The following is a 57458-nucleotide window of genomic DNA, read 5'->3' as shown; positions in this document are numbered from 1 at the left end:
GCCGTAATCGTAGATTCGCGCAGCACAGGGAGGGTGAACACGGGGGTCTTGACACCTGTCAAGTTGATCATCGTAAAGTCGGCATATGCAGATTCGGGAACACGCAGAGGCCCACCCCGACAAACCGGCCGTCATCATCCATCCGTCGGGGACGGTGCTGACGTTCGCCGAACTCGAGGCGCGGGCCAACCGGCTGGCCCACTTCTTCCGCAGGCACGGCCTGCGCGAGGGCGACGCTGTCGCGATCCTGATGGAGAACAACGAGCACTTCCACGCCGTCATGTGGGCGGCGCGGCGCTGCGGGCTCTACTACGTCCCGATCAACACCCATCTGACCGCGGCCGAGGTCGCCTACATCATCGACAACAGCGGCGCCAAAGCCGTCGTCGGTTCCGCTGCGCTGAAGAAGACGTGCGAGAACCTCGCCGAGCACACCGTGCCTCCGCTGCGGATCATCGCCGATGGCGAATTGGACGGCTGGCACCGCTACCCGGAATGCGTTGCGGATCAACCAGATACGCCCATCGACGACGAGATCGAAGGCGACCTGCTGCAGTACTCCTCCGGCACCACCGGCCGCCCCAAGGGCATCAAACGCGAACTGCCGCACCTGCCGCCCGACGAAGTGCCCGGCCTGATGTCGATGTTGGTCAGCTTCTGGCTCGATCCCGACGCCGTCTACCTCAGCCCCGCCCCGCTGTACCACACCGCGCCATCGGTGTGGTCGATGCAGATTCAGGCAGGCGGCATCACGACCGTCGTTTTGGAGAAGTTCGACGCCGAGGGCTGTCTGCAGGCGATCCAGCAGCACCGCGTCACCCACGGCCAGTTCGTGCCGGTGATGTTCACCCGGATGCTGAAGTTGCCCGAAGCCGTCCGCGAGCGCTACGACCTGTCCAGCCTGAAGCGGGTGATGCACGCCGCCGCACCGTGCCCCGTCGAGATCAAGAAACAGATGATCGACTGGTGGGGGCCGATCGTCGACGAGTACTACGCCTCATCGGAGGCGATCGGGTCGACGTTGATCACCGCGGAGGACTGGTTGGCGCATCCCGGGTCGGTGGGCAAGCCGATGGCGGGCGTACTGCACATCCTCGACGAGGACGGCAACGAGTTGCCGCCGGGCCAGGCGGGTGAGATCTACTTCGAGGGCGGCCTCGACTTCGAATACCTCAACGATCCGGAGAAGACCGCCAAGTCACGCGATGCGCACGGCTGGAAAACCGTGGGCGACATCGGTTATCTCGACGAGGACGGCTACCTGTACCTGACCGACCGGCGCCACCACATGATCATCTCCGGCGGGGTGAACATCTACCCGCAGGAGGCGGAGAACATGCTGGTGACCCACCCCAAGGTGATGGACGCCGCGGTGTTCGGCATCCCGGACGACGAAATGGGACAGAGCGTCAAGGGCGTCGTCCAGACGGTCGATCCTGCCGACGCCACCGACGAATTCGGCGAGGATCTGCTCGGCTGGCTGCGGGATCGGTTGGCGCACTACAAGTGTCCGCGGTCGATTTCGTTCGAAGCGCAATTGCCGCGCACCGATACCGGCAAGCTGTACAAGCAGGAGCTGATAAACAAGTACTCGTGATCGAGCTGTCGGGAGGTGTGCTCCTCGCCGTTGGCACGCCTTCCGACGACGCGACATTCACGCTGACCGAAAACGACTGCGACGACCGTCGCGCGATCACCGTGCCCTCGGTGTCCTACGCGCTGGCCGAACTCACCGAGCGCTGCGCGCGCTGGCCGCAGGCGGCCGCCGTCTGCGACGACGTGTTGCGCTCGATCGATCCGGCAGGCCCAACCCGCTCGGGGGTCGTCACCGAATCGCTGGCTTACTCGACCCTGCAGTCCGGTCCGGAGTTCGCGCGCTGGCTCGCCGAACGCGGGCCCGCCACCGTGCCCGACCTGCAGGACCCCGTACAGGCCGACCGCATCGGCGAACGTCTGCACGTCCGCTTCAATCGCCCGCAGCGGCACAACGCGTTCTCCACCGACATGCGCGCGGCGCTGCTCGAGGCGCTCGAGGTTGCCCGGCTGGACCCCTCGGTGACGGAGGTGCTGCTGACCGGCAACGGCCCCTCGTTCTGCAGCGGCGGCGATCTCGCCGAGTTCGGCACCTTCGCCGATCCGGCCACCGCACACCTGTCCCGCACCCGTCACAGCCCTGCACTCGTGCTCGACGAGTTGACCGCCCGCCTTGGCCGCAACTGCCGCGCCGAGTTGCACGGCCAGGTGCTCGGCAGCGGGTTGGAGATGGCCGCCTACTGCGGCTGGGTGCGGTCGCATCCCGACGCCGTGTTCGGGCTTCCAGAGCTCAGCCTGGGTCTGATCCCCGGCGCCGGAGGGACGGTGAGCATCACCCGGCGCATCGGCCGGTGGCGGACGGCGTATCTGGTGCTGTCCGGTTGCACCATCGACACGGCGACCGCCCTGCGGTGGGGGCTGATCGACGAGTGTCGCAGCGGCTAGCGGCCAACAGTGGCAGGCTAATCGGCATGGGGTTGCCCAGCATGCGACCCACTGGCTGGTTCCAGGTCGCTTGGAGTGCCGACCTAGAGGTCGGCGACGTCAAGCCGCTGCATTACTTCGGTGTCGAGTTGGTGGCCTTCCGCGATCTCGACGGGGTTGTGCGTGTCCTCGACGCGCACTGTCAGCACATGGGCGCCGACATGTCCAGGGGCGGCTGCGTGGTCGAGGGCGGTATCCAGTGCCCGTTCCACGGCTGGGTGTGGAGCGGCGACGACGGACGCAATGTCCGCATCCCGTACGAACCGTGCGCCGACGACAACGGGCGGGTGCGCTGTTGGCCGACGGCGGAACTCAACGAGTGCATCTACGTGTGGCATGATCTGCGGCGCCGACAGCCCGCGTGGCCCGCGCCCCGGGCGTGGGGCGGAATGGACTGCCGGATCGGCAAGCATTGGTTCCGCCCGATCGGGCCGGACGAGAAACAGTTCTTCGCCGGTGTGACGGTGCATCCGCAGGTGGTCGCCGAAAGCTCGGTCGACCGACAGCATTACCGGTTCGTGCACAAGGTCCCGGTCAGCCCGACCCTGCTCGCGTCGCGGTCCGACGCCTCCAGCTGGCATGCCACCATCGGCTTCGGTGGCGGCGATCCCGTCGAGATATGTTGGTACGGGCTGGGTTTGAGCTTCAGTTGCGAAGACCACGGCGACGGCATGCAGATCATCTCGATCTGCCCGACGCCGGTCGACGACAGCAACACCGACATCTTCGCCACCTACTGGGTGTCCGAAGACCTCGACTACGACGACCGCCTGGCCGCCGCCAAGCGGATGCTGCCCGCCGATGTCGAAATCTGGTCGCACCTGCGCTATCTCGACCGTCCCGCGTTGGCGCCGTCGGAGGCCGACGAACATCGCGACCTGCGGGCCTGGGCCCGCGCGTTCTACCCGCCCGCTCAGCCCGATCTGCGCAGCGTCACCCGGTAGGTGTACTGCTCGGGCAGGAAGTGGCTGACCGACAACTCCACCGGCCTGCCGCCGGCGTCCGAATACAACCGGTCCACCCGCAGCATGGCATGCCCCGGCTGACACCCGACCGCACCGGCAACGGCGTCGTCGGCGGGCGCCACCGTGATCGATTGCGCCGCTTCGGCTATCGGCTCGGCCAGATGCGGCTCCAGCAAGCCGATCACCGTGTGGGTACTCACCGTGCCGTCGGTCAACGATTCCAGTACGGGCTGCGCCACCGATGGCACCAGGTGGACCGTCGTCGCCACGAACGGAACGCCGTCGTGAAGTCGCCGGAACACCACCGAATACACCACGTCGTCGTCCAGGCGCAGCCTGCTGGCCGCATCGACGTCGACGCGGCGCCGCAACCCCGCCAGCACCTCCATCGAGGTGTCGTCGGACAGGCTCATCAGGTCCTCGATCGACCCGAGTTGGCGCAGATACCGCTCCGGTTCGCTGGCGTAGGTGCCGCGGCCAGGCACCCGGTACACCGCACCCTCTGCCACCAGGTCCTGGAATGCCCGCCGCACCGTCTGCCTCGACAAGCCGTGCTGCGCAACCAGTTCCGATTCGGTGGGCAGTCGGGCTCCGTCGCTGTACCGGCCCGCGGCGATCTCGTCGCGCAGTCGTTCGCGCAGCACCTGGTACGCGGGTTTCATCAGATTCCGCCGCGCGCCACCAATTGACTCGCGATCACGTTGCGTTGAATCTCGTTGGTGCCTTCACCGACGATCATCAGCGGCGCGTCGCGGAAGTACCGTTCGACGTCGAATTCGGTGGAATAGCCGTAGCCGCCATGGATCCGGACGGCGTTCAACGCGATCTCCATGGCCACCTCGGAGGCGAACAGTTTGGCCATGCCCGCCTCCATGTCGGCGCGTTCGCCCGCGTCGTAGCGGTCGGCGGCATAAAAGGTGAGTTGGCGGGCGGCGGTCAACTTGGTGGCCATATCGGCCAGGTAGTGGCCGACGGCCTGGTGCTTCCAGATCGGCTGGCCGAAACTCTCCCGATCCTGCGCGTACTGCAGCGCGTCCTCCAGCGCCGCCGACGCCACGCCCAGCGCGCGCGACGCCACCTGAATGCGGCCCGTCTCAAGGCCTTTCATCATCTGCGCGAAGCCCTTGCCCGGTTCGCCACCGAGGATCGCGGACGTCGGCACCCGATAGTCGTCGAACGTCAACTCGCACGACTCGACACCCTTGTAGCCCAGCTTGGGCAGATCTCGCGACACCGTCAGGCCCTCACCGTGTTCGGCGAGGACAACCGAAATCCCTTTGTGCGCGGGCTTGGCCGCGGGATCGGTCTTGCACAGCAGAGCGATCAGTCCGGACCGCCGCGCGTTGCTGATCCAAGTCTTGGAACCGTTGATCACCAACTCGTCGCCGCTGGCCAACGCGGTGGTTTTCATGTTCTGCAGATCGCTGCCGCCGCCGGGTTCGGTCAGCGCCATGGTGGCCCGTAGTTCACCCGTCGCCATCGCGGGCAGGTAGGTGCGCTTCTGCTCGTCGGTGCCGAACAGTGTCAGCAGCTTGGCGACCACGGTGTGGCCGCCCATCGCGCCCGCCAGGCTCATCCATCCCCGCGAGAGTTCCTGGGTGACCAGCACGTAGCACCGAGTCGACACCGGCACCCCGCCGTACTCCTCGGGCACCGCCAACCCGTAGATCCCCAGGCGTTTCATCTCTTCGATCCACGCCTCGGGGTAGGTGTTGGCGTGCTCGACGTCGCGGACAGTGGGTTTCACATCCCGGTCGACGAATGCCCGCACCGTCTCGACCAGCATGGCTTCTTCTGCATCCATTTGTACGGCCATATTGACACTTTGTCCGACCAAATGGCAACATCAGCGCTCGTGAGCGGCCCATACTTCGACGACCTCGAGGTCGGTCAGGTCTTCGACTCGGCGCCGTCGATGACTTTGAGTGAAGGCGCCGCAGGCGTGCACCAGGCGATCATCGGTGACCGCCTGCGGCTCGCACTGGATGCGCAACTGGCCTACGCGGTCACCGGGGCGACCGCGCCGCTCGCGCACCCGGCGTTGGTCTGCGATGTGGCGATCGGCCAGAGCACGCTGGCGACGTTGCGGGTCAAGGCCAATCTGTTCTATCGAGGGCTGGAGTTTCACCGCTATCCCGTCATCGGCGACAGCCTGTTCACCCGGACCGAGGTGGTGGGCCTCAAGCAGAACTCGGCCAAACCGGGTCGCGCCCCGACCGGACTGGCGGCGCTGCGGATGACCACCGTCGACCAGGTCGGCCGCCTGGTGCTCGACTTCTATCGCTGCGCGATGCTGCCGTTGAGCGCCGACCGCGAAACCGGGCACAACGACAACCTCGCGAACATCGGCGCGGAACTCACCACGCCGCCGGATCCGACCTCCGACTGGGACGCCGACGTGTACCGGGCGCGAGTGCCGGGTGCACATTTCGACCCTGGCATGGCAGGCGCGGTGCTGCAGAGCACGGCCGACGTGGTCACCAGCGCACCGGAGCTGGCCCGGCTGACGCTCAATGTCGCTGCCACCCACCATGATTGGCGGGTCGGCGGGCAGCGGCTGGTGTATGGCGGGCACACCATCGGACTGGCGCTGGCGCAGACCACGCGACTGCTGCCCAATCTGGTCACCGTGCTCGGCTGGGAGTCCTGCGACCACATCGGTCCGGTACACGAAGGCGACACCCTGCACAGCGAGGTGCACGTCGAGGCGGCGGATCCGTTGCCGGACGATCGTGGGGGGGTCCTGAAGTTGAGGTCGCAGGTGTACGCGGTCCCAGGGGGTAGGAGCGCAGCGACTGGGGGGAAAGGCACCGGCGAGCCTGATCGGAAAGTGCTGGACTGGAGGTTCTCGGCGCTGCAGTTCTGAGCACAATGGCGGTATGAGGATCCCGGACGCCGTGCTGAGCAGGGCGCGGCGCACCGCCGACGCGTTCGGCGACTGCACGGGGGTGCGGATCGACGGGTGTGAACTGATCGCGGGCCGCGCCGCCTTGCTCGGGCTGTCGCCGCAGGGCCCGGTCTCCGCGGGCGGGGCCACCAGGCTGATGCGCAGCGCCGACGGTTGGTGCGCGCTGACCCTTTCGCGGCAGGACGACATCGACCTCGTGCCCGCGCTGGTCGAATCCGACGCGGCCGAACCCTGGGCCGCCGTGCAGGACTGGGCGGTGTCGACCACGTCCGCCGACGTCACCGCGCGGGCCCGCCTGCTCGGCCTTCCTGTCGCCGCGCTGGGTGAAACAACGCCCGCCCCACCACTTTTCACGACGCTCGGCGCACCGGTCAGCCCGCGCAACGTCAAAGGGCTGTTGGTCGCCGACCTCTCCTCGATGTGGGCCGGACCCCTGTGCGGTCAACTGCTGGCGCGGGCAGGCGCAACGGTGGTCAAGGTGGAGACCCGCGCCAGGCCCGACGGCACCCGCGCAGGTCCGCAGGCGTTCTTCGATTGGATGAACAACGGAAAGCTTTCGTACGCAGTCGATTTCGACGACCCGGCGCTACGGCACCTGCTCGACACCGCCGACGTCGTCATCGAGTCGTCGCGGCCAGCGGCGCTCGAACACCGCGGCCTCGGGCCCGCCTCGCGCGACGGCCAGGTCTGGCTGCGGATCACCGGACACGGCACCGACGGCGAGCGCGCCAACTGGGTGGCGTTCGGTGACGACGCCGCGGTTTCGGGCGGCCTGGTCGACGGCACCGCGGACGCCCCGCAGTTCTGCGGCGACGCGATCGCCGACCCGTTGACCGGCCTACACGCCGCCCTCGCGGTCGCGGAGTCGCTGAGCCGAGGAGGCGGCGAACTGATCGAACTGTCCATGGCGGCCATCGCCGCCACGTACGCCGCCGACGACCGCACCGCCCGCGTGGAGTGCACCGCGCCGCCGCTCCTCTCGCGTCCGGCCGCACCACTCGGTGCGGACAACGCAAAGGTCGAAAGCCTGTTGGCGACATGCTGATTCAGCGCGCGACGTTGCTCGACGGCATCACCGTCGACATCCGCGTCGGCGAGCGGATCCTCGGCATCGGCGAACTCGCACCCGACCCGGGGGAGCAGGTGCTCGATGCCGCGGGCGCCACCGCCATCCCCGGCCTGCACGACCACCACGTCCACCTGCGCTCGGCCGCCGCGGCGCTGACCTCCGCCCGCGTCGGACCCGCGGAAGTGCGCGGCCGCGACGATCTGGCCCGCGCGTTGGCCACCGCCCCCGTCGGCGGCGACGGCTGGATCAGGGCCGTCGGCTACCACGAGGCCGTCGCCGGACCACTCGACCGCACCGTGCTCGACGAGGTGTCCCCACCGCTGCCGGTGCGCGTGCAACACCGCAGCGGTGTGCTGTGGACGCTGAACTCCGCGGGACTGGCCAGGGTCGGACTGGCCGACCATCCCGACGGCCGGTTGCACAGCGCCGACCGTAGCTGGTCGGATACGTTGCAACGCAACGAAAGTGGACTGGCCGACGTCAGCCGCATGCTCGCCGCGGTAGGCGTCACCGGCGTCACCGACGCGACACCGGGCCTCGAAGTCGGCGACGTGGTCAAACTGATGCAGGCCCATCGCCACGGTGAACTGCTGCAGCGCGTGCACTGCCTGGCGCCGGGCAAGCGCATCCTGCACGACACGGAACTGGATCTCGACGAACTGACCGCGTGGATCGCCGAACGGCATGCCGAAGAGGCCCCGGTCGCCGTGCACTGCGTCACGGCCGCGCAACTGGTCGTGACGCTGTCGGCGTTGCGTGCGGCGGGTGTGCACCCGCAGGATCGCATCGAGCACGCGGCTGTGGTGCCCGACGGCATGGTGTCCGAGCTGGCCGACCTCGGCGTCACCGTCGTGACCCAACCCAACTTCGTCGCCGAGCGCGGCGACCAGTATCTGACCGACGTCCCCGCCGAGGAACACCACGAACTGTGGCGACTGCGGTCATTGCTGCAGGCAGGGGTGAAGGTCGCGCTGTCCACCGACATGCCGTTCGGCGGCGGCGACCCTTGGGCAACCATGCGCGCGGCCGTGGCCAGAACCACTGCCGGGGGCGCACGACTCGGCCCGCGAGAATGCGTCCGCGCGGACCAGGCGCTGACGATGTTCTGCGGGTCTGCCGACGCGCCCGCCGACCCGAGGACCCTCGCGGTCGGCGAACCCGGCGACCTGATCGTGCTATCCGCGCCGCCGGCACAGGTGCTCGACGAACTCGACCCGCAGACGGTCGCCGCGACGGTTGTCGCGGGCCAGGTCGTGTACGAACGCCGCTGACACGTCGTTGACTCAGACCCCGGACAGCCCTAGAGTCTGATTTGCAGAAACACTTTCCTCAGTACGGAAGATGGTTACTCACCGCAGAACAGGGAGACAGCAGTGCGCATCAGACACCTCGGAATCGTTGTACAAGACCTCGAGCGAACCGCCGAGTTCTATGAGAACGTGCTGGGCTTCAAGCGTCTCGGCGACGCACGGACCCCCGGCCACTACCCCGGCAAGGCCCTCGACCTCAGCGACGGCGAGGTGAACTACTCGCTGCTGCAACCCAACCCGGAGATCGAGCGGTCCGAATGGACCTACGGCGCGATGGGCCCCAACCACATCGGCGTGACGATCGAAGACACCGGCGCCGTCGTGCGCGCGCTCAAGGACCGCGGCATCGAGGTCTACGGTGCAGAAGCGGCAGACCCGCCGCGGTTCTTCAAGTTCCGTGATCCGGACGGTGTCGAGGTCGACGTCGCCACGCCGGAGCGTGGCTGGAAGTTCTGAGCACCAGGAGCCGCTCGCTTCCGCCGCTGTGGCTCCTCGGCACGATCGCAGGGATATTCCTGCTGCAGGTCGCGGTCACCCTGGCCCGGCCGGTGTCGACGTACCGACTACTCGCCCTCGGCGCTGACGGTGCCACGGTCGGCGTGACGGCCGCATGTTTCGCCGTCCCGCCGATCGTGCTTGCCGTCGGCCTCGGCCGGTGGACCGAGCGCCACCACCCAGCGGTCATGCTCGGCCTCGGACTTGCCATCGGGGCCGCATCGGCGTTCGCCCTTGTTGTCGCGGAACAGATTTGGGCCATCGCGCTGGCCACCACCACGCTCGGCATCGGACACACCTCCGCGACCATCGGTGGACAGAGCATCATGGCCCAGGCCGACAGCACGATCGCGCGCATCGGCAGGTTCGGTACCCTCACCACCGTTTCGGCGCTGGGCCAGATCATCGGACCGGTCCTCGGCGGCGTGATCATCGGCCACACCGAACAGCCCAGCGTCTCCTCGACCTCGTCGGCCCTGCTGGTCGCGGCGTGGGCCTTCGTGGCGGGCCTGCCCGCCGCCGCGATCGCGCTGAAAACCCGCATCCAGCCCTCGACCGTGCGTGAGGGCAAAGCCGAACGGGTGTGGGGTCTGCTGCGCAGAAAAGGAATGACCGCGGCGTTGATGACGAGTTTCTCCGCCAAGAGCGGTGTCGATCTGCTGTTGGTCTACGTGCCACTGCTCGGCGTCGCCGTCGGGCTCACCTCGTCACAGGTGGGCATCCTGCTCGGCATCAGTTCCAGCGGAGCCCTGCTCGCGCGGGCCGCGACGCCGTTATTCGTCCGCCGGATCCCGAATGTGCGGCTGACCGTGGTCGCGACCGCGGTCGCCGCCTGCTGCCTGCTGGTCCTCGCGATCAGCGGCAACCTCGCGCCGATGATGATCGCGATGTCGGTGCTCGGCTTCGCGCTCGGGTTGTCACAGACCACCACCATGGACTGGGTCGTCAACCTGGTCGACGACACCAGCAGAGGCTCGGCGCTGGGCCTGCGGGTGGCCACCAATCGCGTCGGGCAGGCGTTCATTCTCGCGGTCGCAGGTGCGATATCAGGGGTGTGGGGAGTCGAGGCGGCGTTCGTGCTGCTGGCGGTGGTCATGCTGGCGACCGCCGCATCGGGCTTCGCAAGCGCCCGCCGCGGTGCTCAGTCCGCAGGCGCCTGAGCACCCGGCGACATCGGCGTCCGCGAGATCGTGTCGATCATCAGCTCGCCGATGCGTGAAACGCGTTGCGCGGTAAGCCGACTCGTCGGCGCCGCCACGGCGATGGCGGCAGGCCGGCCCGCGAAGTCGCGAAACGCGACGGCCACCGAGCCCACATCCTCCTCGGTCTCGCCCGAGTTGACGGCATAGCCGCGCATCCTGGCCTTCGCCAACTCCTTCAACAACTTGGCCTGGCTGGTAATCGACTTGTCCGTGCGGGCCGGGAATGGTTCGGCCGACGTCGGGTACAACCGGCACACCTGCTCATCGGTCAACTGGGCCAGCAGAGCCTTGCCCAGCGAGGTGCAATGCGCGGGCGCCAGCGTTCCGGTCCGTGCGACCACCCGCAGCGCGCGTTCGGACTCGACCCCGTCGACGTAGCGGACCTGGTTTCCTTCGAGCGCACCGAGGTGCACGGTCTCGCCGGTCTCCGCGGCAAGCTCCTCCATGGCGGGCCTCGCCTGCTCGCGGACGTCGAGCGAGCCCACCACCGCCAGTCCGACCTCCACCAGCGCCGGACCCGCGACATACGCCCGGGTGACCGGTTCCTGCTGCACAAAGCCGTGGTGCGCCAACATGGCGAGCAGGCGGTGGGCCGTCGAATGCGCCACCCCCAGGTACTTGCATGCGTCGGTAAGCCGGACCCGTGGCTGCTCTCGGAACAACAGCAGCAACAACAGCGCGTTGTTGACCGAAGCGATCGGGTAGGCGGGGCCGGTTTCGCTCTCCGGTCGCGTCTTCTGCATAGAAGAATCGTACAGTCGCTCGGCACCCGAGGTCGGGCATGCAACATCTCCCTTGTGGTGGGCTGAAAGTGATGCTTGACACAGTGGACAGACCCTCCTAAGTTTTCTCACAGCAGAAGTTCTTTCCGCGTACAAGACATCCGACAAAGAGGTCTGCATGGAGAAGGAGATCGTTCGGCCCGCCGAACAGCTCTCGCCGGAGCCGAGCCCTCCCGATGACAGCGTCCACGACCGCGAGGCCCGGCGCACCCGCCTGGTCCATGTGGTACTCGGCCTTGTCATCGCGGGCGTCGGAGCCTGGCTGCTCTACAAGAGTCGCACCGAATTGGAGTTCCGCGGTGCGAACAACGAACCCGGGCCGGGCTACCTCCCGGTCCTGCTCACCACGTGTCTGATCGGGCTGGGGTTGGCCCTGTCCGCGGTGTGGCTGTTCGGCCCGAAGGCGCGCAGCGGAGAGGCGCCCACGCTGTCCTTGTCTCTCAAGGGATTTGGCCGCGCCCTGCTGGTGTGGCTGGCGCTGGCAATCTGCGCGTTCCTGATCGAGCCGCTGGGCTTCCTGGTGGCGGGTGAGGTGCTGGTGCTGCTGGTGATCGTCGTCGAACGGATTCGATCGATTCCGCTGATCATCACGCTGCTGCTGTTGCCGCCTGCCATGTACTTCCTTTTCGACACCTTGCTCGAGGTGCAACTGCCTGGAGGAACCCTGTGGTACTGAACAACTTCGGAGCTGACCGGTGAACGCGGTCGAAGGCCTGCTGCACGGTCTTCAGGCGGCGATCACGCCGACCAACCTGTTGTGGTTGCTCGTCGGTTGCCTACTCGGCACGCTCGTCGGCATCCTGCCCGGCCTCGGCCCGCCCGCGACCATCGCAATCCTGCTGCCGCTGGCCACCGGATTCGATCCCGCGACCGGCCTGATCATGATGGCCGGCATCTACTACGGCGCGAAATACGGCGGGTCGACCACCTCGATCCTGTTGAACATCCCCGGTGAGTCCTCATCCGTCGTCACGTGTATCGACGGCTACGAGATGGCCAAACAGGGCAGGGCGGGAAAGGCCCTCGGCATCGCGGCCATCGGGTCCTTCGTCGCGGGCACCATCGGCGTGATCGGCTTGACCTTCCTCGCTCCGGTCGCGGCCGACGTCGCAGTCAACTTCGGTCCGCCGGAGTACTCGGCGCTGATGGTGTTCGCGCTCCTGTTGGTCATCATGTTGGCCGGCGACTCGATGCTCAAAGGCTTCATCGCGATGTTCATCGGCCTGTTCCTGTCCACCATCGGCACCGACCTGTTCTCCGGCGCACAACGGTTCACCGGCGACCAGATCGAACTGGCCGGCGGCATCGAGTTCATCGCGCTGTCCGTCGGCATCTTCGCCGTCGGCGAGGTGCTGATCAACATCGAGGACAAGACCGAGAAGCAACTGTTCAAGGTGCCAAGCAAGTTCCGTGAACTGCTGCCGTCCCGGCAGGACATCAAGAAGTCGACTCCTGCCATGCTGCAGGGCGGCGTCGTCGGGTTCCTGATCGGCATCCTGCCCGGTGCGGGTTCGACGGTCGCGTCGTTCGTGTCCTACATCATCGCCAAGAAGACGTCGAAGACGCCGGAGGAGTTCGGCAAGGGCTCGATCGAGGGTGTCGCAGCGCCAGAGGCCGCGAACAACTCGGAAACGGGCGGTGCGATGGTGCCGCTGCTGACCATGGGTATCCCCGGATCCGGCACGGGCGCAGTGCTTCTCGGCGCGTTGGTGCTCTACGGGCTGAACCCCGGCCCGCTGCTGTTCCACGAACACGCCGACGTGGTGTGGCCGATCATCGCCAGCATGTACCTGGGCAACATCGCCCTGCTGGTGATGAACCTGCCGATGGTGCCGTTCTTCGCCAAGCTGTTGAACACGCCGTACAAGGTGCTCTACCCCGCGATCCTGCTGATCTCGGTCGTCGGCGTGTACAGCGTCAACTTCTCGATCTTCGACGTCGGCATGCTGGTGGTCTTCGGGCTGCTCGGCTATGTCATGCGCAAACTCGACATCCCGCCTGCCCCTTTGGTTCTCGCCTTCGTGCTCGGACCGATCGCCGAAAACGCGATCCGGCAGTCCCTGCTGCTGTCGAACAACAGCCCGGTCATCTACCTCGAGCGGCCCATCTCGGCGACGTTGATCGGCCTGGCCGTCGTGTTGCTGGTGGTGCTGGCATTCGGCCGCGGTCGCAAGGTTCGAGATCAGGTGGTGGAGATCGATGCGTAAGTCAATTCGCGAGTCCTCGAAGAAGGGAACGGACATGATCCGAATCAGGCAGCTACTGACCGTGCTCATCGCGGCGCTGTCGCTGGTCGCCCTTGCCGCATGCGGCAGCTCGGGCGGTGGTGGCGGCGGCAAGTCCGGCCCCGTCGAGGTCGTCACGCACAACGCCGTCGGCGGTGGCAGTGACGTCTTCACCAGGCAGATGATCAAGGTGATGTACGAGAACAAGATCATCGACACCAACTGGCCGGTGCGCAACGTCCCCGCCGGCGACTCGATCGGCGCGATGTCGTACATGGTCGACCACAAGGGCAACGCCGGGCTGATCGCACAGGTGACGCCGACGTGGCTGGCCACCCCGATGACCGTCGCGAACGCGAAGGTCAGCCTGGCCCAGCTGACCCCGATTTCGTTGGTGGCGACCGAACCTCAGGTCGTGGTGACCAACGCCAAGTCGCCGTTCAACACGTTCGCCGACTTCGTCGCCGCCGCCAAGAAAGCCCCGGACACGCTGGTCCAGGCGGGCGGTTCCAGCACCGCCAACGACGCGCTGACCCGGTTGGTGCTGCAGGACGGCCTCGGCGCCAAGTGGAAGTTCCTGTCCTTCGAGGACACCGGATCGCGCATCACCGCGCTGCTGCGCAACGACGCCAACATCATGCTGGGCAGCGCATCCGACGTCGCCGAGCAGGTGAAGGCGGGGCAACTGAAGGTGATCGCCGTGATCGGTGACAAGCGCCTGGACGCCTTCCCCGATGTCACCACCACGGCCGAGCAGGGCATCGACACCGCGAAGGTGCCCGTGCAGTTCCGCGCCGTGATGGGTGCACCCGATATGCCTGCGGATGCGGTGCAGAAGTTCCAGGACGACCTGACGAAGATGGTCGAGACCGACGACTGGAAGAACCTCATCAAGGAAGACGGCCTGGTGACGCAGAACCTCCAGGACGACAAGTTCGAGGCGTATCTGAAGGAGCAGACCGACATCGTCGGCGGACTGCTGCAGGGACTCGGCCTGAGGAAGGATCAGTGACCAACAGCGGTCCCACATCTGCCCTTGCGGCGTTCGTCGCCCAGCAGCAACCCGGACAGATCCCCGACGCCGTCATGCACGCTGCGCGCCGCGCACTGGTCGACCACATCGGCGTGACGGTCGCGGGATCGGCTGACGACGCCACCCGGCGGGCACGCGATGCCATCGCGGCTGCTGAAAAGGGCGGAAGCGCAACGGTTGTCGGCACCCGCATGCGGGTGTCGCCACCGTTCGCCGCGTTCCTCAACGCGTTCGCCTCCCATGTGCTCGACCTCGACGACGTGTACAACCCACCGGGCACCACCGTGCACGGCAGTTGCTCGGTGTGGCCTGCGATCCTGGCCGTCGCCGACGACCGGCCTGTCAGCGGCCTCGACGCGCTGACCAGTTTCGCGCTCGGCTTCGAGGTGGAGACCCGGGTGGCGCACGCGGCGGGCCAGACGCACTACGACGCGGGCTGGCATGTGACAGGGACCTCGGGGCACGTCGGGTCGGCCGCCGCCGCGGCGCGCACGATGGGCTGCAACGTTGAGCAGATCGAGCACGCGATGGCCGCGGGCGCCACCCAGGCCGCAGGTCTGCGGATCATGGCGGGCAGCGACCTGAAGAGCATGCATCCCGGTAAGGCCGCGATGGACGGCGTGCTCGCGGCCACCTTGGCCGAGCATCAGCTCACTGCCAGCCCTAAGGTGCTCGAAGGGGATTTCGGCTACCTCGCGGTGATGAGCGCCGCGCCGGCCCCCGAGAAGATCACCGCGCAACTCGGCGAGAGCTGGAATCTGACCAGCAACGGGCACAAGCTCTACCCGAGCGGGTCGCTGACCCACCCGATGGTCGACGGCGTGCTCGCGCTGATCACCGAAAACGACGTCGCCGCAGACGATGTCAACGTCATCAACGTGCGTGTCTCGCCGCCTGCGGCGCGGTTCACCGATCTGCCGCAGCCGGCCACCCCGATGCAGGCCAAGTTCAGCCTGCGGCACTGCGCGGCGGCGGCGGTGGTGTTCCGCAGGCTCGGCAACGACGAATTGGCGGCCGAGATATTGGCGCGGCCCGACGTGGTCGACCTCCGAGATCGGGTGAAGGTCGTCTCCGACCCCGCGATCGGCAAGCAGGACGCCGATGTCGAGATCACGCTGGCGTCGGGACGCACATTGGCCACCGAGGTGCGCGGTAACCGCGGCACGGCCGCGGCGCCGCTCAGCGACGACGAACTGTCCGCCAAGTTCCGCGAACTGGTCACGCCGGTGCTCGGCGCGCAGCGCGCCGAACGACTGCTGGCCGACTGCTGGCACGTCGACGAACTCGACGACGTCTCGGTACTGCTGAAACAGACGGTGCCAGAAGATGGATGACATCGCCCTCGTCACCGGAGCGGGCAGTGGCCTCGGCGCAGTGATCGCCGAACGCCTTGCCCGCGAAGGGCTTACGGTGGCGGTGAACACCAGGGCGCGCACCGAGGAGGCCGACGCGGTGGCGGCGGCGATCCGGGCGGGCGGCGGTCGCGCGTTCTCGGTCACCGCCAACGTCACCGATCCGTCGGCGGTGCGGCGGATGTACGACGTCATCGCCGAACGCGGCAGGCTGCGGGTACTTGTCAACAACGCGTCGTACCGACCCCGGCAGCGCGTACAGAACATCAGCGAGGACGACTGGTACCAGGTCCGCTCGGTCACCCTCGACGGCGCGTTCCGCTGTGTCCGCCACGCGCTGCCCGCACTCATCCCCGGCGGACGCATCATCAACATCCTCGGGCGCAATGCGTTGGCAGGCGACCCGGAGCGTGTGCACCTGTCCGCGGCCAAGCACGGCCTGCTCGGCATGACGCTCGCACTCGCCGCGGCGCTTCGAGACGACGGGGTCGCGGTCAACGCGGTGTCCCCCGGCATAGAAGGGGATGTCACCGAGGACCATCAGTTTCGGTGCAGAGCCGAAATCGCTTCTCAGGTCGCGTGGTTGGCGTTTGTGAACGCCGCGGAGGTCACCGGGACGGTGGTCCGCGTCGACTGCGACGGTTCAGTCGTCAGCGCGCCAGCGGTGTGGTGAGTTCGACCATCGCGTCGACACCGCCGCCATCGGCAAGCCCGAACACGGCCTCCGCCAATTGATTTGCCCGCTCGCGGCCGAGGACCCCGTCAGCAAGACCGTGGAATTTGTCCCGCAGTTCGTCGTCGGAGAGTCGATTGCCCGGTGTGCCACGGGCATGGTCGACCCAGGTGTCCACGCTGTTGCCGTCGTCGGTGAGCGCGGTCGCGCCGGCCTGGGTATGCGGGACGTCGGCGTCGGGCACCACCTCGATGCGTGCCATCAGATCGCGGACGTCGGGTCGCACCACGGCGGAGTCGGAGAACTCGGCTTCGCCAGCACGGCCGTCCAGCAGCGCGATCGAACAGGCGAACGTCACCGAGAACTTGCCCTCCAAACCCGTTCGGGGATCGGTCTTTCCGGTCAGCTCAAGCACCAGCGGGTGCACCCGCAGCCGGATCTTCTCGATGGCGTCCGGGGCAAGCCCGCGGCGGACGGCGAGGTCGCGCACCGCGTCGATGGCCGGGTGGATCACCACTCCGCATGCGTACGGTTTCACTCCGTTGTCGAAGATCTGCCACCGTTGCCCGAGTCTGTCGACCAGATCGTTGGCACTGCTGGCCGACGACATCACCGCGAACATGCCGCGGCGGCCCTGCAGCGGGTCGGGCGCCCCGGTGAACCCGCCCGCGGCGAGCAGGCCGGCCCAGACACCCGACGCCGCGGCGTGGCCGGCGTGGAACGGTTTGGTCATGGTGCCGAACTGCTCGCGATGGCCTGCGGCCTGTGTCGCGGCGATGCTCAGGCAATGGGTGGCCGCGATACCGGTGAGACCGAGCAGCCTGATCGCGACGGTCGCGGCGGCAAGCGCGCCGGTGGTGCCCGTCATGTGCCAACCGGCGTCGTAGTGCTCGGGATACAGCGCGTTGCTGGCCCTGGCCGCGAGTTCGTAGCCCAGCGCGTGCGCGGCCAGCAGATCGACACCGCTCGTAGCACGCCACTGCGCCAGCGGCGTGCCCGCGGCGTAGAGCGGGGTGGTCGGATGCAGGATCGTCGGGACGTGCGTGTCGTCGAAATCCAAAGCGTGGCAGGCGATCCCATTGGCCAACGCGGCATCGGTGACGCGCAGTCGCTCGGTGGTGCCGAGCGCAAGGGCCTGCTGCTCGCCGCCGAGCACGGCGCACTGCTCGCGGACGATCCGCGCGGCAGGCTCCTGCGCGCCCGCGACGGCAAGACCGACATGGTCGAGCAGGCATCTGGCGCTCTCGTGTAGCACCTCGGCGGGGATCTCCGCGGCACTGGTGTGGCAGACGAAGTCGAGCAGCGTACGTGTCTCGACAGAAGTGCGATCGTCATAGCTTCCCGAGTCAGATGCCATGTAGTCTGTATAACAGAATTTCTTTCCGTGATACAGACTGGAGTCTCTCGGTGAGCGATCAGTCCTCTGTCAGCGGCGCACTGGCCTCCTTCGCGTCCGGTGTGCGGGTCGAGTCCCTCCCCGATGACGTCGTGCACCAGGCCGTGCGGTGTCTTGTCGACTGGCTCGGCTGCACCATTGCAGGCGCGGTGGCGCCGGAGAGCGCCCGGGTCCGCGCCGCGATCCGGACGATGGATCCCGACGGCTCGCGGGCCGCTGGCATCGTGGGCACCGCGGAGCGCGCGGCGGCCGGGCAGGCCGCGCTCGCCAACGGGATCGCCGCGCACGTGCTCGACTTCGACGACACGTTCAACCCGGACCGCACCACCATCCACGGCAGTGCCCCGCTGTGGCCGGCGATCGCGGCGGCGGCCGAACTGGTCCCGGTGACAGGCAAGCTGGCTGCCGAAGCGTTCGTTGCCGGCTTCGAGGTGCAGACCCGCGTTGCGGTGGCTGCCGGACCCGGCCACTACGACGTCGGGTGGCACGTGACGGGGACGGTGGGACACATCGGCGCCGCGGCGGCCACTGCGCGAGTGCTTGGCCTGCCGCCGGAACAGACGCTCGCCGCCATGGGCACCGGCGCCACGCAGTCGGCAGGGATGAAGGTGGTCTACGGCTCGATGGGCAAGTCGTTACACGCCGGCAAGGCCGCCTCCGACGGACTGCTGTCGGGTTTCCTCGCCCGCGACGGCTTCACATCGAGCACCGTGCCGATCGAGGGGCATCGCGGATTTCTGCATCTGTTCTCGCCGGATCCGGTGCCCGAGCGGGCGGTCGAGGGCATCGGTGAAACTTGGTATCTGCCCCGCGACGGCTTCAAGCCGTACGCGTGCGGCTCGCTGACCCATCCGCCCGCCCAGGCGCTGCTCGAATTGCGCTCCGAGTACGGGCTGACCGCCGCCGACGTCGCATCGGTCGACGCCTACGTCCACGACTACGTGAAGACGACGACCGGGCTCACCGAGCCGCGCACGGGCCTGGAAGGCAAGTTCAGCATCTACCACGTGCTCGCGGTCGCGCTCGCTGACGGCGCGGCACTGCTCGAGCAGTTCACCGACGAACGCGTCGCCGACCCGGCGCTGGTGCCACTGCGTGAGCGGATCCACGTCCACGTCGACCCCGAACAGACCAAGGATTCGGCGTTGGTGGTGGTGGCGTTGCGCGACGGTCGCACGCTGCAGCGCCACGTCGCGCACAACCTCGGCACGCCCGACAACCCGATGTCCGACGCGCAACTGCAGGAGAAGTTCACCGCGCTGGCCACGCCGGTGCTCGGCCGTGGCCGCACCGACGAACTGGCCGAAGCATGCTGGAAGCTGCTCGACCACGACGACATCCGCGCCGTGCTGCGCCTGGCCGCGCCACAGGAGGATTAGGCGGCTTTGGGCGCCAACATCTCGCGCAGCAGCGCGCACTGGCTGTCGAAAAACCGCTGCGACACATCTGCTTTGGGGGCTATGCCGTCGAAGCCATGGAACGCGCCCTCGACGACTTCGACGTCGCAGCGCACCCCGGCGGCCCTGAGCCGTTCGGCGTAGGCCAGATCTTCGTCGTGGAACAGGTCAAGGGTGCCGACGCCAAGCCATGCCGGCGGCAGGCCGCTGAGGTCCTCGCGCCGGGCGGGCACGGCGACCTCCGGGTCGGCGCCGCCGAGGTAGGCCGACCATCCGTATTTGTTGCTCGACTGATTCCACAACCGCAAGCCGGGGTGGTCGTGATGTCGTCCCACGGTGCGGTCGTCGAGCATGGGATACACCAAAAGCTGTGCAGCCAAAGGAATCTCGCCGCGGTCACGGGTGAGCAAAGCGAGCGCGGCGGCCAGTCCACCGCCCGCGCTGGCCCCGCCGATCGCCACCAGGTCCGGGTTCACCGACGGCAGTCGCACCAGCCACCGCAGCGCCGAGTAGCAGTCCTCCAGTGCTGCGGGATAGGGGTTTTCCGGTGCAAGCCGATAGTCGACCGAGGCAACGATGGCGCCGACTTCGCGCGCATACCGCCGACACAGTGCGTCGTCCTGGGCCGCCTTGCCGATGACGTAGCCGCCGCCGTGGATCCACAGCAGCGCGGGCGTCGGCCCGCTCACGCCTGCGGGTCGGAACAGTCGGATCCCGACGCCGGACGCCAACGTGAGCACTTCGACGTCCTTGGGGGTGCGCCGCCAGAGCAAACGTTCCGCCGCGCGGAGGAACGGCACAGTGGCCGGTGTGATGATCTGCCTGGGGAGTTGGCGGGCGACGCGACGCAGGTCGGGGTGAAACTCCGTGGACACGCGAGAAGTATTACCTGCACGCGACACCGCCCAAACTTTCGTTTTCGTCAAATATTTTCGCGATTTGTCCACCGAAACATTTGCTGAATGCAACGATTACCGACATGGGGGCAGTTGTAGGCCGTTCGGATGATCTCAGAGCGATAGCCAACTACTTGGGGGACGCGTGCACATCCGCGTCGGCGCTGCTCATCGAGGGCGAGGAGGGCATCGGCAAGACGACGCTCTGGCTCGCCGCGCTCGCGCAAGCGGGTGAACGTGGCTTCCACACGTTGTCGGCGCGCGCTGCGAAGGTCGAGGCGGACATGGCGTACGGCACGGTGGCCGATCTGTTCGCCGAGGTCGACGCCGAAGTGTTGACCGGATTGCCGGAGCTGCAGCGGGCCGCCGTCGATCGGGTGCTGTTGCGGGGCGGCAGTGACGCCTCGAGCGCCGACGTGCACTCGGTCGCTGCGGCGCTGTTGTCTGTTGTGCAGAGACTCGGCAGGCGCGGCCCGGTGATGATCGGCATCGACGATCTGCAGTGGCTCGACGAGCGCAGTCGCGCGGTGCTCGCATATGTGGCGCGGCGGTTGCGGCGGCGCACGGCTCTGCTGCTCACCGAGCGACCGGAGGCGGGGGGCGCGAGCGCGGTGTCGTGGCTCGAGCTGGAGTCGCCCGACGGGATCCGCCGGATCCGGGTAGGGCCGATAGGCATGGCGGAACTGCATGAGCTGCTCGCTGTGCGGTTGGGGCGGTGTTTCCCCCGCCCGACGATGCGGCGCATCACCGAGATCTCGGCGGGCAACCCGTTCTTCGCGCTCGAACTGGCGCGCGCCATCGACAACGGGTCGTCCGGCAGCGAGGCGGAGCTTCCGCGAACATTGGCCGACCTGGTGCGGATCCGGGTGGAGGACCTCAGCGACGACACCTGGCGAGTGCTGCTCGCCGCCGCCTGTGTCGCAGACCCGACTGTCGAAGCGCTTGCACGCGCGACCGGGACGTCGGTGCGGCGAACACTGGAACTGCTCGACGACGCGGAGCGCCAAGGCGTCATCGTCGTGCACGGCAACAGGGTGCACTACCGCCATCCGCTGTTGGCCAAGGGCGTGTACTCCACCACCGCGCCTGCGCTGCGCCGCGAGATGCACGGCAGGCTGGCCGACGTCGTCACGCAACCGGAACTCAAGGCCAGGCACATGGCGCTGGCCGCGTCGACCGCCGATCCCGAACTGTTGCGGGCCCTCGACAAGGCGGCGTGCTCTGCGCGGGCCAAGGGTTCACCCGCCGCGGCGGCCGAATTGCTGGATCTGGCAATCAAACTCGGCGGCGACACGCCGTCGCGACGAATCCACGCGGCGGAGAACCACCTTCGGGCCGGTGACGCTGCGCGGGCCGGTGATCTGGTCGCTCCCGTGATCGACCAACTGCCGCCGGGTCCCCAGCGGGCTTTCGCGCTGAACCTGCTGGCCGGGACCACGGCGTTCAGCAGCAGCGTCGACAAGGCGGCGGCGCTGTTGCAGCGTGCGGTCGGCGAGGCCGAGGACAGCCCGCAGATGCTGCTCCCGACGCTACTCGCGCTGTCGTTCGCGCAGAGCCTCGCGGGCTGCTACGACGAGGCGCTGCAGATCGCCAAGCGGGCGGTCGGCAAAGCCGAGAAACTCGGTGTCCCCGCCTTGGTCAGCAAGGCCCTGGCCAACTACGTGACGATCAATGCGTTGGACGGCAACGGGATTGACGAAGTGGCGCTGGATAGGGCGCTCGAATTGGACGACCTCGGCCAGGACGTGTCCGCGCCATTCATGGCCAGTGCCGCCAAGGCCCAGTTGTTGGCGTGGACCGGAAGACTCGACGAGGCCAGGGTCGAATGGGAGCGGGTACGGCGGCGCTGCATCGACCACGGAGCGGACAGCGACCTCATCTTCGTCGCCGTGCACACCGCGCTGGTCGAGATCTGGCGGGGCCGGTTCACCGACGCAGGGCAGGCGGCAACGGAAGCCGTTCGTCTCGCCGAGGAACTCGGCGGTGACCAGATGGTGTCCGTCGCCAAGACCATGCGCGCGGCCGCCGCCGCGTACGCGGGCCGGGAAAGCGATGCACGCGCCGACATCGAGGGTGCGATGGCGGCCGTCGAACGGTGCGGCACGACGGGATTGGCGTACTGGCCGATGTCCGTCCTCGGTTTTCTCGAGGTGTCGTTGGGCAACCACGCCGAAGCGGCGGCGGCGTTGTCGCAGTGCTGCGACGACTTCCCCGAGATGCCGGGCACCGAGATCGTCACCGCGTCGTTCATCCCGGACGCGGTCGAGGCGCTGATCGCACTCGGCAGGCAGGCCGACGCCGAACCGATGATCAAGGCGCTGGAGCACAACGGCGCACTGTTCGACCGGCCGTGGATGCTGGCGGTCGGCGGGCGATGCCGCGCCATGATGCTGGCCGCGCAGGGCGAGGTCGAGGCGGCGGAACAGGCTGCGCGCCAGGCACTTACCGAGTTCGGCAGGCTGCCGATGCCGTTCGAGCGGGCCCGTACCCAGTTGTTGCTCGGTCAGTTGCAGCGGCGCAGGCGCCAGAAGATGGCGACCGAAGCGACGCTCGGCGAGGCGTTGCGGACGTTCGAGCAGATGGGCAGTGCGCTGTGGGTGCAGCGTGCCCACGCCGAACTGGAGCGTGCGAACGTCGGCCCGACCCGCGGCGCCGACCTCACCCCGTCCGAGCGGCGGGTGGCAGAACTCGCCGGAGCAGGCATGACCACCGCCGACGTCGCGGCACGTCTGTGTGTCAGCCCGAAGACGGTCGAGGCGAACCTGACGCGGATCTACCGGAAATTCGACATCCACACCCGCGCCGAACTCGGCCGGATCATGGGCACCTCAGGTCAATAGAACTCGGCGAGCAGACGCAAAAAGCCCCGACACGCCGGCGCAAATGGGCGCTTTGCGTCTGCTCGCGGTACTGGCCCTCGCGGGGGAGCACTACTTGAGCAGCGGGTCGCGCGGCAAGCCGAGGATCCGCTCGGCGATCGTGTTGCGCGTGATCTCCGACGTGCCGCCCGCGATGGTCATCGCCCGATTGCCGAGATAGCTGCGCAGCAGCTTCGGCGCCTGGCCGGTGACCGCCGCAGACCCCGACAACTCCATGCCGAGTTCGGTGATCCGCTGTCCGGCCTCGGCGACCAGCAGCTTGGTGACGTTGCCCTCCGGTCCCGGCTCCGCGCCCGCGATGGCCCGACTGGCCCGGCGCAGATTCAGCAGCCGCAAGGTGTGCGTCTCCGCGATGCACTCGCCCGCCCGACGCACGTAGTTGGCCGCGGCGGGGGAGGCGTCGAGCAGCTTGATGAGGTCCTCCGCCGTGAACCCGGACGCGCCGCCGGAACCGCCGCCGATGGAGACGCGTTCGTTGCCCAGGGTCGCGCGCGCCACCAGCCAACCCTTGTTCACATCACCGACGACGTCATCGTCCGGTACGAACACGTCGTCGAAGAACACCTCGTTGAAGTGTGAGTCACCGGTGATGCCGCGTAGCGGATTGACAGTCACGCCAGGGGCTTTCATGTCGATCGCCATCATCGTCACGCCGGCGTGCTTGGGCGCGTCGGGATCGGTGCGCACCGTCGCCAGACCCCACTGGCAGTACTGCGCCAGGCTCGTCCACACCTTCTGTCCGGTGACCCGCCAGCCGCCGTCGACCTTCTTGGCGGCCGTGCGGACCGCGGCGGCGTCGGAGCCCGCGCCGGGTTCGGAGAACAGCTGGCACCACATCACCTTGCCCCGCAGCACGGGCTCGACCCAGCGTTCACGCTGATCGTCGGTGCCCGCCTGCGCGATCGTCAGCGCCACCCACCCGGTGATGCCCATGTCCGGTCGGTCGATGTCCGCGAACTCCTCCTCGATCACCAACTGCTCGAGCACATCGGCGGCGCGGCCCCACGGTTTCGGCCAATGCGGCACCAGGTAACCGGAGTCGACGAGGAAATCGCGGCGCTTGTCCTCGGGGAGCGACTGCAATCTCCCGACCGCGTCCCTGGCCTGGCTGCGGTAGGTGTCGGCCTCGGGCGGCAGCGTGAACGACGCGCCATGGGCCTGACCGCTGCGCTGGCCCTCGACCACGTCGAGCAGCGGATCGCCGGCCTCCTCCATCAGTGCGGCCAGCGTCCTGGCTCGCCGCAGGTACAGATGCGCGTCGTGCTCCCAGGTGTATGCGATCCCGCCGTGCAGCTGAATGTTGTACTGCGCGTTGAAGATCTGAGTGCGAATCGCGTGCGCAGCCGCCACCGCTGCGGGGAACCAGGCGCTGTCGAGGTCGTCGGCGCGCGCGGCGTCCCATGTCGCCGCGGTGGTCTCCTCGGCGTTGACCAACATGTTCGCGGCGTGATGCTTGACGGCCTGGAAGGTGCCGATGGTCCTGCCGAACTGCTCGCGCACCTTGGCGTATTCGACGGCCATGTCGAGCGCCGCCCAACTGACGCCCACCGCCTCGGCCGACGCCAGGATCCGGAACACCGTGCGTGCCTTGCGCGCGGCGCCGCGAATGACCCGGTCCTGGGCGACTGCGACCCCGCGCAGCGCGACCGATCCGACGCTGCGGGTGGGGTCGAGCGACTCCAGCGCCGTCACGGTCACCCCGTCGGCTTTCGCGTCGACGATGGCGACATCCGCACCGGCGGCGATCACCAGCACATCGGCGTCCGGCGCTGCGAGCACCGCGGGGCTCTCGCCGGTGAGCACCAGGTCCGAGCCGATCGTGACGTTGCCCGACAGTGCCAGCGCACCGACGCTGGTGCCGTCGGCCAGTCCCGGAAGCACTTGCGCGCGAACGCTTTCGGATGCGCAGCGGTCGATCACCACCGCGGCCGCGACCGACGGAAGGAACGGGCCTGGGGACAGCTCGCGACCCTGCGCCTCCAGCACGACCGCCAACTCGGCGAGCCCGAAACCCGACCCGCCGTACTCCTCGGCCACGGCGAGGCCGTTCCAGCCGAGGTCGGCGCCCGCCGACCAGATCTCCGACGGATGCGCCGATCCGTTGTCCAGCGCGGCGCGTGCGGCGGCGCGGCTGTTCAACCGGTTGAGCTGCCCGAGAGCGGCGTCGGCCAGGTCGGTGTGTTCCTCGGTGATGGCGAGAGCTGACTTACTCACGGTGGAAGTCCCCTGAAGCGTGTTCGACGTTTGCAGACCGAAGCTAACCCGCAGCGCCGTGACCGCCTATAGACGTGATGCAGGTCACAGGACGATCTTGGATATGCGATCAGTAGACACATTCACCGATGTTGTCGTTTAGCGCTGGGCGACCGGGGTACAGTCGCGCAATGACGGCACGACCGGACACCCGGTATCCAGGCCCGACGTTGTGGACACGTGCCCGATGGTTGCTGAACGCAGGTCCGTCCGACTACATGCTCGCCATGAGCGTCGCATCTGCTTCCCTGCCCGTGATCGGGAAACACCTTGAGCCCCTTGGTGCCGTGGCTGCGATGGGCGTCTGGGGTTATCGGCACGTGCCCGATTTCCTCGGCGCGACCGCACGTTCCTGGTTCGAGCCCGGCAACGCAGAACTGCGCCAGCAGGAACGCGACGCCACCAACACCGTCACGGAGGCCGCACTGCGCGGCGTCGTCGCCGCCAAGGACCTCGCGATCGACTGGCCGGCGCCCGAAAGCGTCCCGCCGCTGTGGAAGTTCCGGCAGCACCGCAGAAGCGTGCACCGCACATCGGTGCGCTACGGCAACCTTGAACCGCAACTGCTCGACGTGTGGCGCAGGAAGGATCTGCCCGCTGAACCGGCGCCCGTGCTGCTGTTCGTGCCGGGCGGGGCATGGGTACACGGCAGCAGGATGCTGCAGGGCTACGCGTTGATGTCGCACCTGGCGGAGATGGGCTGGGTCTGCCTGTCGATCGACTACCGGGTGGCGCCGCACCATCGTTGGCCTGCGCACATCACCGACGTCAAGACGGCGATCGCGTGGGCGCGCGCGAACGTCGACAAGTTCGGCGGCGACCGCAATTTCGTTGCGATAGCGGGATGTTCGGCCGGTGGACACCTGTCGGCGCTGGCCGGTCTGACCGCGAACGATCCCGAGATGCAGGGCGACCTGCCGGAAGGCTCGGACACCTCCGTCGACGCGGTCGTCGGGATTTACGGCCGCTACGACTGGGAAGATCGGTCGACGGCGGAACGGGCACGCTTCGTCGACTTCCTGGAACGCGTCGTGGTCAAACGCAAGATCGCCAAGCATCCCGACGTGTTCCGCAAGGCGTCGCCGATAGCGCGGGTGCACCAGGATGCGCCGCCGTTCTTGGTCATCCACGGCACCGGCGACAGCGTCATCCCCGTCGAGCAGGCGCGCAGTTTCGTCGAGACGCTACGGGAGGCGTCGCACTCGGTGGTCAGCTATGTCGAACTGCCCGGCGCCGGGCACGCATTCGACATGATCGACGGGGCCAGGACCGGATCCATGGCGACTGCAATCGGCCTGTTTCTCAACCAGATTCACCGCAACCGATCGCTCACGCGGGCCAAGCAGGTGATCTAAGCTTCCCCCACAGGGAGGAGCGCGGTGAAAAGGCTTAGCGGGTGGGACGCTGTGTTGTTGTACAGCGAGACGCCCACCGTGCACATGCACACCCTCAAGTTGGCGGTGATCGAACTCGACGACCTCGGCGGCCGCAACTTCGGCGTCGACGAGTTCCGCAAGGTAATCCACGGTCGGCTGCACAAGCTCGATCCGTTCCGCTATCAACTCGTCGAGGTGCCTGCCAAGTTGCACCACCCGATGTGGCGCGAGAACTGCGAAGTGGACCTCGGGTACCACATCCGGCCCTACCGGGTGAAGGCCCCGGGCGGCCGTCGTCAACTCGACGAGGCGGTCTCCGAGATCGCGAGCAGCCCGCTGGACCGCACCAAACCGCTGTGGGAGATGTACTTCATCGAAGGCCTGGCCAACGGCAGGATCGCGGTGCTCGGCAAGATCCATCACGCCCTCGCCGACGGGGTGGCCTCGGCCAATCTGCTGGCCCGCGGCATGGATCTGCAACAGGGCCCGCAGAACGACCGCGATTCGTATGCCACCGATCCTGCGCCGACCAGAGGCGAGTTGTTGCGTTCGGCGTTCGCCGACCACATGCGCCACATCGGCCGCTTCCCCGGCGTGGTGCGCTACACCGCGCAGGGCATCCAGCGGGTCAGGAAGAGTTCACGCAAATTGTCGCCCGATCTGACGCGACCGTTCACCCCGCCGCCGTCGTTCATGAACCACCGCGTCGACGCGCAGCGCAAGTTCGCCACCGCCACATTGGCGCTCGCCGACATCAAGCAGACCGCCAAGCACCTCGGCGTGACCATCAACGACATGGTGCTCGCCATCTCGGCGGGAGCGCTGCGCGAACTGTCGCTGGCCTACGACGGAGCTGCCGACCATCCGCTGTTGGCTTCTGTCCCAGTCAGTTTCGACTTCTCGCCGGAACGGATCTCGGGCAACTACTTCACCGGCGTGATGATGGTGGTGCCCATCCACCTCGACGATCCGCTGGAGCGGGTGCGCGCCGTGCATGACGGGGCGGTCGACGCCAAGGAGGCGCATCACCTGCTCGGCCCCGAACTGGTGAGCAGGTGGGCGGCGTACTTTCCGCCTGCGCCCGCCGAGCGGTTGTTCCATTGGCTGGCCGACAAGGACGGCCAGAACAAGGTGCTCAACATCCCGATCTCGAATGTGCCTGGGCCGCGTGAACCGGGCCGGGTCGGCGGAGCGCTGGTGACGGAGATCTACTCCGTCGGGCCGCTCACCACCGGCAGCGGGCTGAACATCACCGTGTGGAGTTACGTCGACCAACTCAACATCTCGGTGCTCTCCGACGGCGCCACGCTGGCCGACCCGCACGAGTTGACCGATGCGATGGTCCAGTCATTCATCGAAATCCGGCGTGCCGCAGGGCTTTCCGAAGAGCTGACGGTCGTCGAGAAGGCTATGGCGCAGTAGCGTCTACGCGGGTGGCGTGCACCCAGGACAGGAACGTCTCCACCGCCTGGGCGGTGTAGTGCCCGCGCGGTGAGCCGTAGTAGAAGTCGAACGCGTGCTGGGCGTGCGGGATCTCGGCGTAGGCGACGACATTCGTCGAGGTGTCTTTCATCGCGGCCGCGAACTCACGCCCCTCCGCGACAGGGATGATCGAGTCGTCGGCGCCGTGCAGGATGAAAAACGGTGGGGCGTCGGGCCGTAACCGCATGATCGGCGACGCGTCGACATAGATCTGCTTGTGCTCGGCGATGCGCTTCTTCACCACGAACTTCTGCAGAAACGCGATGAACTCGCGACGGCCGGAGCCCCTGGCCGTCACCCAGTCGTAGCGGCCGTAGATCGGCACGGCCGCGGCCACCGAGGTATCGGCGTCTTCGAAACCCGGCTGATACTGCGGATCGTCAGGCGTCAACGCGGCCAGCGCGCACAGGTGTCCGCCCGCCGAACCGCCGGTGATCGCGACGAAGTCCGGGTCGCCGCCGTAGTCGGCGATGTTCTCCTTGACCCACGCCAGCGCCCGCTTCACGTCGACGATGTGGTCGGGCCAGGTGTGGCGCGGGCTGACCCGGTAGTCGATCGACACGCAGACCCAGCCGCGCTCGGCGAGATGGCTCAACAGCGGATAGGCCTGCGGCCGCCGCATGCCGATGGCCCACGCGCCGCCCGGCACCTGCAGCAGCACCGGCGCTTTGCCGTCGCGGGGCAGGTCGGCCCGCCGCCAGATATCTGCGCAGTTGGCCCTGCGATGCGGGCCGTAGCGCACCGTATTGGCCTTTCCGACGTAGCGGCGACGGACCAGTTCGCTGGGCCATACCCCGATCATCCGACGCGCCCTTGCCGGTTGCGATTGCGCCGCGATCCGCTCGTAGTCGTCGCCCAACGTCTGGCGCAGCGGCTCCTCGAAGTACGGTCTGGACGCCACGTTGCGGCGCTGGATCACCCAGAGCAGCGCCCACGCGATCACGGTGAGCAGCAAGGCGATTCGGCCCCTCGTGCCGCGGAAGTCGCCACGCAGCCCGCGCCGTGCCGCGTCGAGCATCGACGCGGCGAGATACACCGCCGACATCTCGGTCGTCGGCCAGCCGAACGCGAACACCGGCAGCGTGATGTAGCCCTCGCGGCCGATCGGCCGCACGCCGTTGGCCGCGTTCAGCAGTTCTGCGCAGGCACGCAGCAGCGGGAAGTGTCTACGCACGGGCCGCGCGCTCCTGCAGTTCGCGGCGCACGATCTTGCCCGTGCTGTTGCGCGGTAGTTCGTCGAGAATCGTGATTTCCCTGGGCACCTTGTAATTCGCCAAGTTGTCGCGGACATGCTGCTTGAGTACGTCCGGGGTAGCCGCCGCGCCCTCGGTCAAAACCACGAACGCGGCCAACCGCTGACCGAACTGCTCGTCGTCGACCCCGATCACGGACGCGTCCGCCACGTCGGGGTGGGCGGTCAGCGTCTTCTCGACCTCGATCGGGTAGACGTTCTCGCCGCCGGAGACGATCATCTCGTCGTCGCGGCCCACGACGAACAGCCGTCCGGCCTCGTCGAGATAACCGACATCCCCCGACGACATGAAGCCGTCGTGGAAATCCTTGGTCTTGCCCGAGGTGTAGCCGTCGAACTGGGTGGAGTTGCGGACGTAGATGCTGCCCGTCCCGCCTCGGGGCACTTCGTTGAAATCACCGTCGAGGATCCGGATTTCGGTGCCGCCTGCCGGCTTGCCCGCGGTGTCGGGCGCGGCGCGCAGATCTTGTGGGGTCGCGGTGGCGATCATGCCCGCCTCGGTGGCGTTGTAGTTGTTGTAGATGACGTCGCCGAACTGATCCATGAAGCTGATCACGACGTCGGGCCGCATCCGCGAACCGGATGCGGCAGCGAACCGCAGTGACCGCCCGCTGTATTTGTTGCGCACTTCGTCGGGCAGTTCCATGATGCGGTCGAACATCACCGGCACCACGCACAAGCCGGTGGCGCGATGCCGGTCGACGAGTTCGAGAGTGGCCTCGGGATCGAACTTGCGGCGGGTGACGACGGTGCACGCCATCGACGCGGCGAAGATCAACTGCGAGAAGCCCCAGGCATGAAACATCGGCGCGACGACCACGACGGTCTCCTCGGCGCGCCACGGGGTGCGGTCCAGGATCGCCTTGAGGATGCCCGGTCCGCCATCGGTACCGCCGGAGTGCTTGGCGCCCTTGGGAGTTCCGGTGGTGCCCGACGTCAGCAGGATGACTTTGCTTTTCGTATCGGTGCGTCGCGGTTCGCGACCTTCGTGTTCGGTGATCAGCTTCTCGACCGTCAGGCCGTCGGATGGCGCGTCGGTCCAGGCGACGATCCGCGTCGCGCCCGGGTTGTCGGCGAGCGCGCGGTCGACGGTGTCGGTGAACTCCTCGTCGTAGATGACCGCGTTCACCCCTTCGCGCTGCACGACCTCGGCCAGTGCGGGCCCGGCGAACGACGTGTTGAGCAGCAGCACGTCGGCGCCGATCCGGTTGGCGGCGATCAGCGACTCGACGAAACCGCGGTGGTTGCGCGCCATCAGGCCCAGCACGTTCGGTTGCCCGCCCGGCAGCGCCTGCAGTGCCGCGGCCAACGCGTCCGCGCGCTGGTCGATCTGCCGCCAGGTCAGCGTGCCGAGTTCGTCGACCAGGCCGGGCCGGTCCGGGCAGCGTTGCGCAGCGACGGCGAATCCCGAAGTGACCGCCATGTTTTCGCGTTGCATCGCCTGCGCGATCCGCAGGTACTTGTCGGGGCGCATCGGCGCGAGCAGGCGGGCGCGACTCATGGTCGCGACGACGCCGAGCGTTTCGGTGAGCCGGTCGGTGATCGCCATGAGCTCAGCCCAACACGGGAAGCGTGCGCTGCGCGGCCAGTTCGTCCAGCGCCCGCTGCATGACGTGCCGGACGTGCGCGTCGACCTCGTCGATGTCGGGGTCCTCGCCGAACTCGGCGACGATGTCGATCGGCGGCAGTACCTGCATGACGATCTTCGAGGGCAGCGGAATGTTCGGCGGGATCACCAGGCTCAGGCCGAACGGGAAGCCGAACGAAATCGGCACGATCTTGGTGCGGGCCAACCGCGCGATCGGGCCAAGTCGCTTGGCCAACCAGGTGCCGCGGGAAAGGAAGATCTGTGTTTCCTGCCCGCCGATGCCGACCGTCGGCACGATCGGCACGCCCGCGTTCAATGCGGCCTTCACGTAGCCGGTGCGGCCGCCGAAGTCGATCTTGTTCTCCGAGAACGTCGGGCGATACACGTCGTAGTCGCCGCCGGGGAACACCACCACCAGGCCGCCGGAGCGCAACGCCTCGTCGGCGTTCTCGTGGTTGGCGCTGATGTAGCCGATCTTCTTGAAGAACTCTCCCGTCGGCCCTACCGACAGCATGTCGTGGCTGAGCGTGTACAGCGGTCGGTCGTAGCCGTGCTTCTCGTAGTAGTGGGCCGACAGGATCGGCACGTCCATCGGCAGCATCCCGCCGGAGTGGTTGCTGACCAGCAGCGCACCGCCTGCGGGCATGTTCTCCAGGCCGCGCACTTCCGAGCGGAAGTAGCGTTTGAGGAACGGCCGGGTGAGGCCCATGACCCGCTGGGTGAGTTCGGGATCCCACTTCGTGAGCTGCGATGGTTCGGCGCCTGTCGAGGCCATCCGGTTCCCCCTCAAAATTAGAACGTGTTCTAGTTAGGGTACATGAGCGGCCGTTCGGTTTAGAACCGCCGATGCAGGGCTACCACGTCGACAAATGACGACGCCAGGCGCCACCGTGGGAAACGGCCGCTACCGGTTGGTGGCTGCCCACGGCGCATGGTCGCACCTGCGGTTCTGGCAGGCCGTCGACCAGGCGACGGGCCGCGAGGTGGCGGTGACGCTCGTCGACCCTGACGGCGCGCTGCCGGAAGAGTTCGTGCACGAGATCCTCGCGCGAACGGTCCGCCTCAAAGGTGTCGACATGCCCGGCCTCGCGCCGGTGATCGAGGTGTTCCACACCGGACGGTTCGGCGTCGTGGTGGCCGAGTGGATCGACGGCGGCAGCCTCGAGGAGATCGCGGCCACCGCGCCTTCGGCCATCGGCGTGGCCAGCGCGATGCAGTCACTGGCCGCCGCCGCGGATGCCGCCCACCGGGCCGGGCTGCTGCTGTCGATCGACTGCCCGGCGCGGGTGCGCGTCGGCGTCGACGGCCACGCGGCGCTGGCGTTCCCCGCGACACTGCCGGACGCGACGGTGGCCGCCGACCTCCGCGGCATCGGCGACGTGATGAGGGTGCTGCTGAACCGCGAGGCCGAGCTGCCGTACCTGGTCGCCACCACGCTCGCGGGCCTGCACCAGGAGGAGAACGGAATCGCCAGCGCTGCAACGCTTTTGACGTTGCTGCGAGCGGCCACCGACAACGAGACCGGCGGCGCCAGGGTGATGCCGCCGCTGCCGACGCCCCCGCCGGGCCAGTACGCGGACTTCAGGAACTTCGGGCCGCAGGAGCGGGCCGCCGCCGCGCGCCGCGGGGTGATGCGGGTGGGCCTGGTGACGACGGCAGTGATCGCCGCGCTCGCACTCGCGGGTCTGGGATCGAGCCTGAACAGCATCCTCGACGAGGACCGAAACGCCGGCGGACTCGACACCGAGAAACTGGGCTTGAACACATCGACGGTCGCGCCACCGCCGCCGCGGGCCGTGGCCAGCGCACCGGCGCCCGGCGAACGGGTGCCGCTCGCGGCAGCGGCGGTGTTCTCGCCAGGCGGTTCGCCCGACAGCCCCGCCGAAGCCGGGGCGGCGATCGACGGCAACCCGGCGACCGCCTGGTCGACCGACACGTACTACGACGCCGAACCGTTCCCCAAGTTCAAGCCCGGCATCGGGCTGTTGGTGCAACTGGAACGACCGGCCGCGATCAGCGCGGTCACCGTCGACCTGAACAGCACCGGCACCGTCGTGCAGGTGCGGGCGGCGGCGAACAACCAACCGGCGGCGCTGACCGACACAGGCGAACTCACCGCACCGACGCCGATGCAGCCGGGACACAACCGGATTCCGGTGAGCGCCTCGGCACCGGTTGCGAACGTCGTGGTGTGGATCTCCACCCTGGGCTCGGCGGACGGGAAGAGCCGGTCCGCCATTTCCGAGATCGAGTTGGAGGCTGCGTCGCCGCCCGCGTGAACGGGTCGGGCTAGCATCACCGGCGTGACAGACAACAGCGAAAATGTAGTCCTGGTCGAGCAGCGCGACCGGATCCTGATCATCACCATCAACCGCCCGGAGGCGAAGAACGCCGTGAACGCCGCGGTGAGTCGGGGGTTGGCGGATGCTGTCGTCAGGCTCGATGACGATCCAGGCCTTTCCGTGGGCATCGTCACCGGCGCTGGCGGTTCGTTCTGTGCGGGCATGGATCTCAAAGCGTTTGCGCGTGGCGAGAACGTGGTGGTCGAGGGCCGCGGCCTGGGCTTCACCGAACGCCCGCCGGTCAAGCCGTTGATCGCTGCGGTCGAAGGTTTCGGACTCGCAGGCGGTATGGAGTTGGCCCTTGCCTGCGATCTGATCGTCGCGTCGAAGGACGGCGCGTTCGGCATCCCGGAGGTCAAGCGCGGCCTGGTCGCGGGCGGCGGCGGGCTGTTGCGGCTGCCGCAGCGTATCCCGCCCGCCATCGCCATGGAGTTGGCGTTGACCGGCGATCGGCTGCCCGCGCAGCGCGCGTTGGACCTCGGCCTGGTCAACGCCCTCGCCGAGCCCGGCCACGTGTTGGAGGCCGCGATCGAACTCGCCGAGCGAATCACCGTCAACGGGCCGCTCGCAGTCGCGGCGACCAAGCGCATCATCGTCGAGTCGCGCGGCTGGAGCCCCGATGAGATGTGGGCGAAGCAGACCCGCATCATGATGCCGGTGTTCAGCAGCAACGACGCCAAGGAAGGTGCGATCGCGTTCGCCGAGAAGCGCGCGCCGAAATGGACGGGCACCTGACGGTTTTCCGGGGCGGCGCGGCGGGCAACCGGTGGGAATGGAACTGCCACTACCGGACTACGACCAGCTGCCACTGACCGAACTGCGGCATCGGATCCGCAGCCTCGACGAGGAACAGCTGCGCGGCCTCTTCGCACACGAGGAGGCACACGGCAACCGCATCCCCGTGCTCGAGTTGCTGCACGCCCGGTTGCGGGAGTTGACGCACGGCGCCGAGCCGTCGCCGGGTGACCCGGCCAATGCACCTGGCGCCGCGCATACGCCGCACGGCTCCACGGTCAGTGAATCGACCGCCGCCGAACCCGGCACCCCGCTGCGGCACGGCGTGGCGAACCAGACGCCGTCGCGGGGGCGCCCCTAGTCACCGTCACCGTCCGGACGCAGCAGGTTCTCCGGGTGGTGGTAGTCATTCACCCGCGATTGCCCACTGTCGAGGTGCGGTGGTGGAATCCATTCGGTGCGGCCGTCGTGGCGTTTTCTTGTAGTCCAGCCGCCGGGCTTGACGGCCCGGTTGTCTTTGGGGCAGCTGAGCGCGAGGTCGTCGACGTCGGTCCGGCCGTTGTCGGCCCAGTCGTCAACCGCGTGGTGTGAATGACAGTTCGCCCCCGCGACGGTGCAACCGGGACGGGTGCAGCCACGATCCCTTGCCAACAACACGATGCGTTGATCCGCCGAGGCGATTCGCCTTGTCCGGCCCAGGTACAGCGCCCGACCGGTGTGCTTGTCGAAGATCGACAGGTAGTGATACGCGTGGCTGGCCAACCTGATCACCGTCGGCATGGGCAGCAGCGTTCCGGTGGCGGTGACCGCTTGGCCGCAGCCGGCTTCGAGTTCCTGCAGCGTGGTCGAGACGACGATGGTCACTGGCAGGCCATTGTGTTGACCGAGCTCACCGGAACTCAAGAGCATGCGGCCCATGGCTTTCAACGCGTCGTGGTTGCGCTGGGCTTGCGACCGATGGTCGTTGTCGATCTGCTGTTGGCTGGGTGTGCCCGTAACGCAGGGGGTTTCGTCGTCAGGATTACACATCCCCGGCGCCGCCAACTTCGACAGGACCGCGTCCAAGGTGGCCCTCGCTTCAGGGTCGAGCCGACCGGTGATGGTGCTGGTGCCGTCGGCCTCTTGTTTCCCGACGGTCATGCCTCTGCGCTTGGCCCGGTCGACGTCGGAGAAGTCGCCATCCGGATGCACGAGGGCCATCAACCGCTCAGCAGCCTTGCGTAGCGTGTCCGGGGTGTGTTCGGCCGCGACGCTCGCCAAGGTGGCTTCGCACTGTTGACGGGTTTCGGGATCAACGGCGTCAGGCAGGTCGGTGAAGAACTGGCGAATGATTCGCACATGGTCGGCGCCGATTGCTCCTGCGGCTTGAGCCGCGGCGACATTCGGCAGTACCGGTGCCAGCGGCTCGCCGGTGATCGCAGTGCGGGGGCCGAGATCGGCTGCTTCATCCAACAGTTTGTGGGCGGTTGCCGAAGCGATGCGCAGCCGATTGGACAACACGTCGGCCCATGACGTGCCTCCGAGTTGTGCCGGGCTGGTCTGGGTCACCAACTGCGCAGTGAGGCGGTGATCGACAGCGCACTGGCGGCGGGCGACCGTTTCCAGGCGGTCTTTGACCGCCAATGTCTGCGCACCGTCGAGGACGTCGAACGACAGCGCCGCGAGGTCGGCCTGGGCCGCGTCGAACCGGTCCACCGCGGCGACGATGGCCGCTGGATCCCCTATGACGCGCGTCCTCATACATCGAACGTTAGTTCGAATCGCCGACAGGTGCAGAAAGTTATCCACAGGCGAAGCGGTCAGCCCGTCAGTGCGACGATCTCCTCGGCGATGTTGCGGCGGGCGCGTTCCTCCCACCGCTCACGCCCTTCCGCGGTGTGGAACAACGGCCCGTCGAGCAGCGCCGAAAGTACCTGCGCCCGCGCGGGTTTGAAGACCTCGTCGGGGACGGCGGCGTACTCCTCGCGGACCGCCTGCGCGTACGCCAGGTATCGCATCGGCTCACTGCCCAGCACCGACAGGTCGGCGTCGCTGAGCACCGCACCGTTGACGTCGTCCTCGGCGACCTTGTGCGTCTTGGTGACGAGCACCATCCGGGCCACCTCGTCGCGGATCGGCGCCGACGCCAACAGGTCGCGCGCCAACTCCGCCGACCGGTCCTCGTTGTCGTCGCGGCCGACGTCGTAGATCGCATCGTGGAACCACGCCGCGAGTTCCACCGCCTCACGGTCGAACTCGATGCCCGCATCGGCGAGCTGGCCGATCGCGTCGAGCATCTCGTGCAGATGCGCCACGTTGTGATGTCTGCGGTGCGTCTCCGACCACCGCGCCAGCAGATCCTCGCGTAATTCCTCAGTCAGATGGGCGGCCACCACGCCAGTGTTGCACCGGGTTGACCTCAACCCATATTGAGGCCGCAGGATGACGTCATGGATGTCGCCGCCTACTTCGACCGGATCGGTTACCGCGGCCCAGCGGACTCGACGGTCGACACCGTGCGCGCACTGGTCGCCGCGCACAACCGGTCCATCCCGTTCGAGAACCTCGACCCGGTGCTCGGCATCCCCGTCGTCGACCTCAGCGCCGCCGCACTCACCGACAAGCTGGTGCACCGCCGCCGCGGCGGCTACTGCTACGAACACAACGGACTGATGGGCTACGTCCTGGAAGAGTTGGGCTTCGGCGTCGAACGTTTCGCGGGGCGGGTGGTGTGGATGAATCCCGACGGTCCGCTGCCCGCACAGACGCATCAGGTGCTTGGCGTGACCATGCCACGGAGCGACGGACGGCTGCTGGTCGACGTCGGCTTCGGCGGGCAGACACTGACCTCGCCGATCCGGTTGGAGGCAGGCCCTGCACAGGAGACCCGACACGAGCCGTACCGCCTCACCGAGCGGGAAGAGGGCTACCAACTGGAGGCCCAGATTCGTGGCGCGTGGCAAGCCCTGTACATGTTCACCACCCGCCCGCAACCTCGCATCGACCTCGAAGTCGGAAGTTGGTATGTGTCAACGTATCCCGAGTCGCGATTCGTCACCGGACTGACCGCCGCTGTGGTGCACGACGACGCCAGGTACAACCTGCGCGGCCGTCACCTGGCGATCCATCGCGCGGACGGCACCGAGCAGATCACCTTCGATACTGCGGCGGATGTGCTCACCGCCTTGACCGACCGCTTCGGCATCGACGTGGCCGACCTCGGCGACCGTGCTGACGTCGAGGCGCGCATCACCGAGGTGCTGGACAGCTGACCACCACGTCCCACGGGTCGGTCGCCGCCAGCGCCATCCGACCCAGGCGCCGCGCATGGGTCGCCGTCGTGCCGAATTCGTCGACCCATCCGCGGGCAGGCATCGTGTACAGCCACAGTCGGTGTTCCGCCGTGACACCGATGGCGCCGTGCAGTTGGTGGGCGATCGTCGTCACCGGATCGACCGCGCGGCCGACCGCCACCTTCGCGACCGTCACCGCGTAGTCGGTCGCGGCATGGCCAAAACCGTGGTCTGCCGCGGCCGCGACCGCCAATGCCGTTGCCGCGCGGGCGCGTTCGATCTCACCCGCCATGGCGGCGAGCGAGTGCTGTACGGCCTGGAACTTGTTGAGCGTGCGGCCGAACTGCACCCGCTCCGCGGTGTGCGCGACGGTGAGCGCGCACGCCCCGTCCAGCGCGCCGACGATCTGGTTGCACCGCGCCCATGCGCCGCGCCGGGTCAGTTCGTCGGCGACCTCGACGTCGGCGACGCGGGTGTCACTGACCGGGATGTCGAACGCAAACGAGCCCTGCACCACTCCGTCCATGAGCGCGACGTGCAATGCCGAGGACGTCCGTGCCGCCAGCACGACGGTGCTCGCGGGCCAGGGCACGTGCCGGGCGGTCCCCGTGAGACGACCATCGTGCTCGGTGGCGTCGGCGATCGCCACGGTCAGCGGTCCCGCCGCGGGCACCGCCTGCCCGGCGGTATCCGCGAGCCACACCGCGAGCAGGTCCGTCTCCGCAATCGGCACGGCCGCAGCATGTTTCGCCAATCCGGACAACACCACCGCCGCGTCCGCAGGCCCGGCGTCCTGCCGGCTGGTCAGCCGGGCCAGCCCGGTGTCCTCGAGGTTGCGCCACAGATCGTCACCGGTCGAGCGACTACACAGGTCGTCGACCAGTTGCGCCAACTCGCTCATCGCGCCCCCATGCTCTTGGCCACCACGCCGCGCAGCACCTCGTTCGTCCCACCTCGCAGCGTGAACAACGGTGAATGCACCCGTGCGGCGGACAGCAACGCGCGCAACGGTTCCGGCTCCTCGACGTAGTCGAGCAGGTCCGCGACCAGTTCGACGGAATCCTGCTCGAAACGCGTGCCCAGATCCTTCACCAGCGCCGCCCTGGTGGCCGCGTCCTGACCGTCGGCGAGCGTGCGGGCCACCGAGATCGACAGCTGTCGCAACGAAATCAGCCGAGCCACCAGGTCACCCACGTCGGCGGCGACGCCGTCGTCGACGTCCCCCAGCGCGCGGATCACACCGAAGATCAGTGTCGCGGTGGACAGGATCCGCTCCGGGCCGCTGCGCTCGAAGCCCAACTCGGCGGTGACCTGGTGCCAGCCGTCGCCGATCTGCCCAAGCACGTCCTCGTCGGGGATGAACACGTCGGTGAAGAGCACCTCGTTGAAGTGGTGCTCGCCGTTGAGCAACTTGATCGGGCTGATCGTGATGCCCGGCGTCGAGGTCTGCACGATGAACTGCGAGAAGCCCGCGTGCCGATGTTGCGGGTCCGGCGGGCTTGTTCGCGCCAGCACGACGATCTGATGCGCGACGTGCGCGCCGCTGGTCCACACCTTCGTTCCGTTGAGCACCCAGCCGTCGTCGGTGCGGGTGGCTCTGGTCTGCGCGGCGGCGAGGTCCGAGCCTGCGCCGTGCTCGCTCATTCCGATCGCCGAGTACAGCCGCCCTGCGGCGATCCGCGGCAGCAGTCGGCGCCGCTGTTCCTCGGTGCCGTACGACAGCAGCGCGGGCGAGACCTGCCGGTCGGCGATCCAGTGCGCGGCGACGGGCGCGCCGTGCGCGAGCAGTTCCTCGGTGACGACGTACCGGTGCAGATAGCCGAGCCCGCGTCCGCCGTACTGAGTCGGAATCGTCAGGCCGACGAATCCGGCGTCGGCCAGTCGGCCGGAGAAGTCCGGGTCCCATTTCGCCAGCCAGCAGTCGACGGCGGGTTCCCAGCCGAACCGCGCGCGATCGGCGGCCAGGAACTCGCGGACCGCACTTCGCAGCCGGCCCAGTTCGCCGTCGTTGGCGCACAACGCATCGAATTCGCTCACTGGGCACCAGAGTCTAGTGAGCCGCCAACGCAGCAAGAATTGTCATGTCCCGACCGCGGGCCGCCGACCATACTCGGTAACCGTGACCGATCCAGCACGCCGGGACCGACTGCGCGAACTGCTCGATGCGGTCGTCGACGCCGACAACACTGACGTCGGCGACATGGCACGCAGCAGCTACGCCTCGGAGTTCCATTTCTCCCGAGAGGTGCGGCGGCTGACCGGCGAATCCCCGGCCGCGCTGCGGCGCAGGATCATGCTCGAGCGCGCGGCCTGGCGCCTGCACCGCGGCGAGTCGGTGACCGCGGTCGCAGCCGACGAACAGTGGTCGTCGGCAGAGGTGTTCTCCCGAGCCTTCAGCCGCACGTTCGGCGTGCCGCCGTCGCGCGCCGCCGAGGTCGGTTTCCGGCTGCCCGCACCCAACGGTCTGCACTTCCATCCGCCTCAGTCACTGTGGCTGGACAGTGACGGCGACAGCAAGGAGCCCGACATCTCCGCACTCATGGTCGCCCACGACGTCGCCGATACCGCGTACCTGATCGAACAGGCCGCCCAGTTGCCCGAAGCGCAATGGACACAGGAGATCTCGCCGGGACAGGTGATTCTGGACTGGGACGGTCCCGAACCCAGCGTCGGCGCGGTGCTCGGTGCGATCGTCTGGGCCAAGGAGGTGTGGCTGGCGACCATCGAAGGCCGCGACTTCCCGAGTCGGGCGGCCACCCAGTCGACCACCCCGCAAGCGCTCGCCACCCACCACGGCGAGATCGGAAGACGTTGGACTGCAATGGTTTCCGAGTACACAGCGGACGGCCGGCTCGGTGACACGGTGATCGACGCCCTATGCGACCCACCCGAATCGTTTCAGCTGTACGGCATCGTCGCGCACGTGCTGACCTACTCGGCGCACCGGCGCGAACTCGCACGCGCGATGCTGGCCCGCCACGGCGTGCGGACCAGGCACGGCGACCCGCTGGACTGGATGAGAGGAAACTGACATGGCAACCGTTTACTTCACCGCGTCGAGCCTGGACGGCTACATCGTGGACGAAGCAGACAGCTTGGACTGGTTGACATCTCGTGCAATCGACGCCGACGGACCGTTCGGATATGAGGCTTTCATCAAGGGTGTCGGCGCGCTGGTGATGGGCTCGGCGACCTACGAATGGGTGAAGAACAACCAGCCCGGTGACTGGATGTACGAGCAGCCGTCCTGGGTGCTGACCCACCGCCCGCAGATCATCGCGGACGGACATCCGGTGCAGGTGTTCGACGGCGCCGTCGCCGAGTTGCATCCCAAACTGGTTGCGGCGGCGGCCGGTAAGGACGTGTGGGTGGTCGGCGGCGGCCAGACGGCCGCACAGTTCGTCGCGGCAGGCCTGATCGACGAGATGATCGTGACGTACACCCCGTGCTCGCTCGGCGGTGGCTCGCGCCTGCTACCGATGCGATCCGAGTGGGCGCTGGTCGAATCCGGCGTCAACGGCGACTTCGTCTGCGCGCGGTGGCGCAAAGCTCAGTCGTGGCCGGGCAGTCCGTAGCGGCGGACGAATTCCCTTGACTTGATCAGGAATTCGAGCTCCGCGGCGACGTCCCGCAACGGGTCGACCTTGCGCGTCGACCGGCACAGCAGCACCGCGCCCTCCAACGACGCGATGCACGTGATGGCCAACGACGCGGCACACGGCTCGTCGAAGCCGTCGCTGACGAATGCGCGGGTGAGCGCATCGCGCCACCGAGTGAAGATGCTGCCCGCGACGGTGGTCAGCGCAGGTTCGTCGGCGGCCGACCCGATCGCCGCGGCCACCACGGGACAGCCTGCGGTGAAGTCGCTTTCAACGAGCAGGTCCTCCCAGAACGTGACGAACCTGCGAACGAGGTACATGCCGCCCTTGGCGGCGGCCTCGTCGATGACATCGGAGACAAGACCGCTGGCGTACTGCAACGCCTCGGTCAGTATCTGGTTGCGGCCATCGGGGAAGTGGTAATACACCGAACCGCGCGGCGCGCCGCTGCGGGCGAGCACCTCGTCGATGGTGACGCCGGCCGCTCCGCGCTCGCGCAGCACTTCGGCGGCGCTGATCAACATCTTGGTGCGCGTCGACCCGCGTTTGGGCCCGGTCTTGGTCGCGGTGGACAGAACTACCTCCAACGCTCGATCAGGCGGCGCGCCTCAGCTGCGACGGACGCCAGCTGAAGGGGCGCGGGCTGAAGTGGAACAACCGGCGACGGGGTCCGTGCACCTCGTGCGTGAACCGGCGGCCGGCGAAGTTGACCTCAACGATCCACATCGGGTGCCTCCCTGTCTATGCCAAACACCATAAAACTTGGCAACACATGAGCGCAACGAATGTATTCCCCATCACATTCGCTTCAGGTCACGCGCAGGTGAATGCCGTGTTGAGCCTCCTGGCCAAGCCCACATTATGGTCGAAAGCATAATTGGTGTGTTCGCAGTTCAGACCGCCCCGGATGCGTAGGGTGACAACCATGACCGCGCGTCTGTGCAGGTCGTTCACGGCCGCTTTGTGTGCCGCCGCGGTGCTGGGCACCCCGACGGCTGGCGCTGCTCCGCTGGATCAGAACGGCTACAACGGTGCGCCGACCCCGGTGTCGGGCGGCCCGGTGCCGACCGTGAACGGTGTGCCGTGTGTGGCCGGGCATCTCGGCACATGCACCGGCTTCGCGCAGAACCAGCCGCGGCCCACGAAGCCGAGGGCGACGTTCGGCCACTGACGCGCGCGAGGAACAGGACGCTAGATCTCCGGCGTGTAGCCGAACGGCAGCAGGATGCTCTTGGCCTCGCAGTACTGCTCGATGCCTTCCGGACCGTTCTCGCGGCCGAGGCCCGAGTTCTTGTATCCGCCGAATGGGGCGCCCGGATCGAACGCGTACATGTTGACCGCGTACGTGCCGGTGCGGATCTTCTTGGCGATGTCGACGGCCTTACCGAAGTCGGTGGTGAACACGCTGCCCGCCAACCCGTAGACCGAGTCGTTGGCGATGCGGATCGCGTCCTCCTCGGTGTCGAACGGGATGATCGCCAGCACCGGTCCGAAAATCTCCTCCTGGGCGATGGTCATCGAGTTGTCCACATCGGCGAACACCGTCGGCTGGACGAACCAGCCGCCGTCGAGGCCTTCCGGCCTGCCGCCGCCGGTGACGATCCGCGCGCCCTCCTCGACGCCCTTTCGGATGTAGCCCTCGACGCGCTCGCGCTGCTTCTCGGAGATCAGCGGGCCGATCATCGCCGCCGGATCATCGGGCAGGCCGACCGGCGTCGCCGCGACGGCGGCCGACACCTTCTCGACCACCTCGTCGTAGCGCGACCGCGGCGCGAGGATGCGGGTCTGGCCGACGCAGGCCTGCCCGCAGTTCATCAGCCCGGAGAACACCAGCATCGGCAGCGTCGAATCCAGGTCGGCGTCCTCGAGGATGATCGCCGCGGACTTGCCGCCGAGTTCGAGCGTGCACGCCTTGAGCTTCTCGGCGGCGAGCTTGCCGATCTCCTTGCCCACCGCGGAGCTTCCAGTGAACGTGAACTTGTCCAATTCCGGGTTGGCGGTCAGCGCGCGCCCGGTCTCGGGGCCGCCGGGCACCACCGACAGCACCCCCTCGGGCAGACCGGCCTCGGCGAACACCTCAGCCAAAGCGTTGGTGGACAGCGGGGTTTCGGCGGCAGGCTTGAGCACGACGGTGCACCCGGCCAGCAACGCGGGGCCCAGCTTGTTGACCGCCAGGAACAGCGGGACGTTCCACGCGACCACCGCGCCGACCACGCCGACGGGCTCCTTGGTGACCAGCGTCTGGCCGTAGACGCCGTCACGGATCTCGTTCCAGGTGTACTTGTCCGCGGCGCCCGCGTAGTACTGCAGCGTCGATACCGACGCGCCGTACTGCATCATGTCGATGATCGTCGGCGGCTGGCCGGTCTCCAGCTTCAGCAGGTGCTTGAACAGATCGGCGCGATCCTCGAGCAGCTTGAGCGCGCGGCCGATCACCGCGGCCCGCTCGGCGGGCGGCGTCTGCGGCCACGGGCCCTCGTCGAACGCCTCACGCGCGGCGGCGCAGGCGGCGTTCACGTCGGCCTCGGCGGCCAGCGGCACCTGTCCGACCTTCTCACCCGTCGCGGGCGAAAACACCTCGATGACCTCTGCGGATGATGGTTCGACCCACTTGCCGCCGATGAACAGCTTGTCGTATTCGGTCTTGTAGGCCTCAGAGGTAGCCGGGGTCACACTTGTCATGAGCGTCACATTACCTACAGATGGAGGAAACGAGAACCTGTTCCAGTTCAGCCGCTCACGACGGCCGCAGCACCAGCACCAGATTGCTGACGGTGAATTCCCTCAGCCCTGGAACGGCGGTCAGCCACCAGGCCCATCGCGGGTGGTAGCGGGGAAATGCGGCGACGAGCGCGCCGGTGCTCGCGGCCCACTGCAGGCCGTCGGACACCGACACCGCGAACAACGACGATCCGTAGTCATTCTTGGGTCGATGGCCGTGTTTGCGGGTGTAGCGCGCTGCGGCGCGGACGCCGCCGAGGTAGTGCGTCAGGCCCATCTCGTGGCCGCCGAACGGGCCCAGCCACACGGTGTACGACAGCACCGCCAGGCCGCCGGGCCTGGTCACCCGCAGCATTTCGTGGCCCAGTCGCCAAGGTTGCGGCACATGCTCGGCGACGTTGGACGACAGGCAGATGTCGACGCTGGCGTCCGCGAACGGCAGCGCTGTGCCGGACGCCCGCACGTACGGGGTTCGGCGGTCGCCTGCGGCAGGGCCGGCGTGCATCTCGGCCGGATCCGGCTCCACTCCGATGTAGCGCATCCCCGCGCCTTGGAACGCATCTGCGAAATAGCCTGGGCCACCGCCGATATCGAGGACGGTCCGGCCCGCAGGCGCCGCGCCGCCGACTCCGCGCCACAGGTCGCCCACCATCGTCGCGGTGTCCTCGGCGAGTGCGCCGTAGAACCGGGCGGGGTCGGGCTGCTCGTAGCGGAACTGGCTCGCCAGCCGCAGCGACCGGCGTAGGTTCGCCCTCCGGGCGAAGACATCGGTCACGGCCATCAACCAGACCCTAGCCAGCGGTTAGTCTGGGCGGCGATGTCTGCACCCGTCCGCTCCGTGTTGCTGCTCTGCTGGCGCGACACCGGGCACCCGCAAGGCGGCGGCAGCGAGGCCTACCTGGAGCGCATCGGTGCCCGACTGGCCGCATCCGGCGTGCGGGTCACGCTGCGCACCGCCCACTATCCGGGCGCTCGACGGCGCGAGGTCAAAGACGGCGTGCAGATCAGCCGCGCCGGCGGGCCGTACACCGTCTACATCTGGGCCGGGCTGGCGATGGTGCTGGCGCGCATCGGCCTCGGCCCGCTTCGCAACGCGAGGCCGGACGTCGTCATCGACACCCAGAACGGCCTGCCGTTCATGGCGCGGTGGGCGTTCGGCAGTCGGGTCGCGGTGCTGGTGCACCACTGCCACCGCGAGCAGTGGCCGGTGGCGGGTCCGGTGTTGGGCAGGATCGGCTGGTTCGTCGAGTCGAGGCTGTCGCCTCGGGTGCACCGCCGCAATCAGTACGTCACGGTGTCACTGCCGTCCGCGCGGGACCTCACCGGTCTCGGTGTGCGGCCCACTCAGATCGCGGTGGTGCGCAACGGTCTTGACGAGGCGCCCCCGCAGACGCTGACCGTGCCGCGGTCGACGACGCCGCGTGTGGTCGTGCTGTCGCGGCTGGTGCCGCACAAGCAGATCGAGGACGCACTCGAAGCGGTCGCCGCGCTGCGGCCAAGGCTGCCGGATCTGCACCTGGACATCCTCGGCGGCGGGTGGTGGCAGCAGCCGCTGGTCGAACACGCCGCGCTGCTGGGCATCTCCGACGCGGTGACGTTCCACGGCCACGTCGACGACGAGACCAAACACCAAGTGCTGCAACAGTCTTGGGTGCAGGTGCTGCCGTCCCGCAAGGAAGGATGGGCCTTGGCCGTGCCTGAGGCGGGGCAGCATTGCGTGCCCACGATCGGCTACCGGTCCTCGGGCGGGTTGACGGACTCGATCGTCGACGGGGTGACCGGGCTGCTGGTCGACGACCGTGACGACCTCGTCGAGGTGCTGCACCGGTTGTTGACCGACCGGGTGCTGCGCGACCAACTCGGCGCCAAGGCGCAGGCCCGCAGCAGTGAATTCTCCTGGCGCCAAAGCGCGGAGGCGATGCGCACCGTGCTGGAGTCCGTGCACGCGCGCCGGATCGTCAGCGGAGTTATCTAGCCAGTCATCAGCGCGTTGCTTGGCAGCGAAGCGTCGAGCACCTTGTGCGCGGTTTCCACCCCGGCCACCGGCAGCCCGTGCGGGTCGAGCAAGCCCAACTGGACGAGCACACTGGCCTGGTCCCAGTAGATGTGTTCATGGGTGAGCTTGTCGCCCTCGAACTGCACCACCGCGACCATCGGCACCTCGACCCAACGCCCGGTGGGCTCGATCCCTGGCAGCATCCAGTCGATCCGGGTGGTGTGGGTGAACCGCAGGATGAACTCGTCGACGACGGAACTCTCACCCACGGTGCGGCTCACCGGGAACAGCTCCATGTCATCGGGGTTCAACCCGATGAAATGGTTGGCGTAGAACTCACGCAGCTTCGTGAAGCCGACCCCGCCGGTCATCGTCGGAATGTGGTTCACGTACGGCTCGGCCACCATGGTCGCCATGGTGGCGTCGACGTCGCGGGTCTCGAACTCGGCCCTGCAGTGCGCATCCCACAATGCAGCGAGGTCGTGTTCGGCCATCGACTTCACCTCTTCTTCCCGTGTCGTATCGCAGTCCTGCACACACTAAAGGTGCAAACCGGGTGAAATGATCCCGCGATCAGGAGACCGCTGTGCCCACAGCGGATCCGAAGTTCACTTATCGGGCTGAGATGCCGACACACCGGAGGGCATTGACGTCTCCATTGCGGAATGGCGATTAACTTAGTGACACCATGGCGGGTCGGGCCGAGTCGGTGCGCGTGCCGCGCAGGACATTTCTGCGCGGTATGACGACGGCAGGGGTGGCCGCCGCGTTGACCCCCGCGGCATCCGCGAAGGCCGCGCCGCCGGGTAAGTCGGTCGCGGTGTTCGGCGCGGGCGTCGCGGGGTTGACCGCCGCGCACGAACTCGCCGAGCGCGGATTCGCGGTCACCGTGTACGAGCGGAAGGCACTGGGCGGTAAGGCCCGCTCGATCGCGGTGCCCAATTCGGGCGCCGAACCGTTGCCCGCCGAGCACGGGTTCCGGTTCTTTCCCGGCTTCTACCGCAATGTCACCGACACGATGCGGCGGATCCCGTTTGCGGGCAACTCCCACGGCGTGTGGGAAAACCTCACCCGCGCAACGTCTTATCTGCATTCCGGGATGGGTCGGCACGACCTGACCATCCCGCTGCCGTTTCCGCTGCCGACTCTGCCGAACCCGATCACGCCCAAGGCGTTCACCGACTCGGTGGCCACAGTGTTCGAGACGCTGCTTCGGCTGCCGCCACCGGAGGCGCTGTACGCCGCGCAGAAACTGGCCGTCTACGTCACCAGTTGTGACGAACGAAAGCTCGGCCAGTGGGACCAGATGACGTGGGAGGACTACATCGGCGCGAACAACAAATCCCGCGAGTACAACCGCTACCTCGCCGACGGAATCATCCGCAACCTCGCGGCCTCGAAATCCCGTGACGCCAGCGCACATTCGATCGGGCTGGTCGGCGAGGCGTCGGTGTGGTCCATTCTGCTGCTGGGCAACGACTACGACTGCAAGGGGTTCGACAGGGTCCTCAACGGACCGACGAGTGCGCAGTGGATCGATCCCTGGGTGACGCATCTAAAGAGTCTTGGTGTGAAATTCGAACTGGGGCAGGCGCTGTCGAAGTTCACGCCGAACGGCAGGCACATCGCCTCGGCCACCGTCGTCGACGCCGCGGGTCTGCCGCGCACGGTCACCGCCGACTGGTACGTCTCCGCGGTGCCGTGCGAAAAGCTCGCCGCCGTGTTGACCGACGACGTCATCGCCGCAGACCCCAGGTTGGCCAACGTCGCGCTGCTGCGCACCGAGTGGATGAACGGGCTGATGTTCTTCCTCAAGAAGCGGGTGGACGTCACGAAGGGACACGTCAACTACGTCGACTCCGGCTGGGCGATCACCTCGATCAGCGAGGAGCAGTTCTGGAAGAAGAGCCTGACCAGCTACGGCGACGGCACGGTGAAAGACTGTCTGTCGGCGATCATTTCGGACTGGACCACCCCCGGCAATTTCAACAGGAAGAGCGCACGGGACTGCACGCCGCAGGAGATCGCCAAGGAGGCGTGGACGCAGATCAAGGCCCACCTCAACGACACCGACAAGGTGCTCGAGGACGCGCTGCTGCACTCCTGGTTCCTGGATCCCGCGATCATCGATTCCGGGACACCGAACGTCCGCAACGACGAGCCGCTGTTCATCCAGGACCCCGGCTCGTGGACCAGGCGGCCCGAGGCGGTCACCGGGATCGACAACCTGTTCCTCGCGGGCGAGTGGATCAAGACCGACCAGAACGTGACCACGATGGAAGGCGCCAACGAAGGCGGCCGCTACGCCGCCAACGGCGTGCTGCAGGCGGCCGGTTACGGCGGACCGATGGTCAAGATCGTCGAACTGTTCCAGGCGCCGTGGTGGGCGCCGTTCAAGGCTGCCGACCGCGCGCGGTACCGCGCCAAGCTGCCGAACATCCTCGACGTCTTCGACAGCCGGTGGCCTACCTGACCGGTCTGCGCAGGCGCCCCACCGCCAACCCGGCCAGCCCCACCGCGATCGCGGACAACCACACCCAGTGCACACCCACCAGCACGCCGCGGCCCGCCGCGACCGGATGGTCGCCGCCGACCCGGTACAGCGTGAGATCGCCGTCGCGATAGGCCACCGGCAGCGGCAGCTGCGGTGGGGACCACCCTGTGTGCCAGATGTTTTCGACGACGACCCAGCCCACGCCCGCGGCCGCCAACCTGTCGCGATCCGCCCCGTCCAGCACCAACTGCTGAACCTCGCGGGCCCGGTTGCCCTCGCCGGGAATGGTGCGGCCCCCGATGGTCAGATCACCCGTCGTCAACACATCGGCGCGCACCCAGCGCGGCAGCGGGTCGAGCACCGGGGCGGCGCCGGCCCACGCGAAACGTCGCATGCTGTCGACGGGTAACACCGCGACGGGCCGCGGATCGGCGTTGATCAGCGCCGCCGTCCGCGCCCATCCCGGCGGGTAATGCACCGCCGTCATCCTGCCGCCGACGCCCCACGCCAGATCCGGCAGCGTGGCGAGTAGTGCGGCACAACAGACGACGGCGGTGGCCGCGGCCGGAATCCGATGCCGCACCGCCATCACCGCGGCGGCACCCGCCAGCGAGTAGGCGGGCACGGCAAGCGCCACCCACTTCTGTGCGTCACGCACCACACCGAGGCCGGGCAGCGCGCGGATGGCGGCTTCCGCGACGGCCATCCCCGGACCGGTCGCCATGGTCGCGGGCACCACGACGGCCACCGCCGCGAGGATCAACAGCGGGACCGCCTGCGGTCGACGGACGACGGTGCGCAAACCCAGCGCCACCACGGAAAGCAACACCGCCGCGGAGACGATCGCGAAAGCTGTTGAGCGTGAAGCGGGTACAGCATCGGCGTTCCACATTCCGCCGAGGCTGGCCAGGCTGCCCAACGTGCCGAGACCCGGTTCGGCCCTTGCGGCGAACGCGCCGACGCCCTCGGCTTGCGTCGACGACAACGACCCGGCCAGCGCGGCGGCGGTCAGCCACGGCAGCGCCACCACGACTGAGGCGGCCAGCGCCACCGTCGCGCACCACCATCGCGGGCGGCCCGCGCCTGGCGCGAAGACACACGTCAACGCGACCGTCGCGGCCAGCATCAGCCCGGTGGGCGTCAACCCGGCCAATCCGATCCAGAACACCAACGCGCACACCTCGACCCACGGTGTGACGTCCGGCGTCCGCAGTCGCAGCATCGTGGTCGCGACCCACGGCAAGCAGCCGTAGCCGACCATCAAGCTCCAATGCCCCTGCAGAAGCCGTTCGGCGACATAGGGATTCCAGATCGCGATGGTCACCGCGACGACCTGACCGGCCACCCCTGCCTCCGGCAGTACGACCGACGCCAACCTGGCCGCGCCCCAGCCCGCCAGGAAGAGCCCGCCCACCAACAGCGCCTTGACCACCAGGCCGCCGTCGAGGACCTCGGTGGCCATCGCGATCGCGAAGTCCTGCGGCAGCGCCCGCGGCGCGGCTTCCGACAACCCCAGCGCCGCATCGGACACATACGACCGCGGCGTCGACACCGCGTCGCGCAGCAACAGATATCCGGGCGCCAGCAGCGGCCCCGTCACCAGCAGAGCGAGCGCCAGCGCGTACGCAGGCGCGAGGAGGCGGCTGATCAGACCGGTCTGTCCGGAGGCAGATCCGTCGGCCTCGGCGCGGGCAGCTTCTCGGTCTTCGCCTCGGCGCCGGGAACCTGGATGCCCCGGGTGTCGAAGAAGTTGTGATCCGCCTCGTCGAGCCCGGGATCGATCAGCGCCGACTCCGCCCGCAGGCTGAACGACCCGAGCAACGCGCCGCCGACAACGGCCACCAACCCGATCGCGGTGAACGTGATCGGCAGGATGCGGCCCCACAGCCCCAGCTTGTCGCGCTCGTCGTGCGCGCTGGCCACCTGGGATTCCACGGTGTCCTCGGTGGAGGTGACGGTGTAGTCCGCGAACGTCACCTCGGGCTTGAGCGGCTCACGCGCGTAGTAGTGGAAGCCGTGATCTTTCTGCTTGACGATCGTGCCGGACACCGGGTCCACCCAGAAGGTGCGCTGCGCGGCGTAGTACCGGGTCAGGGTGATCGACTCGTCCGGGTTGCCCGGCAGCCCCCACAGTGACGCCCGGGCGGTGACCTCGGCGTCGGCGTCGTCGTCGTACAGCGACGAGTACTTGACCGGCTCGACCAGCTTGCCGTCGGCGTCGTATCCGACGTTCTGGCTGAACTTGTAGGTGGTCAGCCCGTTGACGTCTTCCTCACCGTCGTAGTTGGCGTCGAACGCCTTCTGCGCGATCGGGTCGAACACCGGATACGTGCGCTTCTCGGTGTCGAACGGGAACCGGTAGGCCAGCCCGTCGTGTGGAAGGGCGATGTTGGTCGGCGGCACGGTGTCGTCGACGGCGCGCGGCTTCTGCACGGCGCCGCCCGGGTTGCTTTCGCTGGAGACCGCGGTCGCGGTCTTGCGGTTGACCGTCACCGTGTCGACGAGCGCCAGCAACAGGCCCGCGTCCTGCTGCTTGTCGGTGCGGCGCAGCGTGTTGCCGACCTGCAGGGTGACGACGTCGGCGTTGGACGGCGCCTCGACGCTGATCTGCTGCTGCTGCACCACCGGGACGTTCTTGTTGATCACGAACTTGTCGGAGTTCAGCGACTCGGGATCGAACACGGTGCCGGTACCGTCGGCGACCAGGGTGGTATCCAGGTTCAGCGGGATCTTGGCGATCTTGCCCTTGGTGTACGTGGACAGCAGCAGCGCGGCAATCAACAGGGCGGCCCCCAGCCCCAAGATTCCGCAGGCTGCTATGCGCATCGCCACGGTGCGGTTCAAGCCGCCCTCCTTCACTTTCCCGACAGACCACTTCGCCCCCACCCCGACCAGGGACTGGCGGCAAACCCGTTCGACCCTAACAGCCCAAACTAAAGCCGATCCTTACTACGAATGCATTGGCCAACGGCCGCTTGACTACCCGTTTTTCAGTCGGCGGACCAGCACGGCACACTGGTCGTCGTGACGCAAGCCCCAGCGGTCGGTGGGACGCGTGGTTTCCTGCCCGCGCTCGAAGGCATGCGCGCATGCGCCGCGGTGGGCGTCGTCATCACCCACGTCGCGTTTCAGACCGGTCACAGCGGCGGAATCACCGGCAGGCTGTTCGGCCGGTTCGACTTGGCCGTCGCGGTCTTCTTCGCGTTGTCGGGCTTCTTGTTGTGGCGCGGCCACGCCGCCGCCGCCCGGGGCTTGCGGACGCGGCCTCCGACCGGGCACTACCTGCGGTCCCGGCTGGTCCGCATCATGCCGGGCTACCTGGTCGCGGTCGTGGTGATTCTCACGCTGCTGCCGGACGCCAAGGCCGACCTGACGGTGTGGTTGGCGAATCTGTCGCTCACTCAGATCTATGTGCCGCTGACGCTGACCGCCGGGCTGACCCAGATGTGGAGCCTGTCCGTGGAGGTCGCCTTCTACCTGGCGTTGCCGTTACTGGCGCTGCTGGCGCGGCGACTGCCGGTGCGCGCCAGGATCCCGGTGATCGCGGCGGTGGCGGTCGCCAGCCTCGGCTGGGCGCTGTTGCCGATCCACACGCCGTTCGGGGTCAACCCGTTGAACTGGCCGCCCGCCTTCTTCTCGTGGTTCGCCACGGGCATGCTCCTGGCCGAGTTGACCGTCAGCGAGGTCGGCTGGCCGCACCGGTTGGCGCGGCGGCGGGTGCTGATGGCGGCCGTCGCCGTGGTGGCGTTTCTGGTCGCGGCCTCACCGGTCGCCGGGCCCGAAGGGCTGACACCCGGCACGGTGAGCCAGTTCATCGTGAAGACCGCGATGGGTGCGGTGCTCGCGGCCGCCCTGATCGCCCCGCTGGTACTGGACCCGCCGGACACCGGCCACCGGATGCTCGGCAACACCACGATGGTGACGCTGGGCAGATGGTCCTACGGCCTGTTCGTCTGGCACCTGGCGGCGCTGTGGATGGTGTTCCCCATCATCGGCGAGTTCGCGTTCAACGGGCACATGCCGGTGGTGCTGGTGCTCACCGTGCTTTTCGGCTTCGCCATCGCGGCGGTCAGCTACGCGCTGATCGAATCGCCGTGCCGTAACGCATTGCGGCGCTGGGAGCGGCGCAATGATCCAGCGCCGCTTGACAGTTCGGTCACCGACGCGCCTGAGCCTGCCGTCGCGAGATGATCTCGTCGCGCACCGCCGACCTGCGCGCCTTACCCGCGTCGTCGCGCAACGGTGTGTCGCTGAACTCGACGGCGGTCGGCACCTTGTAGGACGCGATCCGCTCGGACAGGAAACCGATCACGTCGTCTTCGTCGAGCCCGTCGGCTTCCACGATCGCGTACGGCACCTGGCCGAGATCCTCGTGCGGCACGCCAACGACCAAGCAGGACAACACCTTCGGGTGCGCTGACAGCGCCGACTCGATCTCGGCCGGGTACACGTTGCGGCCGCCGACGGTGAACATGTCCACCCGCCGGTCGTTCAGATACAGGAAACCGTCGGCGTCGAAATAACCGAGATCGCCGAGCGAATCCCACCCGTCGCGACTCTTCGCGGTGGCCCCGACGTAGCGGTACGTCGGCGCGCTGCCCGGTGCGGGCCGCATGTAGACCTCACCGACCACCCCTGGCGGGCACTCGTTGCCGTCGTCGTCGAGCACCTTCATCTCGCCGGCGACCACGACGCCGACCGAGCCGCGGTGCTCCAGCCACTGAGTCCCGCTGATGAACGTCAGAGCCTGAAGTTCGGTGCCGCCGTACAACTCCCACACCACCTCCGGCCCGAGGATGTCGATCCACGCCTCCTTGACGGCGGGCGGGCAGGCCGCCCCGACGTGCCATAGCCGCCGCACCGACGACAGGTCGTACGCGTCGCGGCCGGCCTCGTACACCCGTAGGAGTCGCTGCATGATCGTCGGCACCACCACCATGAAGCTGACGCGATGTTCGGCGATCAACCGGAAGAACTCCGCGGCGTCGAACCTCGGCATCAGCACCAGGTGGTGCCGCATCAGCAGGCCGATGGTCGCGGTGGTCATGCCGGTGTTGTGGCTCAGCGGCACCGCGATCAACTGGGTGTCGCCCTCGGCGGCGCCCATCCCGTAACCGGCGAGCGCCCCGGGGAATCGGCTGTCACCGCCCGCCTCGATGAGTTTCGGCCGCCCGGTGCTGCCACCGGAGCCCAGCGCCTTCCACGCCGGCGACACCGCCTCGGGCAGCGGGGCGTCGGACAGGGCGGGGTCGCCGGTGAAATCGCCGGGCACGCTGGGGATCACGCCGCGCGGGTCATCGCGGCCCACGATCAGCGACCGCGGCTTCAGGTCGAGCAGACCCTCGAGTTCGGCGTCGGGCAACCGCGCCGACAGCGGTTGGGGCACCGCGCCGAGTTTCCACGCGGCCAGCGCGGCCTGGATCCATTCGATCGAGTTGGGCAGCACGATCGTCACGTAATCGCCTTGGCGCACCCCGAGTTCGGCGTAGGCCCGCGCCAGCCGGTTGGTCGCCTTGTCGAGTTCGCCCCTGGTCAGCGTGCGGCCACCGGCGGTGACGGCCGGTTCGTCCGGCGCGAGCGCGGCCAGCCGGGAGAATTCGGCGCCGATCGGCGCGATGGGTGTGGTCATCAGTACCCGCCCTGCCTCTCGAAGATCTTGCGCGGGTTGTCGACGAGCATCGTGGTGAGCTGTTCGTCGGTGACGCCGCGCTGCTTCAGCGCCGGGATGACGTCGTTGTGGATGTGCAGGTAGTGCCAATTGGGCAGCGCGATCGGCAGCGTCTCCTCCGGCAGCGCGTCGAAGTAGCACGACGCGTCGTGGGACAGCACCATCTTGTCGGCGTGCCCGCGCTCGCACATCTTGGCGACGGTGGCGACCCGGTCCTCGAACGGCAGGTAGACGTCGACGCCGAACCTGTCCATGCCGATGTAGGAGCCGTTGGCGATCAGCTCCTCGAGGTAGTCGAGATCGGTGGTGTCCCCGGAGTGGCCGATCACCACGCGGGACAGGTCGACGCCTTCTTCGGCGAAGATGGCTTGCTGTTCGAGTCCCCGCCGGGTGGCGGCATGGGTGTGGGTGGAGATCGGCACACCGGTGCGGCGGTGCGCCTGCGCGACAGCGCGCAGCACCCGCTCGACGCCGGGTGTGACACCGGGTTCGTCGGTCGCGCACTTGAGGATCGCCGCCTTGATCCCGGTGTCGGCGATGCCCTGCTCGATGTCGCGGACGAACATTTCGGTCATGGTCTCCGGGCCGTCCAGGGCGGTGCCGGGCCCCGTGTAGTGGAAGTAGAACGGCACGTCGTTGTAGGTGTACAGGCCGGTTGCGACGACGATGTTGAGGTCGGTCTGCGCGGCGACGCGGGCGATCCTCGGGATGTACCGGCCGAGGCCGACCACGGTGAGGTCGACGATGGTGTCGACGCCGCGGGACTTCAGTTCGTTCAGGCGGGCGACGGCGTCGTCGATGCGTTTGGACTCGTCGCCCCACGCTTCCGGATAGTTCTGCAGGATCTCGGTGGTCATGATGAACACGTGTTCGTGCATCAGCGTGACGCCTAGATCTGCGGTATCGATTGCTCCCCGTGCGGTGTTGAGGTTGGGCACCGGTCCGATGCTAGGTCGCCCGTCTGTGAGGCGGGCGGCTTTCCGGTACCAACGACGGTGACCGTCGACGCGGCCAGCATCGCCACCGAGGCCAGCGCCAGCAGCTGGACAGCCCACGAATGGCCGACGTAGCCGTCGACGGAGCGCCATGGGTACTGGCTGAGCACGGCGCCCGCCAGGATCAGACCACCCGCGGTGATGCCGATTGTGATTGCCTCGCAGAGCTTTTCGCGTCGCCGCAGGAGATAGCGCAGACCGAGCGCCGCACCGCCCACGACCGCGCCTGCGAATCCCGAGATCGCGGCCGCGACCACCACCACCGCGACGGCGGTCGTCGCCGGACCCGGCCGCCACGGCCGGGCGGGTGGCGCGTCGGGCTTGGGTCTGCGCGCGGGGAGGAACGCCAGCAGGGCAAGCAACGGCAGCAGCGCCAACCCGCCGATCAGACCCGCGCGGTAGGTGGTGTTCGACCCGAAGGTGAGCGTGACGGGTCCGGTGGTGCCCGGCGGCAGCACCCAACCCTGTTGCCACCCGTTGACAGTCACCGGGGTCAGCGCGGTGCCGGTCGCGGTGTGCGCCGTCCACCCGGGACTGATACTTTCCGGCACGACCAGGATCCGCGACGACGCCGAACCCGTCACGTCCACCGTGCGGTGGTCGGCGGTCCAGTCCCGGGTGGTCGCGGGAGTCGTTGTGGCGGAATGAAGTTGGTTGGCCAGTGGGCCCGCCAACTTGACGCCGTCGACCACGAACGCGGCGCCGGGGCTGACCACGAGTTCCTGCTCGCCCTTGGGCAGGGTGATGGGCTCGGACCGGCACGGTGTGGCGGCCACCGGGTCGCCGTCGAGCAGTGCGCCGACGGTGGTGGTGACGGAGGTCTGGACGAACTGCCCGGCAATGCCGATGATCGGCCCTTTGCCGCACGGCAGGTCGATGGTCCGCGCCCGGTTGTGCGCGGCGTCGGCGGCGGCGATCGGCATGCCCTTGGTGTCCAGCGCCGTCACCTCGGCAAGGCCCGGCGGTTTGAGTTGGTCGAAACCCAGCGCCGTGCGGTCGATGACGTCGTTCCAATTCAGCAGGGACACCTTGACGGTGTCGGTGACCACCGGATGCAGGCTGACCTTCTGTGTCCCGCCGTCGGCCGACAGCGCCCGCACTTCGGGACCGGCGCCGAGGTCGATCGCCACCAGCGTCGGATGGGCAGGCAGCACAGCGGAACTCGGCGTGATCCGCAGTCCGGTCACCTCGGTGCGGGTGGGCAACTTGAGCGTCAGGGTCGGCGGGCTCTTGCGTTGCACGACGCTCTGCGGCGCGGTCCACGCGGTGCCGGGATCGCCGTCGGCGGCGGCGTAGGCCGAGCCGAGCACGTCGATCGGGTCGGCGTCGCCGAGCGCACGCGCCGCACCGGGCTGACTGATCAGGTCGGCGAGATGGGGGCCCTGGCGGGCGCGCACCCACACCGTCGGCGAGACCGCGGTCGGCGCCGGTACGTGCAGCGTCCGGCTCAGGTTGACGGGTTCCTCCGGGGATAGCGCCATCGAGGCGGCGCACCGGGTTCCGGTGGGGCCCTGCGCACAGCCGGGCCTGCCCAGCAGTTCCGGCCCCAGATCCCATTGCGCCACAGTTGAATTCGGCGGTGGCGGGGGTACGACCACGGTGTGGCGCAGGTTGACCGGATGGGCGAACCCGTTGGCGTCGTACTGGGTGACGGTGAAGTCGGTGATGCCGAACTGCACTCCGGCGGAGCCGTCGTCGGTGGCCGCTGCGGTCAGCCGCACCCACGGCGTCTCGCCATAGGGCAGCGCGATGGTCAGCGGTTTACCTGCCTGATCGAAGCGCAACGTGCTGGTGCCGTTGGCGGTCGACACCTCGATGCGTCGCACCTGTGCCCCGACGGCGGTGGCGCTCGGCGTGACGGTGATGGTCGCATTGGTGACCGGATGGTCGAAGTCGACCTGCAGCCACTGGCCGACCGCCGCCTGCAACGCGTTGGACACCCAACTGGTCGAGGGGTCGGCGTCGATGGCCGCCGCGGGCCCGGTCGCGGGGGCCACATTGGGCAGAGCGGTCGAATCGGCTGCCGAACTCGACACCGAGATGCGACCGCCGTTCCATTGCCCGTAAACGGTTTCGGCGCCGACGGCCGGATAGTCGGGGACGCGGTTGAACGTGTGCCGCGGATCGTCGGGGGTGCGGATCGCCGACGAGTGGTCGTCGACCCGGCCGTAGTCGGTTTCGCGGGCCAGCGGGGTGTCGGTCACGGTCACCACCGGCGCGGGCAACCCGGCGCGTTTCGCGTCACCGGTCAGCAGCATCGGTCCCAGCGGTGCCTGCCCCAACAGCCTGCGGCGCTCGTTGAGGCGCAGCAGCGCCTCGGGTCCGCCGTCGACGCGGGCCATCGAGTCGGTGTCGACGAGGTAGGGATGCATGCCAGGCGAGCCGTCGACGCGGTAGATCTCCACCGCGGGATACCGCGGCCGCAGACCGCTGTCGGTGATGAAGCCTGCCAGCGTGCCGGGGCCGACGGGCTCACCGAACTGGGCCACCTTCGTCAGGCCCGGCGATCCTTCGATGGCCCGGTGCACGAGTATCGGCCGCGCCGACCGCGACGACTCGGGATCGAGGTCGTTGCGCAGCACCACA

50 protein-coding genes (1 of these 50 only partly in view) are annotated in these 57458 nt (G+C 68.0%); 27 read left to right on the top strand and 23 right to left on the bottom strand.

The window, feature by feature from the left end:
* The first annotated feature begins 85 nt into the window (after positions 1-85).
* The 3 genes from fadD4 to C1A30_RS23860 are packed head-to-tail and all read left to right on the top strand — an operon-like array spanning position 86 to position 3461.
* Positions 86-1597, top strand: coding sequence for a fatty-acid--CoA ligase FadD4 (gene fadD4 / locus C1A30_RS23870; protein ID WP_101950825.1), 1512 nt, complete (start codon positions 86-88; stop codon positions 1595-1597).
* A complete protein-coding gene (locus C1A30_RS23865; RefSeq protein WP_101950824.1) occupies positions 1594-2478 on the top strand; it encodes an enoyl-CoA hydratase/isomerase family protein in 885 nt (294 codons plus the stop codon). The genes fadD4 and C1A30_RS23865 overlap by 4 nt, the downstream gene beginning before the upstream one ends.
* Positions 2479-2504: 26 nt before the next feature.
* On the top strand, positions 2505-3461 hold the full coding sequence (locus C1A30_RS23860; protein WP_101950823.1) for a Rieske 2Fe-2S domain-containing protein: 957 nt from the start codon (positions 2505-2507) through the stop codon (positions 3459-3461).
* Here the strand turns inward: C1A30_RS23860 and C1A30_RS23855 are convergent.
* Both C1A30_RS23855 and C1A30_RS23850 read right to left on the bottom strand, forming a co-directional pair.
* On the bottom strand, positions 3431-4144 hold the full coding sequence (locus C1A30_RS23855) for a GntR family transcriptional regulator (RefSeq protein ID WP_101950822.1): 714 nt from the start codon (positions 4142-4144) through the stop codon (positions 3431-3433). The two genes, C1A30_RS23860 and C1A30_RS23855, sit on opposite strands and share 31 nt — an antisense overlap.
* The gene (locus tag C1A30_RS23850; protein ID WP_101950821.1) at positions 4144-5298 is read right to left on the bottom strand and encodes an acyl-CoA dehydrogenase family protein; all 1155 of its coding nucleotides are present in this window, start codon (positions 5296-5298) and stop codon (positions 4144-4146) included. Before C1A30_RS23850 ends, C1A30_RS23855 begins: the two co-directional genes overlap by 1 nt.
* A gap of 21 nt (positions 5299-5319) precedes the next feature.
* Between C1A30_RS23850 and C1A30_RS23845 the strand changes: the two genes are divergently transcribed.
* The 5 genes from C1A30_RS23845 (at position 5320) to C1A30_RS23825 (ending at position 10424) form a co-directional block, all read left to right on the top strand.
* On the top strand, positions 5320-6348 hold the full coding sequence (locus C1A30_RS23845) for a MaoC family dehydratase (RefSeq protein WP_200828411.1): 1029 nt from the start codon (positions 5320-5322) through the stop codon (positions 6346-6348).
* A 13-nt stretch (positions 6349-6361) separates the two neighbouring features.
* Positions 6362-7435, top strand: a complete 1074-nt coding sequence (locus tag C1A30_RS23840; RefSeq protein WP_101950819.1) for a CoA transferase — start codon at positions 6362-6364, stop codon at positions 7433-7435.
* Positions 7429-8730 (top strand): amidohydrolase family protein, encoded by a 1302-nt coding sequence (locus C1A30_RS23835; protein ID WP_101950818.1) that lies wholly within the window; start codon positions 7429-7431, stop codon positions 8728-8730. The genes C1A30_RS23840 and C1A30_RS23835 overlap by 7 nt, the downstream gene beginning before the upstream one ends.
* Positions 8731-8832: 102 nt before the next feature.
* The gene (locus C1A30_RS23830) at positions 8833-9225 is read left to right on the top strand and encodes a VOC family protein (protein WP_067809307.1); all 393 of its coding nucleotides are present in this window, start codon (positions 8833-8835) and stop codon (positions 9223-9225) included.
* On the top strand, positions 9213-10424 hold the full coding sequence (locus C1A30_RS23825) for an MFS transporter (RefSeq protein WP_101950816.1): 1212 nt from the start codon (positions 9213-9215) through the stop codon (positions 10422-10424). The genes C1A30_RS23830 and C1A30_RS23825 overlap by 13 nt, the downstream gene beginning before the upstream one ends.
* Here the strand turns inward: C1A30_RS23825 and C1A30_RS23820 are convergent.
* Entirely contained in the window at positions 10406-11209 is an 804-nt protein-coding gene (locus C1A30_RS23820; protein WP_101950815.1) for an IclR family transcriptional regulator, read from the bottom strand. The two genes, C1A30_RS23825 and C1A30_RS23820, sit on opposite strands and share 19 nt — an antisense overlap.
* Before the next feature lie 157 nt (positions 11210-11366).
* Between C1A30_RS23820 and C1A30_RS23815 the strand changes: the two genes are divergently transcribed.
* From C1A30_RS23815 to C1A30_RS23795, 5 genes are read left to right on the top strand one after another with little or no spacing between them, the layout of a single operon-like run.
* Positions 11367-11924, top strand: coding sequence for a tripartite tricarboxylate transporter TctB family protein (locus C1A30_RS23815; protein ID WP_101950814.1), 558 nt, complete (start codon positions 11367-11369; stop codon positions 11922-11924).
* 19 nt (positions 11925-11943) lie between these two features.
* Positions 11944-13455 carry a tripartite tricarboxylate transporter permease gene (locus tag C1A30_RS23810; RefSeq protein WP_101950813.1) on the top strand — a complete coding sequence of 504 codons (1512 nt, stop codon included), beginning with the start codon at positions 11944-11946 and terminating at the stop codon, positions 13453-13455.
* Positions 13456-13489: 34 nt separating this feature from the next.
* Positions 13490-14485, top strand: a complete 996-nt coding sequence (locus tag C1A30_RS23805; RefSeq protein ID WP_160112785.1) for a tripartite tricarboxylate transporter substrate binding protein — start codon at positions 13490-13492, stop codon at positions 14483-14485.
* Entirely contained in the window at positions 14482-15840 is a 1359-nt protein-coding gene (locus C1A30_RS23800) for an MmgE/PrpD family protein (protein ID WP_101950811.1), read from the top strand. The genes C1A30_RS23805 and C1A30_RS23800 overlap by 4 nt, the downstream gene beginning before the upstream one ends.
* Positions 15833-16531 (top strand): SDR family NAD(P)-dependent oxidoreductase, encoded by a 699-nt coding sequence (locus tag C1A30_RS23795; protein WP_101950810.1) that lies wholly within the window; start codon positions 15833-15835, stop codon positions 16529-16531. The genes C1A30_RS23800 and C1A30_RS23795 overlap by 8 nt, the downstream gene beginning before the upstream one ends.
* Here the strand turns inward: C1A30_RS23795 and C1A30_RS23790 are convergent.
* Positions 16509-17888, bottom strand: a complete 1380-nt coding sequence (locus tag C1A30_RS23790) for an MmgE/PrpD family protein (RefSeq protein WP_101950809.1) — start codon at positions 17886-17888, stop codon at positions 16509-16511. The genes C1A30_RS23795 and C1A30_RS23790 overlap by 23 nt on opposite strands.
* A gap of 50 nt (positions 17889-17938) precedes the next feature.
* Here C1A30_RS23790 and C1A30_RS23785 point away from each other — a divergent pair, with 50 nt between their 5' ends.
* On the top strand, positions 17939-19306 hold the full coding sequence (locus C1A30_RS23785; RefSeq protein ID WP_160112784.1) for an MmgE/PrpD family protein: 1368 nt from the start codon (positions 17939-17941) through the stop codon (positions 19304-19306).
* Here C1A30_RS23785 and C1A30_RS23780 read toward each other — a convergent pair.
* The gene (locus C1A30_RS23780; protein ID WP_101950807.1) at positions 19303-20199 is read right to left on the bottom strand and encodes an alpha/beta hydrolase; all 897 of its coding nucleotides are present in this window, start codon (positions 20197-20199) and stop codon (positions 19303-19305) included. The two genes, C1A30_RS23785 and C1A30_RS23780, sit on opposite strands and share 4 nt — an antisense overlap.
* Positions 20200-20303: 104 nt before the next feature.
* On the opposite strand from C1A30_RS23780, the gene C1A30_RS23775 reads away from it, so the two are divergent.
* A complete protein-coding gene (locus C1A30_RS23775) occupies positions 20304-23060 on the top strand; it encodes an AAA family ATPase (RefSeq protein WP_101950806.1) in 2757 nt (918 codons plus the stop codon).
* Between the two features lie 90 nt (positions 23061-23150).
* Here C1A30_RS23775 and C1A30_RS23770 read toward each other — a convergent pair whose 3' ends face one another.
* Positions 23151-25313: an acyl-CoA dehydrogenase gene (locus C1A30_RS23770; RefSeq protein WP_101950805.1), complete on the bottom strand. Its 2163-nt coding sequence runs from the start codon at positions 25311-25313 to the stop codon at positions 23151-23153.
* Positions 25314-25483: 170 nt separating this feature from the next.
* Here C1A30_RS23770 and C1A30_RS23765 point away from each other — a divergent pair, with 170 nt between their 5' ends.
* Entirely contained in the window at positions 25484-26707 is a 1224-nt protein-coding gene (locus C1A30_RS23765; RefSeq protein ID WP_101950804.1) for an alpha/beta hydrolase, read from the top strand.
* 24 nt (positions 26708-26731) lie between these two features.
* On the top strand, positions 26732-28150 hold the full coding sequence (locus C1A30_RS23760) for a wax ester/triacylglycerol synthase family O-acyltransferase (protein WP_101950803.1): 1419 nt from the start codon (positions 26732-26734) through the stop codon (positions 28148-28150).
* On the opposite strand, the gene C1A30_RS23755 is transcribed toward C1A30_RS23760, so the two are convergent.
* From C1A30_RS23755 to C1A30_RS23745, 3 genes are read right to left on the bottom strand one after another with little or no spacing between them, the layout of a single operon-like run.
* Positions 28137-29384 carry an alpha/beta hydrolase gene (locus tag C1A30_RS23755; RefSeq protein ID WP_101950802.1) on the bottom strand — a complete coding sequence of 416 codons (1248 nt, stop codon included), beginning with the start codon at positions 29382-29384 and terminating at the stop codon, positions 28137-28139. The two genes, C1A30_RS23760 and C1A30_RS23755, sit on opposite strands and share 14 nt — an antisense overlap.
* A complete protein-coding gene (gene fadD12 / locus C1A30_RS23750) occupies positions 29377-31011 on the bottom strand; it encodes an acyl-CoA ligase FadD12 (protein WP_101950801.1) in 1635 nt (544 codons plus the stop codon). The genes C1A30_RS23755 and fadD12 overlap by 8 nt, the downstream gene beginning before the upstream one ends.
* A gap of 4 nt (positions 31012-31015) precedes the next feature.
* On the bottom strand, positions 31016-31825 hold the full coding sequence (locus C1A30_RS23745; protein ID WP_101950800.1) for a lysophospholipid acyltransferase family protein: 810 nt from the start codon (positions 31823-31825) through the stop codon (positions 31016-31018).
* Between the two features lie 94 nt (positions 31826-31919).
* Between C1A30_RS23745 and C1A30_RS23740 the strand changes: the two genes are divergently transcribed.
* The 3 genes from C1A30_RS23740 to C1A30_RS23730 are packed head-to-tail and all read left to right on the top strand — an operon-like array spanning position 31920 to position 34488.
* Positions 31920-33329, top strand: coding sequence for a protein kinase family protein (locus C1A30_RS23740; protein WP_101950799.1), 1410 nt, complete (start codon positions 31920-31922; stop codon positions 33327-33329).
* A gap of 15 nt (positions 33330-33344) precedes the next feature.
* Positions 33345-34127, top strand: coding sequence for a crotonase/enoyl-CoA hydratase family protein (locus C1A30_RS23735; RefSeq protein WP_235010357.1), 783 nt, complete (start codon positions 33345-33347; stop codon positions 34125-34127).
* A 37-nt stretch (positions 34128-34164) separates the two neighbouring features.
* Positions 34165-34488, top strand: coding sequence for a hypothetical protein (locus tag C1A30_RS23730; protein ID WP_101950797.1), 324 nt, complete (start codon positions 34165-34167; stop codon positions 34486-34488).
* On the opposite strand, the gene C1A30_RS23725 is transcribed toward C1A30_RS23730, so the two are convergent.
* On the bottom strand, positions 34485-35867 hold the full coding sequence (locus C1A30_RS23725) for an HNH endonuclease signature motif containing protein (RefSeq protein ID WP_101950796.1): 1383 nt from the start codon (positions 35865-35867) through the stop codon (positions 34485-34487). The two genes, C1A30_RS23730 and C1A30_RS23725, sit on opposite strands and share 4 nt — an antisense overlap.
* 59 nt (positions 35868-35926) lie before the next feature.
* Positions 35927-36499 (bottom strand): hypothetical protein, encoded by a 573-nt coding sequence (locus C1A30_RS23720; RefSeq protein ID WP_101952842.1) that lies wholly within the window; start codon positions 36497-36499, stop codon positions 35927-35929.
* A gap of 57 nt (positions 36500-36556) precedes the next feature.
* Here C1A30_RS23720 and C1A30_RS23715 point away from each other — a divergent pair, with 57 nt between their 5' ends.
* Positions 36557-37378 (top strand): arylamine N-acetyltransferase, encoded by an 822-nt coding sequence (locus C1A30_RS23715; protein WP_101950795.1) that lies wholly within the window; start codon positions 36557-36559, stop codon positions 37376-37378.
* Here the strand turns inward: C1A30_RS23715 and C1A30_RS23710 are convergent.
* Positions 37356-38300, bottom strand: coding sequence for an acyl-CoA dehydrogenase family protein (locus C1A30_RS23710; RefSeq protein ID WP_101950794.1), 945 nt, complete (start codon positions 38298-38300; stop codon positions 37356-37358). The two genes, C1A30_RS23715 and C1A30_RS23710, sit on opposite strands and share 23 nt — an antisense overlap.
* Positions 38297-39436, bottom strand: coding sequence for an acyl-CoA dehydrogenase family protein (locus tag C1A30_RS23705; RefSeq protein ID WP_101950793.1), 1140 nt, complete (start codon positions 39434-39436; stop codon positions 38297-38299). Before C1A30_RS23705 ends, C1A30_RS23710 begins: the two co-directional genes overlap by 4 nt.
* An 82-nt stretch (positions 39437-39518) precedes the next feature.
* On the opposite strand from C1A30_RS23705, the gene C1A30_RS23700 reads away from it, so the two are divergent.
* Complete coding sequence (locus C1A30_RS23700; protein ID WP_101950792.1) at positions 39519-40430, top strand: helix-turn-helix domain-containing protein; 912 nt, start codon at positions 39519-39521, stop codon at positions 40428-40430.
* 1 nt (position 40431) lies between these two features.
* On the top strand, positions 40432-40974 hold the full coding sequence (locus tag C1A30_RS23695) for a dihydrofolate reductase family protein (protein ID WP_101950791.1): 543 nt from the start codon (positions 40432-40434) through the stop codon (positions 40972-40974).
* On the opposite strand, the gene C1A30_RS23690 is transcribed toward C1A30_RS23695, so the two are convergent.
* Both C1A30_RS23690 and C1A30_RS36365 read right to left on the bottom strand, forming a co-directional pair.
* Positions 40950-41573 (bottom strand): TetR/AcrR family transcriptional regulator, encoded by a 624-nt coding sequence (locus tag C1A30_RS23690; protein WP_369974205.1) that lies wholly within the window; start codon positions 41571-41573, stop codon positions 40950-40952. The two genes, C1A30_RS23695 and C1A30_RS23690, sit on opposite strands and share 25 nt — an antisense overlap.
* A gap of 19 nt (positions 41574-41592) precedes the next feature.
* On the bottom strand, positions 41593-41724 hold the full coding sequence (locus tag C1A30_RS36365; RefSeq protein WP_255413251.1) for a hypothetical protein: 132 nt from the start codon (positions 41722-41724) through the stop codon (positions 41593-41595).
* Between the two features lie 199 nt (positions 41725-41923).
* Here C1A30_RS36365 and C1A30_RS23685 point away from each other — a divergent pair, with 199 nt between their 5' ends.
* Positions 41924-42169, top strand: coding sequence for a hypothetical protein (locus tag C1A30_RS23685; RefSeq protein WP_101950790.1), 246 nt, complete (start codon positions 41924-41926; stop codon positions 42167-42169).
* Positions 42170-42189: 20 nt separating this feature from the next.
* Here C1A30_RS23685 and C1A30_RS23680 read toward each other — a convergent pair whose 3' ends face one another.
* Together C1A30_RS23680 and C1A30_RS23675 are read right to left on the bottom strand one after the other, a co-directional pair.
* Positions 42190-43680 (bottom strand): aldehyde dehydrogenase, encoded by a 1491-nt coding sequence (locus tag C1A30_RS23680; protein ID WP_101950789.1) that lies wholly within the window; start codon positions 43678-43680, stop codon positions 42190-42192.
* 55 nt (positions 43681-43735) lie between these two features.
* Entirely contained in the window at positions 43736-44500 is a 765-nt protein-coding gene (locus tag C1A30_RS23675; RefSeq protein WP_101950788.1) for a bifunctional 2-polyprenyl-6-hydroxyphenol methylase/3-demethylubiquinol 3-O-methyltransferase UbiG, read from the bottom strand.
* A gap of 36 nt (positions 44501-44536) precedes the next feature.
* Between C1A30_RS23675 and C1A30_RS23670 the strand changes: the two genes are divergently transcribed.
* On the top strand, positions 44537-45694 hold the full coding sequence (locus C1A30_RS23670; protein ID WP_101950787.1) for a glycosyltransferase family 4 protein: 1158 nt from the start codon (positions 44537-44539) through the stop codon (positions 45692-45694).
* Here the strand turns inward: C1A30_RS23670 and C1A30_RS23665 are convergent.
* Positions 45691-46209, bottom strand: a complete 519-nt coding sequence (locus C1A30_RS23665; RefSeq protein WP_101952840.1) for a nuclear transport factor 2 family protein — start codon at positions 46207-46209, stop codon at positions 45691-45693. The genes C1A30_RS23670 and C1A30_RS23665 overlap by 4 nt on opposite strands.
* A gap of 194 nt (positions 46210-46403) precedes the next feature.
* Here C1A30_RS23665 and C1A30_RS23660 point away from each other — a divergent pair, with 194 nt between their 5' ends.
* The gene (locus tag C1A30_RS23660) at positions 46404-48188 is read left to right on the top strand and encodes an FAD-dependent oxidoreductase (protein WP_101950786.1); all 1785 of its coding nucleotides are present in this window, start codon (positions 46404-46406) and stop codon (positions 48186-48188) included.
* On the opposite strand, the gene C1A30_RS23655 is transcribed toward C1A30_RS23660, so the two are convergent.
* Both C1A30_RS23655 and C1A30_RS23650 read right to left on the bottom strand, forming a co-directional pair.
* Positions 48181-49860 (bottom strand): hypothetical protein, encoded by a 1680-nt coding sequence (locus tag C1A30_RS23655; RefSeq protein WP_101952839.1) that lies wholly within the window; start codon positions 49858-49860, stop codon positions 48181-48183. The genes C1A30_RS23660 and C1A30_RS23655 overlap by 8 nt on opposite strands.
* Entirely contained in the window at positions 49857-51053 is a 1197-nt protein-coding gene (locus tag C1A30_RS23650) for a DUF3068 domain-containing protein (protein WP_101952838.1), read from the bottom strand. Before C1A30_RS23650 ends, C1A30_RS23655 begins: the two co-directional genes overlap by 4 nt.
* Before the next feature lie 237 nt (positions 51054-51290).
* On the opposite strand from C1A30_RS23650, the gene C1A30_RS23645 reads away from it, so the two are divergent.
* Positions 51291-52400: an acyltransferase gene (locus tag C1A30_RS23645; protein ID WP_101950785.1), complete on the top strand. Its 1110-nt coding sequence runs from the start codon at positions 51291-51293 to the stop codon at positions 52398-52400.
* Here the strand turns inward: C1A30_RS23645 and C1A30_RS23640 are convergent.
* The 3 genes in view from C1A30_RS23640 to C1A30_RS23630 are tightly spaced (each overlapping or abutting the next) and all read right to left on the bottom strand, a layout consistent with a single transcriptional unit that may run on beyond the window.
* Positions 52366-53838, bottom strand: a complete 1473-nt coding sequence (locus C1A30_RS23640; protein ID WP_101950784.1) for an AMP-binding protein — start codon at positions 53836-53838, stop codon at positions 52366-52368. The genes C1A30_RS23645 and C1A30_RS23640 overlap by 35 nt on opposite strands.
* Positions 53838-54815: a phosphotriesterase-related protein gene (locus tag C1A30_RS23635; protein WP_101950783.1), complete on the bottom strand. Its 978-nt coding sequence runs from the start codon at positions 54813-54815 to the stop codon at positions 53838-53840. The genes C1A30_RS23640 and C1A30_RS23635 overlap by 1 nt, the downstream gene beginning before the upstream one ends.
* Positions 54767-57458, bottom strand: partial view of an alpha-(1->3)-arabinofuranosyltransferase gene (locus C1A30_RS23630; protein WP_101950782.1) — the 3' portion only. The gene runs 1574 nt beyond the window's last position; 2692 of the gene's 4266 nt are visible here — the last part of the coding sequence; its start codon lies off the right edge, out of view; it ends in the stop codon at positions 54767-54769. Before C1A30_RS23630 ends, C1A30_RS23635 begins: the two co-directional genes overlap by 49 nt.

The organism is Mycobacterium sp. 3519A (genome assembly GCF_900240945.1).
Classification (GTDB): domain Bacteria; phylum Actinomycetota; class Actinomycetes; order Mycobacteriales; family Mycobacteriaceae; genus Mycobacterium.
Note: the sequence above shows the minus strand (reverse complement) of the source record. Positions and strands in the feature narration are given on the sequence as shown.

Bases quoted from the DNA above. Each gene is read 5' to 3' on its own strand.
- fadD4 (WP_101950825.1), top strand. From the start codon at position 86: ATGCAGATTCGGGAACACGCAGAGGCCCACCCCGACAAACCGGCCGTC.
- C1A30_RS23860 (WP_101950823.1), top strand. From the start codon at position 2,505: ATGGGGTTGCCCAGCATGCGACCCACTGGCTGGTTCCAGGTCGCTTGG.
- C1A30_RS23855 (WP_101950822.1), bottom strand. From the start codon at position 4,144: ATGAAACCCGCGTACCAGGTGCTGCGCGAACGACTGCGCGACGAGATC.
- C1A30_RS23850 (WP_101950821.1), bottom strand. From the start codon at position 5,298: ATGGCCGTACAAATGGATGCAGAAGAAGCCATGCTGGTCGAGACGGTG.
- C1A30_RS23845 (WP_200828411.1), top strand. From the start codon at position 5,320: ATGGCAACATCAGCGCTCGTGAGCGGCCCATACTTCGACGACCTCGAG.
- C1A30_RS23840 (WP_101950819.1), top strand. From the start codon at position 6,362: ATGAGGATCCCGGACGCCGTGCTGAGCAGGGCGCGGCGCACCGCCGAC.
- C1A30_RS23835 (WP_101950818.1), top strand. From the start codon at position 7,429: ATGCTGATTCAGCGCGCGACGTTGCTCGACGGCATCACCGTCGACATC.
- C1A30_RS23820 (WP_101950815.1), bottom strand. From the start codon at position 11,209: ATGCAGAAGACGCGACCGGAGAGCGAAACCGGCCCCGCCTACCCGATC.
- C1A30_RS23815 (WP_101950814.1), top strand. From the start codon at position 11,367: ATGGAGAAGGAGATCGTTCGGCCCGCCGAACAGCTCTCGCCGGAGCCG.
- C1A30_RS23805 (WP_160112785.1), top strand. From the start codon at position 13,490: ATGATCCGAATCAGGCAGCTACTGACCGTGCTCATCGCGGCGCTGTCG.
- C1A30_RS23795 (WP_101950810.1), top strand. From the start codon at position 15,833: ATGGATGACATCGCCCTCGTCACCGGAGCGGGCAGTGGCCTCGGCGCA.
- C1A30_RS23790 (WP_101950809.1), bottom strand. From the start codon at position 17,888: ATGGCATCTGACTCGGGAAGCTATGACGATCGCACTTCTGTCGAGACA.
- C1A30_RS23775 (WP_101950806.1), top strand. From the start codon at position 20,304: ATGGGGGCAGTTGTAGGCCGTTCGGATGATCTCAGAGCGATAGCCAAC.
- C1A30_RS23765 (WP_101950804.1), top strand. From the start codon at position 25,484: ATGACGGCACGACCGGACACCCGGTATCCAGGCCCGACGTTGTGGACA.
- fadD12 (WP_101950801.1), bottom strand. From the start codon at position 31,011: ATGGCGATCACCGACCGGCTCACCGAAACGCTCGGCGTCGTCGCGACC.
- C1A30_RS23745 (WP_101950800.1), bottom strand. From the start codon at position 31,825: ATGGCCTCGACAGGCGCCGAACCATCGCAGCTCACGAAGTGGGATCCC.
- C1A30_RS23740 (WP_101950799.1), top strand. From the start codon at position 31,920: ATGACGACGCCAGGCGCCACCGTGGGAAACGGCCGCTACCGGTTGGTG.
- C1A30_RS23730 (WP_101950797.1), top strand. From the start codon at position 34,165: ATGGAACTGCCACTACCGGACTACGACCAGCTGCCACTGACCGAACTG.
- C1A30_RS23725 (WP_101950796.1), bottom strand. From the start codon at position 35,867: ATGAGGACGCGCGTCATAGGGGATCCAGCGGCCATCGTCGCCGCGGTG.
- C1A30_RS23715 (WP_101950795.1), top strand. From the start codon at position 36,557: ATGGATGTCGCCGCCTACTTCGACCGGATCGGTTACCGCGGCCCAGCG.
- C1A30_RS23710 (WP_101950794.1), bottom strand. From the start codon at position 38,300: ATGAGCGAGTTGGCGCAACTGGTCGACGACCTGTGTAGTCGCTCGACC.
- C1A30_RS23695 (WP_101950791.1), top strand. From the start codon at position 40,432: ATGGCAACCGTTTACTTCACCGCGTCGAGCCTGGACGGCTACATCGTG.
- C1A30_RS36365 (WP_255413251.1), bottom strand. From the start codon at position 41,724: ATGTGGATCGTTGAGGTCAACTTCGCCGGCCGCCGGTTCACGCACGAG.
- C1A30_RS23685 (WP_101950790.1), top strand. From the start codon at position 41,924: ATGACCGCGCGTCTGTGCAGGTCGTTCACGGCCGCTTTGTGTGCCGCC.
- C1A30_RS23680 (WP_101950789.1), bottom strand. From the start codon at position 43,680: ATGACAAGTGTGACCCCGGCTACCTCTGAGGCCTACAAGACCGAATAC.
- C1A30_RS23675 (WP_101950788.1), bottom strand. From the start codon at position 44,500: ATGGCCGTGACCGATGTCTTCGCCCGGAGGGCGAACCTACGCCGGTCG.
- C1A30_RS23670 (WP_101950787.1), top strand. From the start codon at position 44,537: ATGTCTGCACCCGTCCGCTCCGTGTTGCTGCTCTGCTGGCGCGACACC.
- C1A30_RS23665 (WP_101952840.1), bottom strand. From the start codon at position 46,209: ATGGCCGAACACGACCTCGCTGCATTGTGGGATGCGCACTGCAGGGCC.
- C1A30_RS23660 (WP_101950786.1), top strand. From the start codon at position 46,404: ATGGCGGGTCGGGCCGAGTCGGTGCGCGTGCCGCGCAGGACATTTCTG.
- C1A30_RS23645 (WP_101950785.1), top strand. From the start codon at position 51,291: ATGCGCGCATGCGCCGCGGTGGGCGTCGTCATCACCCACGTCGCGTTT.
- C1A30_RS23640 (WP_101950784.1), bottom strand. From the start codon at position 53,838: ATGACCACACCCATCGCGCCGATCGGCGCCGAATTCTCCCGGCTGGCC.